The organism is Terriglobales bacterium, from assembly GCA_035454605.1.
Taxonomy (GTDB): Bacteria; Acidobacteriota; Terriglobia; order Terriglobales; family Acidobacteriaceae; genus DATMAB01.
Genome location: DATIGQ010000081.1, coordinates 1 through 57671, shown reverse-complemented (window position 1 = coordinate 57671; position 57671 = coordinate 1). Strand labels below are relative to the sequence as shown.

Below are 57671 nucleotides of genomic sequence, written 5' to 3'. Positions count from 1 at the left end.
CCGGAGCGCGCGAGGTGGCGATGCGGTCCTTGTCGGAGATGATCTTGGTGTCGGGCGGTTTTGCCGGTGGCGTTTGCGAATCGGGCGGAAGCTCGAGGTAGGTGAGTTCCTTGTTGCGCAGCAGATCTTCGGTGGTGGCGACGTTGATGCCGCGCGACTGGGGCAGAAGCGGCGGCAAGAGCACGATGGCCATCATCGCCACCAGATGCGCGATCACCGAGATCAGCATGCCCTCGCGGCGGCGGGCGCGGGTGCGCTCGTCGTCGAGTTCCAGCAGCAGGGCAGGGACTTCGAGGGGGGGCAGCGGCGAGCGGACGGACGGCTCCCGGCTGGTCGCCGTTTCCGAAGGCACCGGGATGATGTAGCGCGTGGCCAAGGGTTGGAGCCTCTTACCCCAGGGGCGAAGCCGTTGCTCGAGCTGCCTGAACGGCACGGTCGCTTCGCGAGTCGGACCTGAAGGTCCGACCTACCGAGCCGTGCCCTTCCGAAGCCGCGAGTTCTATTGTCTCACTCCCGGCGCAGGGCTGCCCGGCGGCAGGGACGGGAGGGAACCGGTTCGCCACCGGGCTTTGCCGACGCTGCCCCATGGTCTGCGCCCGCCTTTTGGCGCGGACGTGGGATCAGCGTCCCTGTCCGGGTACGCCTTCCAGTTGGATGCGGCGGCCGTGCTGGCGGATGACTTCCAGGATTTCCAGGGCCAGGGACAAGGCGCGCCGGCCTTCTTCGAGCGGCACCTGGGGGCGGGAGCGCTCGCGCACGGCGCGCAGGAAGGCGCGCAGCTCGGCGTGCAGGGGTTCCTCGCGAACCACCTCGGGGCGAGCCACCGCAATGCCGGGGTTGGTGAACGGCAGGCCGGTTTCCTCAGCGGGAGCGGTGGCTGCAGCCGCCGGGTCTACGGTGAACACCAGCACGTCCTGCCGGGAATAGTCCACGGAGATGTACTGGTGCGGCTGGAAGAAGCGCAGCTTGCGCACGCGCTCGGTCGAAACGCGACTGGCGGTGAAGTTGGCCACACAGCCGGAATCGAATTCCATGCGCACGTTGGCGATGTCCACCTTGGAGGAAAGAATCGGCAGGCCGACGGCGCGGACCTCCTTCACCGGGGAGCGCACGAAGCTGAGGACAATGTCGAGGTCGTGGATCATCAGGTCGAGGACCACATCCACGTCCAGCGAGCGCGGTGTGAACACGCTGAGCCGGTGCACCTCGAAGAACATGGGCGAGTTCACCAGCGCGGCCGTGGCCCGCACCGCCGGGTTGAAGCGCTCCAGGTGTCCCACCATGCCGATGCGCCCGGTGCGCTGCGCGAGACGGATCAACTCGTCGGCTTCGGCGAGCGACGTGGCCACCGGCTTCTCGATGAGCACATCAATGCCGGCTTCCATCAGCGCCCGCGCCACCTCCAGGTGTGCCACCGTAGGCACGGCGACCGAGGCGGCGTCCACCTCGCCGCGCAACTCTTCCAGTGAGTTGAAGCGGCGCGTGGAGAATTCGGCGGCGACGGCTGCGGCGTGAGAAGGGTTGGAATCGATGATGCCGACGAGTTCGACGTTACCGTCCTGCTCGGCAAGTTCGCGATAGACGCGGGCGTGATTGCGCCCGAAAGCACCTACGCCGACAACGGCGACCCGGGTTTTGGTCGTGCTGGCAGACAAGGGGCCTGATTCTAGCAGGCAAATTTAGCCCACGACCGCGATCCGTGGCTTTTCCCGGCCGGAAAGCGAATTCCTCGCTTTCGCTCGGAATGACAATCGCCAACGGCGTGAGCGACTCTGGGGTCGCCGTTGCCTTTCGTGGTTCCGCCATCACTGCGGCGTGTGCGGCGGCGCTACCATGGACATCCAAGGAAGTGATGCCGGCAATTTCTCGTAGTTCACGTTGGCGGGCCCCCGCGCTGGCGTTGATGGCGGCGCTGATCGCTTCTGCGTGGGCGGCGCCTGGGTACCTCGCGGCGCAAGAACAGAATGAGCCGGCCGCCTCAGCCGAGCAGACACTGAACCGGGTGCGAGCCCTGCATTCCGCGGGGCGCTTCGCTGCGGCAATCGAGCCGCTCGAACGCTACCTGGCCTCGGATTCCCAAAACACCGTGGTGCGGCTGGAGTATGCGCGCACGCTGGCCATCCTGCGGCGATTCCCGGAGGCGGCGCGCGAATACCAGCGGGTGCTGGACGCAGAACCGCAGAACGCAGCCGCGCTGATCGGGACCGCCAAAGTCGCGTCGTGGCAAGGGCAGAACCAGCGGGCACTGGAAACTTACGACCGCGTGCTGGCGCGCAACCCAAGTCTTTATGACGCGCTGGTAGGGAAGGCGTTCGTGCTGCTGTGGATGGGACGGCAGGAGGAAGCGCGCGCGCTGTTCCATCAGGCACAAGACCAGTATCCCAATGATCCAGAAGTGCGCGAGGCGCTGGCCTCCCTGGGAGCGCCGAGGGCGGGATCGGGAAGTCCAGCGCCCGTTCCGGCCGGCGCGGCTAGCGAGAGCCCCAAGCGCCTAGCGGACGACGCCATGAAGTCCGCTGGGAGGGAAAGCGCGAAGCCTGCAACGGTAGAGCCACCGAAACCTGCGAGCGAGTTGCCGGCGACGACCACATTACCTGTTGCGGCTGCTCCGATCGCCGCGGCGGCTCCTGTCGTGAATGCGGGGAAATCGAGCCGCACCGGGGCGGCTGCAAAGGTGAGTCCCGCGCCTGCTGCGGTGACTCGGCTGGAAGCGGGCACCGCACCGAAAGGGTCGCCTCCGGTTGCGCACATCTCGCTGGCGACTGTAGTGCAACTGGCAATGCTGGGCATAGTGGCCGTGGTGGTAGCCGCCATCGCGTACCGCACATTCCGCCTGCGGCTGCCTTTGGCGCCGCTGCCCATCCGGCGGGTTTTCGAATTGCCGCCCAGTTCGCTGATTCCGCACCCGGCTGCGGCGCGCAACGGGAAGGAAGGGTTGCTGGCAGGACGGGTCCTGGTGGTGCATCCGCACGAGGCAGTGCGTGATTTTGCGCGCAAGGTGCTGGCGGGCGCGGGCGCTGAGGTGCTGGCACTGGGGCGCGGCGAGGACGCCGTGGTGCGTCTGGAGAAGTCGCCGTACGACGCCATTGTGGTGAGCGATGAGTTGCCGGCGGGCTGGAGCGGGCGCGAAATCTATCGCTGGCTGGAACGCAACCAGCCGGGCGCGGAACGCAAGTTCGTGCTGGCGCTCAGCGACGAAAGCGACGCCGAGCTGCAAACGTTCCTGGAGGAATCGCGGGCGCTGGCCATCACCGCTCCCTTCGGCGTCAGCGACCTGCTGGCCATGACAAGGCTGGCGATGGGAAGGGCGAGAACGAACGGCGATCTGCGAACGACGAACTGAGAACTGCTACTTCCTTCCTGCCTTCTTCAGTAACGCCATCTGTCCCGCATGGTAGAGGTTGTGTTGCACCAGGCCATGCAGCATGAAGTAGAGCGAGTGTGGCTTGCCCGGTACCTTGCGCCCGAGGCGGGAATCGGGCAGGCGAACGATGGCCCGGTGCAGAGCACGGTGCGCATCGGCGAGCGAAGTCAGGGCTTGCTTCCATGCCGCCGGGCCGGTGTCGGTGACCTTAGGAAAATTTTCCGCAGCGGAGACGCGAATGTTCCGCCCTTCGACCCGGCGTAGGACGGCGCGGTTCCAGGTGGTGACGTGCAGCACCAGTTCCCAGATGGAGTGCGTGTGCCGGACGGGATGAGCGGCGGCGCGTCGCGCGTCGACGCCGGCCAGGACCTGACGCAAGGACGGGCCGTGCCATGCGCGACCGGCGTACGAGCGTTGGAGCTGATCAGCGAGGCGAGCGGTTTCTTTCACACAGACAGTTTCCAGTTTTTAGTTTCGAGTTTCAAGCAAGTCGTTCCAAAACTTCTCGTCCGGCTTAGCAAGACTAGACAGGGTCGGCCTGGATGGCGATGCCGGTGTCGTCGGCGGCGTGGATCATGGCGTCGCCGTCGAGGAGGAGGCATTTGCCGGCGTCGAGGGCGAGGCAGGTGGCGCCGGCGCGGCGCATGGCGTCGAGGGTGGGCAGGCCGACTACCGGGACGTCGAAGCGCATGTCCTGGCCGGGTTTCGCGACTTTCACGACGGTGAGCGAACGCGGCACGGTGGAAGCCGAGCCTTCGAGGCTTTTCATGATTTCGCCGGCGCGCAGGATGGCGGCATCGGTGCCTTCCATGGCCTCGACCGCAACACAGGCGGCGCCGGCCACGACCACCGTCTGTCCGATGTCGTACTGCGTCAGGTGCCGCGCGACGTTGCGACCGTAGGCAATATCGGCAGCTTCCTCGGCGGTGGGCCTGCGTTTGGTGAGCACGCCAGCGGCGGCGAGCAGCGGCTCAAGATAGGCGGTCGAGTCCATCAACACGATGCCTTCATCGGCGAGCACGTTCGCGACGGCCCCAATGATGGCGTCCGTGTTGCGCGAGCGGAGTGAGAGCAGCAGCTTGGCCAGACGCCAGTCCGGCTTGATGGAAGAAAAGATCTGCTTGTGCCGGACCTGACCGGCCATGACGGCGCGAGTGACGCCGGCCTGCTTGAAGGTCTCGATGAGGCGGCTGAGCTCACCCAGCGACAACCAGTGGACGGCGGCGGCGCCGCGCGATTCGATCTCCGGCCAGGTCTCTTCCTTGATGGCGGCTACGACCACCTCGGCGCCGCGAGCGCGGGCGGCCTCCAGCACCAGGAGGGGGAAGCGACCGTTGCCGGCGATCAGACCGAGGCGTTCGGGCATGGCTGCACCTACTTGATCACGCCGCGCTGGGAGCCTTCGATGAAGCGAATAAGCAGGGCGACGTCTTCGCCCAGATCACCTTCGCCCTTGAGCTTCGCAAGGGCCTGGCCGGTATTGAGCTTGGAAGCGAGCAGGACCTTGTACGCGTGGTGAAGTTTGCGGATGCGATCCGGGCTGAAGCCGCGGCGTTCCAAGCCGACCCGGTTGAAGCTGTAAGCGTGAACTTCCCGTTTGGCACTGGTGAGCGAAAAGGGCAGAACATCCTGAGTGATCACGGTGCCCCCGCCGATATAGGCGTGCGTTCCAACGCGCACGAACTGGTGCACCGGGCAGAGGGCTCCTACTACCGCCCAGTCCTCGATGGTGACGTGGCCGGCGAGCGTGGCCGCGTTGGCCAGCATGGCGTGGTCGCCGATGATGCAGTCGTGAGCGATGTGCGCATAAGCCATGATGAGCGTGTGGCTGCCGATGCGGGTGACACCACCACCATCCTTAGTGCCGCGATGGATGGTGACGCACTCGCGGATGGTATTGTGGTCGCCGATTTCCAGGCGCGTTTTCTCGGCGGGTGTGAATTTCAGGTCCTGGGGATCGAGGCCGACCGAAGCGAAGGGGAAGATGCGGTTGTGGCTTCCCATGCGCGTCGGTCCCTGCATGGCGACATGCGAAATGAGTTCGCAGTGCTCGCCCATTACGACTTCCGGTCCGATGACGCAGTAGGGTCCGATGCGGCAGGTGGCGGGAATCACGGCGCCGGGATCGATGATCGCGGTGGGGTGGATGTTGGTTGGAGTCTCGAGTCTCAAGTTCCGGTTTCGAGGCTATCCTTCAGGCGCGCCGGCTTCTTCCGAAGCCTGGGCGCGGCGGCGATCGACCAGCGCACAGCTGACGGTCGCCTCACAGGCCAGTTTGTCGCCGACGTAAGCCTTGCCCTGCATGCGGACGGCGGTGATGCGCCAGGCCACGACCTCGACCTCGATGCGAAGCTGATCACCGGGCAGCACCGGCTTGCGGAAACGGGCGCGCTCGATGCCGGTGAACACCATGAGCTTGTCGTCGCGGTCCTCGACTTCGGTGAGCAGCAGCGCGCCGCCGGCCTGGGCGATGGCTTCCACGATCAGCACGCCCGGCATGATGGGCTGTCCGGGAAAGTGGCCGGCGAAATAGGGCTCGTTCACGCTCACGTTCTTGATGGCCACGATGCGCTGCTTGCGCGTGAGGTCGATGACCCGGTCGATGAGCAGGAAAGGATAGCGGTGCGGCAGGATCTTCTGGATCTCGACGATAGAAAGCGTGGTGCGAGGCTCGGAGAGAGTTTCAGAGAGTTCAGTCTTGGCGTGGTCGGTCATGTAAGTCTGGACGCGGCCAAGCAACCTGCGAGTTGCTCTTCCGCGCCGGGCCACGATTATAGTGGATGCAGGGAAGCAGGGCGCGAAGCGTGCCTGGAGGGAACCGGGTGGTACCCGCGAGGAGAGAAGAATCCCTATAATTTGTTATACTTATATCTATGACTGGAACATCCATAACACATAGTGTGCCCGACCTGCTGCGTTACTTCCAGCAGCGGCAGGCGGAGATAACGCAGACGCTGCGGCGGCTGGTGGAGATGGAGTCGCCCAGCGATGACAAGGCGGCGGCGGACCGCCTGGCCGCTCACCTGGCGGAGACCTTCACGCGCCTGGGAGGGCGGGCGCAGCTGCATCACGCCGAGAAGTTCGGGGACCACGTGGAGGCGGAGTTCACGGGCGGCGCGGGCAAGCCGGTGCTGCTGCTTGGCCACTACGACACGGTGTGGGAGTTGGGCACGCTGGCGAGCATGCCGTTCCGCATCGCGGACGGACGGGCCTACGGGCCAGGCGTGTACGACATGAAGGCGGGCATCACGCTGATGATGTACGCGATCGAAGGGCTGCTGGAGACGCGTGGTTCACTGCCTCGCCCCGTGCGGGTGTTCCTGGTCTCGGACGAGGAAGTGGGTAGCGATTCGTCGCGGGCAATTACGGAACGGCTGGCGAAGGAGTCGGCGGCGGTTCTGGTGTTGGAGCCCGCAACCGGCGCGGGGGGCGCAGTGAAAACGTCACGCAAGGGAGTGGGCGAGTATCGAGTGAAGGTGACCGGCGTGCCGGCACACGCCGGGATCGAGCCACAGAAAGGCGCCAGCGCGATCCATGAGCTGGCCCGGCTGATCGCGAAGATCGAGAAGTTCACGGATTACGAACGCGGCCTGACCGTGAATGTGGGGGTGATCAGCGGCGGAACGCGGACCAACGTGGTAGCGGCCGAGGCCTGGGCAGCGGTGGACGTGCGGGTCTCGCGTATGAGCGATGCGCCGCGCATCGAACGCAAGTTCCGCTCCTTGCGACCCAAGGATGAGCGCTGCAAGTTGGAACTCAGCGGAGGCGTGAATCGTCCGCCCATGGAGCGGACCAAGGGTGTGGAGGCGCTCTACAAACTGGCGTGCGAAGTGGCGGGCGGTCTTGGGGTGGACCTACAGGAATCAGCGACCGGGGGCGGCTCGGACGGCAACTTTACCGCGGCGCTGGGCGTGCCGACACTCGACGGGCTGGGAGGCCTGGGTGAGGGAGCGCATGCCCGGCACGAACAGGTGGTGTTGGATGCGCTGCCGTGGAAGGCGGCGCTAGTGGCCGGCCTGATTTCTTCCATCGAAGGTTAGAGGCCAGGTGCGGGCGCTGGCCGGCTCTTTGACTCAGTGGTTGGGGAAGCCTAGAATCGAGGCAGATTCGGAGGTTCCATGGGCAAAATCGGCATGCCGGAAATCATCCTGCTGCTGGCGTTGGCGCTGCTGATCTTCGGCGCTGGCCGTCTTTCCGAACTGGGCAAAGGACTTGGCGAAGGCATCCGCAACTTCAAGTCAGCCCTGAAGGACGGCGAGAAAGAAGGCGAGAAAAAAAGTTAGGCGGGACTGTTCACGCGCTCCTCACTGTTTCACTCCTCGAACACCTCTACGGGTAGACAGCCAATCTGTGATCTGCGATCGGCGATCTGCGAAGTAAGACCATCAGATCACGCCGTGCCGGCGCAGCATGGCATAGACCAAAGGCACGGGCAATCCCACCACATTGAAGTAGCAGCCCTCGATACCTGAAACCCAGCGCGAAGCCAGGCCCTGAATGGCGTAGGCGCCAGCTTTGTCGAGGGGCTCGCCAGCCGCCACGTAGTCGCGGATTTCGGTTTCCGTTAGTGGTGCGAAGGTGACACGCGTGGTCTGCAGGGCGACATCTTCGAATTCCGGACCCACCAGGCATACGGCGGTGATGACGCTGTGGGTGCGGCCGGAGAGCCGACGCAGCATGCGGCGAGCGTCAGCCGAATCGCGGGGCTTGCCCAGGATCTCCCGACCCACGACCACGATGGTGTCCGCGCCGAGGACGAAATCCTGGGGGCGACGAGCGAACACCCCGGCGGCCTTCTCGCGTGCGAGGCGCTTGGCGAAGGCCAACGGCGATTCGCGCGGCCGAGGGCGCTCAGGCACGTCGGAGGCCTCCACCGTGAAGGCGATTCCGGCATTCCGCAGGAGCTCCTGGCGGCGAGGCGAGGCGGAGACGAGGACGAGAGCCATTCGCCCGCCGATTCTACAAGACCGGCCAATCAGCCACACATACGTTTCGGTCCGTACGGGCGCCCGCCTGCTCTTCTGAATGCCGTCCGTGGAGGTGCTATTGACTTCGGAATCGTGGTTAGGTGTAACCTCTCCGGCTATAGCACATCCAGAGGAGGCACCGGGGTGCTGTGAGGGCGGGCGTGCTACACGCGGGCTGAATCAGCATCTTTGGCGTTCGACTTCTAAGAACAAAACAAGATAACCAACGAGAACTCTCAAAGGAGGTTCTCATGCGCGTCACAATGAAGTGGATGATGGCGGTCATGCTGGTGTGCGCGGTGGGCTGGGCCCAGTTGCCCACTTCCACGTTGAATGGAACGGTGACGGACCCGCAAGGCGCGGTGGTCAGCGGAGCCAAGGTCACGCTAACGCAGACGGCGACCGGCGCCACCCGGGAATACACCACTGGCGTGGATGGCAACTACACGTTCGCCAACTTGGTGCCGGGCGACTATACGATGCGTGTGGAGGCCCAGGGGTTCGCCACGCAGGAAACCAAGGACCTGCATCTGGACGTGGGTGTGGCCCGGACTTTCAACGCGCCCCTGAAGGTGGCGCAGGCAGGAGAGGTCATCACCGTGAGCAGCCAGGAAGTCGGCGTAGAGCTCACGCAGTCGCAGGTGCAGGGCGTGATCGGGTCCAGCACCGTGGAGAGCATTCCGCTGAACGGACGCAATTTCCTGGAACTGGCGTACCTGCTGCCCGGGAACCGGCCAGCGACGAACTACGATCCTACCAAGACCAACACGCTGGAAGTTTCGTCGGCTGGCGCGTTCGGCCGTGGTGGCAATATCACCGTGGACGGCGGCGACAACAACGACGAGGTAGTGGGCGGCACGCTGGCCAACTTCCCGCAGGACGGCGTGCAGGAGTTCCAGATCGCGACTAACCGGTTCACCGCCGAGGTGGGCCGCTCGGGCTCGAGCATCATCAACATCATCACCAAGTCGGGAACGAACACCTGGCACGGCGGGGCGTTCTTCTTCTTCCGGCACAAGGAACTGCAGTGGCAGGACGCTCTGTTAGTCGGCCAACCCAAGCCCCCGTTCGACCGGGAACAGTTCGGGGGGTCGCTGGGTGGACCCATCAAGCGGGACAAGGCCTTTTGGTTCGTTTCGGTAGAGAACCGGAACCAGGATGCGGCTGTGCCGGTCGGCGAGCGTGACCTCGCCAACTATGCCACCTGCAGCGTCACCCAGTCGCCCGACTGCATCATCCGCACGGCCGCGGCAGCGCCATTGGACGACGTGCTGCTGAACTCGCGCGCCGACTTCAAGCTCTCCGACAATGACAACTTCTTCATCCGCTACTCCTTCAACCGCTCGCTGGAAGTGGCGAATGGCAGCTTGGCATTGGGCACGGGGTCGGCCGCCAACCGGCAGAGTTCGCTGAACCGCTTTAACTCGATCGTGACCGACTGGACGCGGCAGATCGGGAACAACAGGGTCAATAATCTGCTGTTTCACGTGGATCTGTTCATCAACGAGATCCCGTCGTTCGACGAAAATACACCGCTGACAGAACCTGCAGGGTTGGCCGCCGGGCACGAGATCCGCTTCCTTTCCGGCGGCCTGCAGGACGGGGCTAACTTCCGCATCCCCCAGCGCACGCGGATGAACCGTTACCAGGTCAAGGACAACTTCTCGTGGACGGTGGGCAAACACACCATCCGCTTCGGCGGGGAATGGCAGAACGCTGGTTCCGACGTGGTCTTTGACCTGTTCGGGAGCGGCAGTATCTTCACCGTGGAAGACTTTGCCGCCCAGGACCGAAACAATGACGGGGTCGTCAACGACCTGGACATTCCCGTACTGCTGACCGTGCTAGGCACGGCGCCGATGCGTCCGCCGACGGCGCCGTTTTACCGGAACAACTATTTCGGGCTCTATTTCCAGGATGACTGGAAAGTAGCCTCAAACCTGACGCTAAATCTGGGACTACGGTGGGATTTCGATGACGATGTGCTCGGTGAGGGCCCGCTCAGCCAGCCCTGTGCGGACCCGACCGTCCTGACCACCACCGCCGGATGTGTCTGGTTGCGGAGTGTGCTGGGCCCGCATGACGCTTCGAAGTTTCACAACTTCGGTCCCCGCTTCGGATTTGCCTGGGATCCGTTCAAGAAGGGAACCACGGTGGTTCGCGGCGGCTATGGCATTTACTACGACCGGGTGGTGATCGAAGTGCCCATCCTGGAAGTGCTGGTGGACGGACGCGTGTTGCAAATTGGAGCGCTGGGCGGCTCCTTCTGCAGCAACGTAGACCCGGTGGATGGAGACTGCTCCTTGCCGGGTGCACTGTTTGATCCCGGCACGCCAACGCTGGCTAACCCGTTCGTCGGAACACCTGGATCGATTCCGCTGGGCGGCTTCAATTTTGTGGACAACAACGTGCGCCAGCCGCTGGTCCATCAGTTCAGCTTCGGGGTGCAACAGCAGTTCGGTAGGGACTGGATCATTTCAGCAGATGTAGTTCACAACTTCGGGCAGCGGCTCCTGACTGGGCGCTTCCTGCGCGCAGGCACCAGCCTGCTGCCTTCCGTTCCGCTGGTCATCGATCCCGCCTCAGGCCCCCCTGGGCCGTGCCCGGCCTCGGGAGGAATCGATCCCTGCGCGGTCACCGATCCTGCGACCGGCATCCAGGACAGGATCCAGTTGATCGCCTCAGCGGCCAAGTCCTGGTACAGCGGATTGCTGGCCAGCTTGCAGAAGCGGCCAACGGGCAGCGGGCCGTGGAAGTGGGGTTTCAATATCAACTACACGTTGTCGAAGACCTACAACTTTGCCAACGATGATCAGATTCCCTTCAACGCTGCGGAAGATGCGGTGAACCTGAACTTCGGCACTAACAACCCGCGGATCGAAAAGGGCTACGCACCTACGGACGAGCGCCATCGGTTTGTCTTCTATGGCATCTTCGAGATGCCGTGGAGCGTCAGCGTGTCACCGATCCTGACCGTTTCCTCCAGCGTGCCCATGGATCCCTTCGTGCCAGAACTCAGTTCTCGTCTGCCTATCCTGCAGCGCAACTCCCTGGGCAGGGACATCAGGACGGGCGCGGAACTAAACGCAGCCATCACCGCGTGGAATGCGCTGACACCGTGCCCGGATTTCACCACGACGCCGCCTGCCAGCCGGCCTTTCCCGTGCCAGCAGGGGGCCGATCTGCCGTTGGTGGATCCGAACCTGGAATTCGGCGATGCTTTCAGCTCGCTGGACTTCCGCGTGACGAAGATCTGGACCTTTGCGGAACGGCACAACCTCCAATTCATTACCGAGATCTTCAACCTCTTCAACACAACGAACATCCGGGGGTTCAACAACCGGAACTTTTCGGGGTTCAACAACGCGATCACCTCGCCAGCGTTCAACACGCCGCTGCAGACCGCGGGGCGGTTCTTTGGATCGGGCGGGGCGCGGGCCTTCCAGTTTGCTGTAAAGTACAGCTTTTAGAAACAGTTCTCAGTTGCCAGTACTCAGTTTTCAGGGAACGCGGGGCCGGAAGGCCCCGCGATTCTTTTGTGATTCCGAACGCAGCGAGGAATCCCTGCCCCAAGAGGATCGCCTGGTATAGGGATGCTTCGCTTCGCTCAGCATGACAATCGTCATCCACCAGAACTGAAGTCGTGTCCCTCCGAAGGCATGTTCAACGGAATGGGCGCAGTCCAGTCAGGGCGCGCCGGGTAACCGCGGCTGCTACAATGAAGGCTTCCCACCTGCAGCGATGGACCGCCACTACATCCGCAACTTTGCCATCATCGCCCACATCGACCACGGCAAGAGCACCCTGGCCGACCGGTTGCTGGAGCTGACCGGAGCACTTTCCGCGCGGGAGATGCAGGAGCAGGTGCTGGACGCGATGGACCTAGAGCGGGAGCGCGGCATTACCATCAAGGCGCATGCCGTGCGCATGATGTACACGGCGCGCGACGGGCAAACCTACCAGCTCAACCTCATCGATACGCCCGGCCACGTGGACTTCTCCTACGAAGTTTCACGGTCTCTCGCCTCCTGTGAAGGCGCACTGCTGGTGGTAGACGCGTCGCAAGGCGTGGAGGCGCAGACGCTAGCGAATTCCTACCTGGCGATCAACCACGGTCTGGAAATCATCCCGGTGATCAACAAGATCGACCTGGCGAGCGCAGACATTGCGAGGTGCAAGCAGCAGATCGAGCAGGCAGTGGGACTGGACACAGAGGACGCGCTGCTGGTGAGCGCCAAGACCGGGCAGGGCGTGCCGGAGGTGCTGGAGGCGATCGTCAAGCGCGTGCCGCCGCCCAAGGGCTCGCCCAACACTCCGCTGCAGGCGCTAGTGTTCGATTCCTGGTTCGATGCATATCGGGGCGTGTGCGTGCTGGCGCGCGTGGTGCACGGCACGATGCGGCGCGGCCAGAAGATCCGGCTGTGGTCAAACGGCAACGTGTTCGAGGTGGAAACGCTGGGAGTGTTGACGCCCAAGCCGGTAGAAGTGGAGCAACTCATGGCGGGCGAAGTGGGCTTCCTCTACGCCAATATCAAGAATGTGGCCGACAGCAAGATCGGCGACACCATTACCGACGACGCCCGCCCGGCCATCGAGCCGCTGCCGGGTTTTGAAGAGATCAAGCCCATGGTCTTCGCCGGCATGTACACGGTGGACGCCCATGAGCACACCCAGTTGCGCGAAGCCCTGGAAAAACTGCGGCTGAACGATTCCTCCTTCTTCTTCGAGCCGGAAAGTTCGGCGGCCCTAGGCTTCGGGTTCCGCTGCGGTTTCCTGGGACTGTTGCACATGGAGATCATCCAGGAGCGGCTGGAGCGGGAATTCGGCCTCGACCTGATCACGACAGCACCGAGTGTCCGCTACAAGATCACGCGGACAGACGGCCAGGTGATCGAAGTGGACAATCCGGCCAAGTGGCCACCGCAGAGCGAGATCAAGAAGATTGAAGAGCCGGTGATCCTGGCCACCATCCTGACGTCGGAAGAGTACGTGGGCGGCATCCTGAAGCTGGTGGAAGAGAAACGTGGACGGCAGAAGGCGTTCGAGTATGTGAGCGCGTCCCGCGTGATGCTGAATTACGAACTGCCTCTGAACGAGATCGTGCTCGATTTTTACGACCGGCTCAAGTCGGTGTCGCGGGGGTACGCCTCGCTCGACTATCACCTCTCCGGTACCTGGGAGTCGCCGATGGTGAAGCTGGACATCCTGGTGGCGGGTGAGCCGGTGGATGCGCTGTCGCTGATCGTGCATCGCGATTTTGCCTACGAGCGTGGGCGCGCTCTGGCCTCCAAGATGCGGGAACTGATTCCGCGCCAGATGTTCGAAGTTGCCATACAGGCGGCGGTCGGAGGCAAAGTCATCGCCCGCGAGACCGTGGCCGCAGTGCGGAAGAATGTTTTGGCCAAGTGCTATGGCGGCGACATCACCCGCAAGCGCAAGCTGCTGGAGAAGCAGAAGGAAGGCAAGAAGCGCATGAAGCGCATCGGGAGGGTGGACATTCCACAGGAAGCATTTCTGGCTGTGCTGCGCGTGGGCGAAGGCGAAAAATGACCTCGAACTGCCTGTGGAAAAGTCTGTGGATTTCGGCCCAGGCCCCTGGGACACCGGCGCGGCTAATTGCTCGGGAGAACGATCCCAGCCGGGAAAGCTATCCGTAACCCATGACGTAATAACCGGTTAGCTCTCGGCAGCCACAGCTCAGCGAATCCAGCAGAAGCCCGCCACAGGCATCGGGGTTCTCGTCGTTTTGCACAAGGCTTGGTGCTACCTTCAACGATTCCTGGCCAATACAAAGTTGACCGTGATCTGCGTCTCCACCTCCACAGGGGCATCACCCAGAAAGAACGGCCGGTAGCGCCACTGCTGGACCGCTTCTACAGCCGCTTGCTGAAGCATGGGATGCCCGCTTATGACGCGCAGGCTTTCGATGGCGCCGTCCCTGGTAATGATGGCGTGCAACACCACGGTGCCTTCAACGCGGGCAACCCGGGCAAGGTGTGGGTAGATTGGCTGTACGCGATGGATCAACTGCCCTGCCGTCACGCCCGGCGAAACGATCCGTCGTTGCGGCGGGGGAATGGTTCGGGCAAGGGCGTGGAGCGCAGGATATTCCCGACCGAGTGCGGAGCGCCGTTCGGCGCACACACGACGCATCCTCCAGGAAAACTGATTTGCGGGGGACCGGATGGGCCATCATTCGCGCTTACCAAAACGGCGGGTGGGATTCTCGAAGGAGCGATCAGAATTGCTGGGGACGGTTGGACCGGTGGTGATCCACGCTTTCCCGCATCGGGTGAGACGTGACTGGGCGTTCCTCGTGGAATAGCGACCGGCACCGTCACACTGCGTACGGCGGGCAGTGCCTCGGTGTGCAGCAGAGGGATAAGGACAGACAGAGCAAGTCCTACGGACTGCAACGCAACCGACGCAACTGTGGTCCATCTGGAGCGGGAGCGCAAGCGGTCCGAAGATTCGAGCAGGCTGCTCTCGAACATTTGGTTCCTCCTGCCAGCTTGGACACCGCGGGGAGACTCTGGAGGTGCGGGACTCGCGGAAGGGTGGGACGAAGAGCGGAGAAGCTAGAAGGGCCGCCTGCGGGCGGCCCATGGGATTCTGTGGTTCGCTACTGAGGATTGCGAGTGGCGGTGCCGCCGCGCTGGGTCTGGGCCGGAGCCGCGGCGGTGGTACCGGGTGCGGTGCCCGGCCGGGCTGCCGAAGGAGCCGGGGGCGGTGGAGCAGGCACACCGGAGACGGCGTTGTAAGCGCTGATAATGTCCTGGGTGATGTCCACGGTGGGCTGCCACCAGAGCAGCGGATTCTGTTGATCGCTCTCGTCATACTTCAGAACGAGCGAGAACTCATTGTTCTTGGCGTAGGTGACCAGCACCTCGCCCAGCTTGCGGTAAATGCGCTCGGCGATCTCGTTCTGCTGGGTCTGGAACTCAGTGCGGGCGTCCTCCACCGCGCGTTGCAACGTCTTCTGCTTCTGCTCGATGGTCCGGCTCAGGTTCGCGCGCGCGTCATCGTTCATCTTGTCACTCTGCGTGGTGAGCTGTTTCTTCAGGTCCTCGAGTTCCTTGCTCATGTTTTGCAGTTCGGCCTGCTTGGGCTCGAACTTCTTCTGCAGGCCGCCGAAGTCCCTCTGCCCTTCGTTGCAGAGAGCGATGGCGGCGTTGAAGTTGATTACGCCCACTTTGGCGGCTGAAGGCGCGGCGGACGGAGGGGTGACCGGAGCCGGCCGGGCCGGAGTTGCAGCTTGCGGACTGGCGGCACCCGCGGGGCGGCTTGGGGTGGTGCCGGTCTGGGCGAGGGCCGAAACAGACAACAGGGCAACGAACAGCAGAAGTGCTACAGACTGACGTGTCATACGATTCGCTGGACTCCTTGGAAGATCGCGCGATTCCTCAAGAACGTTGGAGGCGGGGCCGGACCTGGGTCCAGCCTTCATTTCCTTCTCCTCGCGGCCAGGAGTGAACAGCCCGCTGGCGAGGATGCGAATCATTATAGGGACAAGGCTCGGCAGCGTCAAACCGTGTTTGCCGGCCCAAAGGCAGGGATGGATTCCGTGCCAGCGGCCGGCAGCCCGTCTCGGGTCAGAACGTGGTGCTGACGGTGAAGCGAAAGGTGGTTTTGGGCTCGTGAAGACGGAAGCTGGGAGCGAAAAGGCGCAGGGTTTCCTGATACGTAAAGTCGCCGGCGCCGCCGGCTGGGAACATGTCCCGGCTGATGCAACTCACGGCTCCGCCGGAGCTGGTGGTGCAGGAATCGGGCGACGCAGCCAAGGAATCCAGCCGCAGGGGGTTATAGGCGTAGTAGATGCGCATGGGCGCGTTGACGACCGGCAGGATCACCTGAAATTCCACACCGGTGGACATGCGTGGCTGGTAGTTGGTGGAGTGCACGACATCGATGTGAGAGTCAAAGCTGAGCGTATTGCCACCGACACATTGGAAACTACCGTTGAGCGAGGGACAGCCAAACGGGTTGGTATTAAGGTCTACGACTGACGAAGGACTGATCTGCAACTGGGACGGACGCGCGACGAAGTTCATGCCGAAGTCGTTGAACAGTGCCAAGGTTACCGGTCCGACGATCGGGATGCGGTACTCGACGTTGCTGACGAAGCTGGTGTCACCGCCGGTGAAAACGATACGGTGAACGGGAATGGGGACGGTATAGGTCCCACGGCGCGGGTTGGCCGGGTCCACCGGCACCGGCGTGCGATCCGGATTCAACAAGGGAATGCTCTGCCGGCCGACGAGGAAACCGATGGGAGTCACGGAGCGAATGTCGAAGCCGCGGAGATCAGTATCACCGCCGATGTAGGAACGTTCGTAGGGCGGGGCCACTTGGCCTCCGTAGCCGGTCAGGAAGGAACCCTGCAGGCGCAGCCCAATCACATTGCGCTTGTGCGGGCGGAAGTATTTGTATTCCACAATGGGCCGCGCAAACTTCACGTTGCCCCCCAGGCCCGCGACCTGTCCGCCCAGGAACAGACTGTAGCCCCGCGAAGGACGATAGGGGTTGTCAATGCGGTTGACGGAAAAGGTGGGGATCACCTTGCTGGTGATAATCCCCTCCAACGCCTGGGGACCGGAAAGCCCGCGAAAGGCGATCTGCTCAAACAGGTTGCGGGAAGCGTCGCTGAAAACCGCAACGGAGGAATTATCGAAGGCATAGGTCAGGCCCAGGCGCTTGAACGACCGCCGCAGCGGGTAGCTTCCGGAAACGGTAAAGCCGGTCGTGTTCTGGTTATAGTTCAGAAGAAACTGTTGCGCGCTTTCGGGAATCTGCTGACCGGTGGCTAGGGTGAACTGATCCGCCTGATTGAAGCGGAACTGGCGCTTGAATATCGTGAACCCGAACTGCAGGGGTCGGTCGAACAGGTAGGGTTCAGTGAAACCAAGCAGCACGTTGTAGCCGCGGTTGCCGGTAGAGCCCTCGACGCGCAACGTTTCGCCCAGACCCAGGAAATTGTTGGTCTCGTAGCTGATTCCAATAAACCCGCCTTCCAGACCGCTGACGCCGCCCTGCAGCCCGATGCTGTTCTTGCCGCGCTCCTTGACCTTCAGCGTAATGTCCACCGTGCCTTCCTGGACGTTCTGGCGGACGGAAGCATCCTGCTCGGGGTCGAGCTGCTCGAAGTAGCCAAGTTGATTGAGGCGCAGCAGGCTCAGCTTCCACAAGCGACTGTTGTAAACGTTGCCCTCCTCGAGCGCCAGCTCGCGGCGAATGACCTTATCGCGGGTGGTGGTGTTGCCCTGAAACTCGATGCGGCGCACATAGAAGGGCTTACCCTCGTCGATATCGATCTCCAGGGTAATGAGGCGCTTTTCGTCGTCGAACTTGGTGTCTGGCACGGCAGTGAAATTGACATAGCCGAGTTCGCCGTGGATCTCACGCAACGCGTCCAGACCCTTGCGGACCAACTCCGCGTTGAAGATATCGCCGTCCCGCATGGCAAACGCGGCCCGCAGAATGCGGCTGTCCTTGATGGCCTTGTTGTTCTTAAAAGTAATGGCGGCGAGATGGTAGCGCTCGCCTTCTTCGATGGGAATCGTGATGTCGACGGCTTTGCCACCGCCCTTCTGGATCAAGGGGATGTGAAACCCACCCGCGTCGCGAGTTTCGGTCTTGGGATCGGAGACGATGGCCTTGAAATAGCCACGCTGCTGGTAGGCGTACCGTACACGCTCCGCATCCTCGGCCAGCTTGGAAGCGTCGAAGGTCTTGGAAAAGAGGTTTTCCAGGAAAATGGAGCGCGGGATGCCGATGGGTTTCAGATTCACCATGGCGCGCTGCAGCACACGGCTACTGACGTTCTTGTTTCCTTCGAATCGGATCTTTCCAACCTTGACCTTGGGGCCTTCCTTGATCAAGAAATTCACGCCCACCGAGTTGGGCGGGATGGGGCGAACCTCGGTGCGGATGGTGGCAAACTGCCGGCCATGCTCGGCCAGTAGTTCCTTCAGTGTGACCTCCGCCTTCTTGACCCGAGTAGGGTCATACTGGCTTTCCAGCGTGAGCCCCACCTTGTTCTTCCGGAAGCGTTCCAGGACGTCGCTCTGCTGCACCGACGACAGCCCGACATAATTGATTTCGCGAATGTTGGGCTTCTCCTGGACGTACACGTGGATGCGGTAGCCCTTGGGGCTCTCCTCGCGCTCCATGCGCAGGTCGGCGAAAAAGCCGGTGTTCCAAAGGGAGCGGAAATCGCGCTGCAAGGCACCTTCGTCGTAGGCGTCGCCGGCGCGGGAGAAGATGCGAGCCCGAATGGTTTCCGCCGGAATGCGGCGGTTCCCGTGTATGAGAATCTCTTCGATGACGGCGCCCTGGGCCCAAGCCATTGCCGCCAGAAGAGCTACCACCACGGCCAGTCGCAGGGTCATCCCTGCCAAAGAGCGATTGCCACCACCGGCAGGGGTCGCTCTGTTGTCAGGAAAGGAGGGAATATGTCAACCCCTGCATGGAGTTCCGAAGCCGGTCATTATACGGAATCTTGGATGCGGTAGCCAGCACAACGGATTACCGGTCGCGAACGCAATGTGCGGGACGAACCGCGCAGAACAAAGGCAGAAACCCCTTTAGAGGTCGCGGCTCGCGGACTAGCCGACCTGGAGGATCTCCTTCTCCTTGGTCTTGCTCATCTCCTCCATTTTCTTGATTTCTTCGTCGGTGAGTTTCTGGATTTCCTCGTGGGCGCGGCGCTCCTCGTCCTCGCTGATCTTCTTGTCCTTGAGCGCCTTCTTGATCGAATCGTTGCCGTCGCGACGGATGTTGCGCACAGCGGTGCGGTGGTCTTCCAGCACCTTGTGCAGATGCTTTACCAGATCCTTGCGGCGCTCTTCCGTGAGCGGCGGCACGGGCACGCGGATGAGCTTGCCGTCGCTCATGGGGTTCAAGCCGAGATCGGCGGTGCGAATGGCCTTCTCAATAACCGCCACCGAAGTGGGATCGAAGGGCTGCACGGTGAGAAGCTGGGCTTCCGGGGCGTGCACCTGGGCGACCTGGTTGAGGGGCATCTGGGAGTCGTACAGCTCGACGCGTATCGGGTCGAGCATGTGCACGTTGGCGCGACCGGTGCGGGTGGCCGCCAGCTCGCGGCGGAAATCCTCGACTGCCTTGTCCATGCGTGTGCGCAGCTGGCCGAACACTTCCTTGAGCGCGGGAATCGAGGCCATCGTGGGTTGAGCCATGGGGTGCTCCGAAAGCCGTTGATTATAAACGAAGAGTTGGCTGGAGAAGAAACATGGAGAACGTCGGCCGCTTGCGCCCCTGGGCACAGGGGCCCTCGCATCGCTTGAGGAGCCTACTGGCTGACGAGGGAGCCGACCTTTTCGCCGGCGAGGACGCGGCGGATGTTGCCGTGCCGGTTGAGGTTGAACACGATGATAGGCAGGTTGTTGTCGCGGCACAGGGTGATGGCCGTGGAGTCCATCACCTTGAGGCCTTTCTTGAGCACGTCGAGGTGGGTGATGGTGTCGAACATGCGCGCGTCCTTCACCAGGACAGGGTCGGCGTCGTAGATGCCATCAACCTTCGTGGCCTTGAGTATGACGTCGGCCTTGATCTCCATGGCGCGCAGGGAGGCGGCGGTATCGGTGGAGAAGTAGGGATTGCCGGTGCCGGCGGCGAAGATGACCAAGCGGCCCTTCTCCAGGTGGCGGATGGCGCGGCGGCGGATGAAGGGCTCTGCGACCTGGTTCATCTCGATGGCGGACATGACGCGGGTGTATACCCCGCGTTTTTCCAGGGCGTCCTGCAAAGCGAGGGCGTTGATGACGGTGGCCAGCATGCCCATGTGGTCGGCGGACACGCGGTCCATCTCCCGAGCGTGCTCAGCTACGCCACGGAAAAAATTGCCGCCACCAACCACGATGGCCAGCTCCACGTCCATAGTCTTGGCGTCCTGGAGTTCACTGGCGACCTGTTCCACGCGCGCCGGCTCAACGCCAAAACCCTGGTTGCCGGCGAGAGCTTCGCCAGAGAGCTTAAGCAGGACACGACGGAACACGGCGGGCATCCAAATCAGTATACCAACCCGCATATGCTGGGACGTTATGCGTGCGCCCGCAGCACCGACCTACTGGGTAAGACGTTCGATGCGCCGTCTGGCGGCGTGCCGGATCTGTTCCTGCATCTCGGGGTTCGCGTCCTGGGCGGATTCCGCCAACTCGAGCGCCTTGCGTGAGGCGGCCAGGGCCTGCTCGCGATGACCACTTTGTTCGTAGGCGTCGGCCAGACTGTCAAACGCATTAGCCGAGTTCGGGAACTCATGGGTGACGAAGGAGAGTACGGCAATCGCATCCTGCTGGCGTTTGGCATTGAGCAGCCGGTAGCCGAGCGCGTTCAACCCGGGCTCCTGGAAGATGCCCGCATCCGGATGGCGGCGCCGCTGCTCCAGGAACTTCGCTTCCGCTTGCGGCCAGCCCTGCTCAAAGATCAGGTTGAAAATCAGGCCGGCGCTGGGCGGGAAGTCTACGCTGGGCTTCACCGTCCCCTTGCGAACGGCCACTTCCAAGAGTTGCGGATAGAACTGCACGAAGGTGTTCTCCACCGCCCCGTTTTCGTGGTGGCAACTCCAGCAGGCGGCGCGGGGAAAGGGCTCGGCCGAGGGCCGGTCGAGCCCCAGGTTGTAGTACGCCCAAACATCCGGGTTGCGGGCTGCGTCTTTCACCGCCGCCTCGAGCGAAATGAAATCGCCCTGGTAGTAGCCGCTCTTGTTAATGGAGCCGGTAGCGGGATGGTAGATCTCGAGCGCAAACATGGTCTTGTCCGGCCATTTGCCGGTGGCCATGAAGGCGCGATAGGCCGCGGGGTTGACGAAGACGTTGGTGAACATGGGATGGTCGCTGGAGGCTGCCGGTCCGTAGTTCATGCCCAGCCCGGATGACAAATAGACCCATTCCCGATGGTTGGTGGGCCGGAGCAACTTGCCATCCGGCGAGTACTGCGGACCGTCGGCGGGAGCCTGGTCTGGACCGGCAACCGCCAGATAGGCCGAGAGGCCGAAGACGACGGCGACGAGCAGGGTCTTGCCCTTCATGAGGAATCCTCCACGCGCTCCTAGACCTGGTGGTTCGGCTCCATCCTTCAACGCATAGGACACAGCTGTCTTGAACGAATGAAACCTTCCGGGCCGGCTCACGAACTGCGGGCCATCCACGTCCGTACAGTATGGCAGCCATGGCCAACGCCGGGAAGCCGCTTACTGCCTTCGGCCGCCAGTTTTATGGCGAGCTGAGGAACCAGCAGAGCATCTGCGGCGCTGTGCTCGCCGAGGTGGTGCACGAACACGCGCGCGACGTGCCCTTGCACACGCACGACGTGGCTTATTTCTCGCTCGTCCTGCAGGGACTCTACCGGGAAGGCGATGCGCGCGGGCGCACCCTCTACGGGCCGTTGAGCGCGACCTTCAATCCAAGGGGCACACGCCACGATGGCCAGATCCAGGAGGGCGGCGCCCGGTTCTTCACCGCCGAGCTGGAAGAATCGTGGCTCGAACCATTGCAACGGCAAACGATGGAGCGACACTTCGCCGACCGTACCGGCGGGCCCTTGCTGTGGCTGACCTTGCAGCTCTATCGCAACTACCGGTCAGGCGTGACGGTGTCACCGCTGGCAGCCGAGAGCCTGCTATGGGAGATGCTGGCGACAACGGCGCGCTGGAGGGACGACCGCGACCGTCGCCCTCCAGCCTGGTGGCTGCGAGTAAAGGAGAAACTTCAGGAGCAGTTTCGCGAGCCGCATCGGTTGGGCGAACTGGCCGCCGAGGCCGGCGTGCATCCTGTCCACCTGGCGCGGGTGTGCCGCCGGTTCGAGCGCCGAAGCGTAGGGGAATACGTGCTGGCGCTGCGAGTGCGGCTGGCGTGTGAGCTGCTGAGGCGCCCCGAGCTTCCGCTGGCGCAAGTAGCCATGGAGACCGGTTTTGCCGACCAGAGCCACCTGACGCGAATGTTCAAGCGCCTGACGGGCTTTACGCCCGCGACATTCCGCGGGCAACTGGCTGCTGCCAACCGCCGGGCTCGCTCACCGCTTTCCTAACCCCAAATCTGGGAAAAAGGAAACGGGCGCGGGAGAGCCCGCGCCCGCGAGGAATCGTCGCGTTACTTCGAACGGTTCTCGGCCTGCGGTTTGGAGACGGCGAAAGTCTCGGCGCCCTCGCCCACCTTGAAGCGGGCGAAGCGGCGCACGGTGATGTTCTCACCCAGCTTTCCGATCTTGGAGGCGATGAGCTGGTAGACGGTGATGCCCTGATCTTTGATGAACGGCTGCTCGTAGAGGCAGACCTCTTCGTAGAACTTGGACATCTTGCCTTCGACGATCTTCTCGATGACCGGGGCTGGCTTCCCGGTAGCCCGCGCCTGTTCGCGGTAGATGTCTTTCTCGCGCTCGTAGGCTTCAGGAGTAACGTCCTCCTTGCGGATGAACTTCGGGTCGCTAGCGGCAATGTGCATGGCGATATCGTGTACCAGTTCCTTGAAGTCGTCCGTGGCGGCGACGAAGTCGCTTTCGCAGTTCACTTCGACCAGCACACCGATCTTGCCACCGGCGTGGATATAGCTCGAGACCGAGCCTTCGGTGGCCGTCCGCGTCGCCTTCTTGGCGGCCGTGGCGATGCCTTTCTTGCGGAGCAGGATGACGGCTTGTTCCAGATCACCCTTGGCCTCAGCCAGCGCCTGTTTGCAGTCCATCATGGGAGCGCCGGTCTTCTCCCGGAGCTCTTTCACTTGTGCGGCAGGAATGTTCACGGCAGTGGAACCCATGGTCAGTACGAATCCTTTCGATACCTTAGATGCGCGGTTGGCTCAGACGAATCGACCCGCGGCGCAACGCGCGGGTCGCTGGAAAACCTGTCGCCCCCGTCCCGCCTAGTGGGATTCGGCGGCGTCGGCGTCGCCCGCGGAGGCAGCGGAAGAGGGAGCCTTGCGCGCTCCCAAGACGTCCTCCATGCTCGGTTCTTCCTCAGCCGCGGCTTCAGGAGCCTCAGCTCCGGCCCCTTCGTCGTAGCCTTCGGCGGCAGCTTCTCCCGCGGCGACCGCGGCAGCGTACTCGGCGGTCTGCTTGTCGGCCGCCACCTGTGCGCCCTCGACGTAGGAATCGGCGACCTTGCAGGTGAACAGCCGGATGGCACGCAAGGCGTCGTCGTTGCCGGGGATGACGTAATCGACTTCGCTCGGGTCGCAGTTGGTGTCCACGACGGCGACCACCGGAATGCCCAACTTGCGCGCCTCGCGCACCGCGATCTGCTCCTTGTTGGAGTCGATGACGAAGACGGCGTCCGGCAGGCGGTCCATGTTCTTGATGCCAGCCAGGTTCTGCTGCAGATGCTTGCGCTCGCGCTCGAGCTTGATGACTTCCTTCTTAGGCAGCAACTCGTAGCGGCCGTCGGTGGCCATCTCGTCAAGCTCCTTCAGGCGCTTGACCGACTTCTGCACCGTGACCCAGTTGGTGAGCAGGCCGCCCAGCCAGCGCTGGTTCACGTAGAACTGGCCGCATCGCGAGGCTTCCTCGGCGATGGCGTCCTGCGCCTGGCGCTTGGTGCCCACGAAGAGCAGCGTCTTGCCGCTCGAGGCCATCTCCTGCACGAACCGGGACGCGTCCTTGAACATCTTGAGCGTCTTCTGCAGGTCGATGATGTAGATGCCGTTCCGTTCGCCGAAGATGTACTCCTTCATCTTCGGATTCCAGCGTTTCGTCTGGTGCCCGAAGTGAACGCCCGCTTCGAGCAATTCCTTCATGCTGATGCTCGCCAATAGACCTCCTCAGTGGTCTGCATCCTTTGCGGCGGCCGAAGCCGGTCGCTCAGGATTGATGCCCCGGATGCCCTTGAGGACCGCCAGGGAAAATTGTGAAACCGTGGTCAGTGGTCGGTGGCCAGTGGCCAGCAAAACCAGAAACCAGAAACGAAAAACGAAAAACGAGAAACGAGAAACTGCACTTACCGCTTCGAGTACTGGAAGCGCTTGCGTGCCCCCTTTTGGCCGTACTTCTTGCGCTCCTTGATGCGAGAGTCGCGAGAGAGCAGCCCTGCAGACTTCAGCCGGGCACGCAGTTCGCCATTGAACTGGAGCAACGCCCGGGCCACGCCCAGCTTCACCGCGCCCGCCTGGCCGTTGACGCCGCCACCGGCAACGTTGGCGACCACGTCGAAGGCCGAGCCGGTCTCGGTGGTGGCCAAGGGTTGCTTGGCCTGCACGCGCTGCGCTTCGGTGACGAAATACTGCTCGAAGGGGCGGCCGTTCACCAGGAAGCCGCCGTTGCCGGGACGCAGAAAGACACGGGCTACGCTCGACTTCCGCCGTCCCGTTCCGTAGTACTGAATGAGTTCTGCCATAAGATCAGCGATTCGCCGTCAGCAATCCGCTTTCAGCTCAAAACCCTTTCGCAAATAAGGATCCACGGCCGTGAACGGCCGCGACTTGCACTTCTAAGCCCGCTTGGCCTGTGCCAGGGTCTCCGGCTGCTGGGCCTGATGGGGATGCTTGTCGCCGGCGTACACGCGCAGCTTGCGGGCCATCTGGCGACCCAGCTTGGTGTGGGGCAGCATGCCGACGATGGCGTCACGCACCACAACTTCCGGCCGGCGCGCGGCGCGCTTGCGGAAGCTCTCGGCCTTGATGCCGCCGGGATAGCCGGAGTAGCTGTAATAGGTCTTCTTCTCCGACTTCATGCCGGTCACGCGCACCTTGGCGGCGTTGACTACGATGACGTGATCGCCGGTATCGAGAAACGGCGTATACACAGGATTGTTCTTGCCGTTCAACATGCGGGCCACACGACTGGCCAGACGCCCCAGGGTCTCGCCCTCGGCGTCCACCACGTACCACTTACGCGCAATTTCCCCGGCGCCGGGGAAATGGGTTGCCATACAAAAATCTCCCAAGTGCTGATGAAAAGAAGACCGCTCAAGGCGGGAACTGCAGCACTGCCAAAGGTTTAAGGATAAGGGAGGAAGCGAAGGTTGTCAATGAAACAGGTGGTATCTACTCGTAGGCCAGCGCTTCGACCGGATCCTTGCGAGCGGCCTTGACGGCGGGGTAGAGGGCGCCGAGCACGGAGCCGGCCAGCGCGATCAGGGTGGCGCGCAGCACCCAGAGCCAGGCGATTTCCACGCGCAGGGTGGGGAAGGCCTTCAGGATGCCCTCCTTGGCAGCGAAGCTGAAGATGATGCCAACTACGACGCCGCTCACCGCCAGCAGCAGAGTCTCGCGCACAATGACGTTCACGATGTAGGCCTTGGAGGCGCCCATGGACTTGAGGATCCCGATTTCCCGGGTGCGTTCCATCACCGCCGTGTACATGGACTGGAAGATGACGATGAAGCCGATGCACACGGCTACCCCGATGACCACCTTGATGAACGTGGAGAAGCCGGGCAGGTTCTCGGGCGTCATGTAAGAGAGCCACTCCTGCATGGATTGAACGCCGTAACTCTCCATACCGGGAATCTGCTTGATGGAGGCGGCGACCGCGCCGGCGTTCGCGGGATCATCGAGCTTGAGGTAGAAGATGGAGGCCTTGCCCTGGGAGCCGACCAGTTCCTGCACCGTGGCCATAGGCATGAACTTGCGCGCGCCCTTGCCGTGCTCGACGATGCCCACGACACGGAACTGGTGATTCAGCACTTCGATGGTCTGGCCCACCTGGACGTTGCGGGAGGCGGCAAAGAAGTCGTCGACGATGATGTCGTCGAGGCCCTCGAAAGGACCGCCCGCGAGGTAATGAAATTTCCCGCCCATGGATTCGAAGCTGGCCAGGTCGATGCCGTAGAGCACTTCGACGCTGCCTCCGCCGGTCGAAATCTGGGTGACGACCGGGGCTACCGCCGCCACGTGCGGCACCTTGGCGAGCACATCGGCCACTTTGACGGAAACGGGCGCGCCGCTGATGCCGATGAGGGCGGAGGAGCCGGGCGGCCGGACCATCACATCGGCGCCGATGCCAGCCTGTCGGGTCTTGGAGTCGTTCAGGATGCCGAGCGACAAGCCGACGATCACCAGAATCAGCGTTACCTCGACCGCTATGGCCACAATGCTGATGACGGACCGAATCGGCCGGTGCGCCAGGTTGGCGACGATCATCTTGTTCATCATGGCCAGGACATTCTAAACGCCGGTTTGGCAAGGGACAAATGGCCGCCGGCGCGGTTGACTTTTGGCGAGCGCCCGCCTAAGAATACAACTCTTCACCTCGCGTCGGCCCCGTCGCGCGGAAGGCTCAATTCATGGCACGAATCTCAGTCGTAAGAGCGGGACGGGGAATCGTAGAGGTTCTCCTCCTGATGGTGTGTCTGGCAGGCCCGGCGTGGGCACAGCGCGGGGCCATTACCGTTGCCCGAAACTTGGACGAACTGACCCATCAGTCAGCCGTGATCGTGCGCGGATTTGTGGTGAGGGCGCGGGTGGAGAAACATCCACAATTCACGAACCTGGATACGATTGTGGTGACCCTGCGAGTGAAGGAAACGCTCAAGGGCGAAGTGGGGCCCATCTACTCGTTCCGGCAATACATCTGGGACTTCCGTGACCGCCAGGATGCCGCGGGCTATCGCAAGGGCCAGGAACTGCTGCTGTTGATGAATCGAGTGAATCAGTACGGGCTTACCAGTCCGGCGGGCATGGAGCAAGGGCGGTTCCGCATCCTTCGTGACCGCAGCGGAAAGGAAACGGTCGTGAACGGCCTCGGTAACTATGGGCTGTTTCGCGGGCTGGAAGCACAAGTTGAAAAGAAAGGCGTCAAACTCTCGCCCGGGATGGCGGCACTGGTGCGGCAAGAGCCCGGTGTGCCGCTTGCCGCTGACAATCTCCGCGAGCTGATTCTGGAACTTCAGGGCAAGTCGACCCAGTGACCCCCCGAAACCAAAGACGGAGCCGGCACTCGCTGCGGTTAGCCGTGCTGGTGTCGTTGATGCTGGCGCTGCCACGCCTAGCGGTAGCGGGTGGACCGATTGCCGTGGGTGGGCCTAGTTTCGGCGTTGAAGGTGCCCCCTTCACCTGGAGCACAACGAGTGCGATTCCATACCGAACCGATGGCGGCAATCTCGGAGCGCTTACAAATACCCAGGCGAATAACCGCGTGGAGAGCATGTTCAACGTTTGGGAGAACGTCACCACGGCGAACATCGAATACAGCCGTCTAGGTGCTATTCAAGGCGTGGCCGATGGGGATGTGAGCACGCTAGCGGAATATAACGCTGTGAACGGGACCTGCAACGCCAACCCTCCAACACAGAATCCGGTGATTTACGACACCAACGGAAGCGTCTTCGACGCTCTGGGCATCGATACCAACGTGATTGGCTTTGCGGGCCCTTGCCTGGTCAATTCCGCCGGGCGAATCATCTCCGCCAAAGCTGTGCTGAATGGGAAATGGATCGACGGGAATCCGACGCAAGAGTTAAGCGATTCCGCCTTCGATGGCGCCATCATCCACGAGCTCGGGCATTTTTCAGGGCTCGACCACTCGCAGATCAACGTGAATTGCCTTTCGGCATGCGGTACCGATGACTTGATCGGATTGCCGACGATGTTTCCAGTGATCTTCAGTACCAGAGATGAGGATCCGGGACCGGCAATCGTGAACCCGGCAGCTACTCTCGCGACAGACGACATGGCGTGGATTTCACGCTTGTATCCGAAGACGTCTGGTAGTCCAACCTTCTCCGGCACCTATGGGACCCTTACAGGGATTGTGCGTTTCAGTGACGGCATGACCCATGCCCAAGGTGTAAATGTGATCGCACGGCCCGTAGACACAGGTTCGAACCAGGACCGCAAGTTTGCGGTCTCGGTGGTTTCAGGCTTCAAATTCACCGGAAACCCAGGGCAAAGCGTGACGGCGGCGCCCTATCTGAACGGAGCCTCCGACAACACGGGCGGAGATAGTTTCGGATCGCGCCAAACCGGGGACATCGGGCGTTTCGAGATTCCGGTCCCGGCGGGCAACTACATGGTTGAAGTGGAGTCTATTCATTGCAATCCGAACGACCCAACAGATTGTTTCAGTGAGGGCTCAAGCGTGGGTCCGCTGATTGATCCCATTCCCATGCCGGGCACGGCGCCGGCCGCCGCCGGTCCCTTTGCCGTCACGGCGGGCAACACCGTCAACGTGGGTAACATTGTGCTGGTGGGCACGGATCCGCGCTTCGACGCGTTCGAAGGGGGCAAGAAGCGTCGCGCGCAGACCATCAGTGAGTAGGGAGGAGGAATCGCCATGAGTTTGCGTTGCCGGAGAATCCTGCTGGAGGCGGCAGTGGGCCTGGTGCTGTGGACAGCAGCCGGCACGCCGGCGCTGGCGCAGTCTCGGAATGACAGCATCGCGGCGGCGACGCCGCTCACCAACGGGACCTTCAATGCTTCCATCAGTCCCTTCGGCGATCCCATCACGGTGACCGATCCGGACGAGGACTTCTATGCGGTCACGGTGGCGGCGAGCGCCACATTAACAGTGGATGTGGTAGGGCCGGGGCTGAATCCTCCCAGTCCGATGGATCCTGTGATTGAGATCGTGAACAATGCCGGAACGCGGCTAACGACCTGCAAAGACCCGGGCGACGATAGCCCGCCAGGCGGTTCGGGAATCACGCCGGACCCTACACCCAACGTATTCGACGACTCTTGCGTCAATGACGACATCAGCCTGGGGGTCAACCGCAACTCGCACCTGGACTTTCGGAACACAAGCGGCGGGACGGTAACCGTCTTCATCCGGGTGCTGGACTGGAGCGGCAACGCGCGGCCTGACTTCCGCTACCAGATCACGATCAGCGGAGCACAGTAGGGCCCTGCGCATTCTCATCCGTAGCTGCAACAACGCCTAGGGGTTCCTCGCTCTCGCTCGGGACATACGACGGCGCTACTGCGGCGGGCTGCCGGAACTCGCATCCTCCGGCCGGGCCGGCTTGTCAAGTCGCCGCAGCTCGTAGCCTTCGGGCTGGTTGAGGACGAACTGTTCGTCCTGGAGAGGCTGGTTCAGGTTCAGCTTCACCATGCTGAGCACGATGGCGTACTCCTCCTTCGGACGCCAGAGATGGATGACGGCAGGGAAGCGACCTCCGTGGTATTCCGTGATGTGCTCGTAGTCGGCTTCGGTGGCGACGGAGCCGTCGGCATCATAGATAACCTGTCGATAGGGCATGAGATCGGCACGGCTGAATGTGATCTTGCGTGACAACTTCCAGTCCGAGCCGTTGCGGCGAATCACCGTGACCACGTAATTGGGCTGCTCGATGTCTTTCTTCGTTTTGGGGTCGCGTACGGTCTCGGTGGAGCCTTCGAGCACCGCGATCTCCCGGTCGGGGTCGATGGGGCGAAGCAGCAATGCATCGAGAATATGGCGCGGGCGCAGATTCTCGATGGGCTTGTTGGAAGCGGGCGGGGCGTCGTTGCGGCCAACGTAGAAGCGGCTCTTGGTGGGGATGGAGAGTCGGAACCCTTCGCCGTCGCTCACCATGTCAAAGGCGGTATTCCGCAAGATGGGAAACAGGCCGATCATGCGAAGGGTGGCGGGCTGGCGCAGCAGAATGTAGCCGCGCATATCCTGGAAGTCCGTGACCTTGCCCTTCTTGGAACCGCCCACGGAAGGCGCAATATCCACCGTGGCGTTCAGTGTCTGGATGCGAGCCGCCTCGTGGTTGATGGTCTCCACCAGTTGGGCGAGGGTGGCCTCACGGAGGACGGCGGAGCTCATGCGGCGCTCGACCGTGCGGGAGCGGAACAGGCAGCCCGGCAGGATGGCCAGTGCGAGGAAGGCAAGCAGGGTGCGGCAGAGGCGTCTGGTCGTTGGGCGGGCCCCGTGCACAACCATGCTGTTTCGGTGGTTCATTAACCTCAAGGGCTAAAGCCCGGTCCCCTCAGCCATAGTCTCGGCACGACTAGAGTCGTTCCCCTCCGAGTGCTCCACTCCCTCGGTGGTCAAACCACCTTCGAGTATATAAGGCCCGATGAGCCGGGTTCAGCGGCGGTCGCGTTCGCGGCGGTAGGCCGCGACGTTGCGGCTGTGCTCGGCAGCGGTGGAGGCGAATCGGTGACGACCACGGGCATCGCTGACGAAGTAGACATACGTCGTTGAGGCGGGCTGCATGGCGGCGCGCAGCGAGTCGCGACCGGGGTTGGCGATGGGTCCTGGCGGCAGTCCTGCGCGGCGGTAGGTGTTGTAGGGAGAGTCGAATCCCAGGTCCGACTGGTGGATGGCGCCGCGATACCGTCCGGCCAGCAGGGCGCCATAAACCACGGTGGGGTCGGCCGCCAGCACCATGTTGCGCTGCAATCGGTTCTGGAAGACGCCAGCCACCAGAGGCCGTTCTTCCGGAACGCCGGTTTCTTTCTCCACGATGGAAGCCAGGACGACGATGCGGTGGATGTCACCTGCGAGGCCGAGGGATGCGGCCTCCTGGCGGAAGCGGCGCACCATGGCGGCCGCGATCTCGCGTGGCCCCTGCGCACGAGTGAACTGGTAGGTGTCCGGAAAGAGATAGCCCTCGAGCGAGGTGGCTGCCGGATCGAGATCGTTGATCAGTACGACTTCGGCGCGGGCGGCTTCCAGGAACTGATCGCGCGTGCACAAACCGGCGGCGGCCACAGCATCGGCAACTTCGAACATGTTGTAGCCCTCGGGGACGACGACGGTTCGCACAATCACGTCGCCACGGGTGACACGGTCCAGGATTTCGAACGCGTCGGCGGGATGGTCGAAGCGGTACTCACCCGCCTTGAGCGATGGACGGCCCTTCACGGCATGCAGCGCCAGGAAGGCAGATGCGTTACGAATGACGCCGGCGGCCTGAAGTTCGGCCGCGATGCGGCGCGCGGAAAGCCCGGAACGCAGGAGGACGTCCGGCTTTCCAGGAGGCGCGAGCGGAGTGAAAAGCGAATGGGCCAGCCATGCGGCGGTGGCGAGCAGAATGAGAACGGTCAGTTTTAAAAGAGTGCGCAACGCTCCAGTCTAGCAGTTGCCGGATAGGGCGGCGTTGCGGTGGTCCAGGAACGATTGCAGGATCAACACGGCGGCCAGGCGGTCCACGGCCTGTCGACGGCGCTGGAGGCTGATCTCGCTTGCGCGGAGCACGCGGCTGCTTTCGACCGAGGTCAGGCGTTCGTCCCAAAGATGCACAGGAAGCCGAAAGCGCCGGCGAAGTTCTTCTGCGAGCGCGGCGACTTTTTCTGCTTGAGCGCCGGCTTGGCCACTCATGCGAAGGGGATAGCCGACCACCATCTCCGCCACCTCATATTCGCGCAGGACGCGCTCGAGGCGCCCGAAGTCAGCCCGCTTGGAGGTCCGCCGCAGTGTCTGGAGCCCTTGGGCGGTGAGGCCCAGCGGATCCGAGACGGCCATCCCGATGGTTTTGGCGCCCACATCGAGAGCCAGGATGCGCGGCCGGGTGCAGGCGTCTACTGTCACGGCGTTCATTATAGGAGCCGGCGCCTGGACAGGATGGGATACGATAAGCGCGATGGCGACGGAAGACATCGAAGTCGAAGAGCACGGCGACGCGATCCTGCCGGCAGCCGCAACCGCTCCCCGGCGCCGGCGCGGTGACCATGTGTCGTCGGCGGCGCAGACGGTGGTGGCCATCGCCGTGGTTCTGACCCTGTGCTACGTGGCCAAGCTGGTGGTGATCACGTTGATGGTCTCCGTCCTGCTGGCCTTCCTCCTGCAGCCGGTGGTAGGGGTGCTGGAGCGTATGCGGCTGCCCCGCTCTCTGGCCGCCTTCCTGGCGGTTTTCCTGCTTCTGGGGGTGGCCTATGCGGGAACCCATTTTTCCTACAACCGCGGCGTGGACTTTGTGCAGCAGTGGCCCAAGTATTCGGGAAAGATCCGGCAAGCGGTGGCTAGCTTCCGAGAACGAACGCTCTCCCTTCAGAAGACCACGGAGCGTGTGCTGGCGTCACAGGAGCCCGAGCGGGGCGTGGTCACGGTACAGCAGAAGGTGGACTGGGCGGAACTGCTGACACGCAGCGCAGCATCCGTGTGGGAGTTCGTACTGATCGTTTCGTTCATTCCTTTCCTGGTGTACTTCATGCTCAGCTGGCAGGACCACGTGAAGTCGGCCACGGTGATGCTCTTTCGCCTGGAGAATCGCAACGCCGCCTACAAGACCCTAAGCCGCATCTCCGCCATGACCCGCAGCTTCATCGTCGGTAACCTGCTGATCGGCCTGTTTATGTCGGCGATCAGTGTCATCGTGTTTGCCGCAGTGGGCCTCGGGTATCCCTTCATCCTGGGGTTTCTCAGCGGATTCCTCAGCCTGGTTCCTTACCTAGGAGTGATTCTGGCAGTGGTGCCTCCGCTGGTTGCGGGTCTTGGAGAACTCTCCGGGGCGAAGCTGCTGGCGGTGGCACTGACGGTGTTGGGACTGCACTTGTTCGCCATCAACGTGCTTTATCCCAAGATTCTGGGGAGACGCCTGCAACTCAATCCCCTGGTGGTCACCGTAGCATTATTGGTGTGGGGCTGGATTTGGGGCGGGATGGGACTGGTTCTGGCGGTGCCCATCACCGGGGCCATGAAGATCATCTTCGACCACGTGGAAAACCTGCGCCCGTACGGGGCGTGGATGGGAGAGTAGGGGGAAGGCGCGCCTGGAATCAGGCCTGGAACGCTTCGCGGAACCGGAGCTTGGTCTTGGCCAAGGCCTTGGTCAGCAGTTGCTCGGCCTCATCCTCACTGGTGTTCTTGGCCAACGCCAGCTCGCTTACCAGCAAGAACCGCGCCCGATCCAGCATCTTCTTCTCGCGGAAGGAAAGCGGCTTGGTCTGGTTGAGCTGTAGCAAGCTCTTGAGCACGGCAGCCACGTCCATGAGGGAGCCGGTGCGCATCTTGTCGGAGTTTTCCTTGAAGCGGCACTTCCAGTCGGCGTGATTGTCACACTTGAAGTCCGTCAGGTAATCCAGGACTTTCTGTACCTCGCCGTTCTTGATAACGCGCCGGAGCCCTACACTAGCCACATTGTGGAACGGAACCATGACCCGCAGGCTCCCAGCGGTAAATTTGAGGATGTAGAAGCGTTCCACGGCAGCCCCGAGAGTGCGGCTGCCAATCTGCTCGATCACCCCGACGCCCTGGTTGGGATAGACGACCCGGTCGCCGATGTGAAAGGCGCTATCTCCGTTCATGAGGACCCCGTGTGCAGAATGGAGGGGGAGTAGCTTTGGGCAAACCATTCTCATTATAGGCCTGAGTGTCAAGTCAGTCAATGAAGTGTGTGTCCCAAGTAATACAAGCGTAAGCAATTAACGGTTAGAGCTCCTTAATCCCAGACGGCAGTATGGAACGGCACGCCGAGACGGTTGGTTCGAGACCGGGGGTTTATAATGGCCGCGAGCTAGGGCCGGGAAACGCGGGCCCGTGCCGCCGGTGGGACACCGCTCAGGTTGCCATGCCAGAACAGATCCGCAGGAAGCTGGAAGAAGAGATTCAAACGCTCGAGTATGAACTGAATAACGAGCTTCCCAAGGAGCTGAAGAAAGCGGTCGCCATGGGCGACCTCACCGAAAACGCCGAGTATCACATGGCGAAGCAGCGCCAGGAGTTTGTCCGCGCCAGGCTGGGGCAACTCAAGAAGCGTCTGGCCGACCTGTCGCTGGTAAATCTGAACAACATCCCCAAGGATCGCGTGGCCTTCGGCTCTCGAGTGGTGGTCTACGACCAGACCCGTAACCAGGAGATGGAGTTCCGGCTGGTGACCAGCGAGGAATCCGATGTGGAAAAGGGACTTATCTCGACCACGTCTCCTATTGGACGGAGCCTGATGGGAAAGAAAGTCGGCGACACCGCGGTGGTGGTGACTCCCGCCGGCCAGAGGGAGATGGAAATCCTGAAGTTGACCACCATTCACGACGGGGCGTCATGAGCTGGACGGCGGCGGTCGGAAGTGCGTGCCGGGTACTGCTGCAGGCGATCATCCAGAGCCTGGCCTTGACCCGGATTTCTCCCAACACCTATACCTTCCTGGGCCTGGTGGTGACGGTAGTCGCGGCGGTGCTGTTCGGCTATGCCTCGGGCGAGAACCAGGCAGCCATGTTCCGTTCCGCCGGCCTGGTAGTGATCCTGGCTGGCTTTCTGGACATGGTGGATGGGCGCATCGCGCGCGCCAAGAACCAGGTGACTCCTTTTGGCGCCTTCTACGACTCGGTGCTGGACCGGTATGGCGATCTGGCGTTGTTTTTCGGACTGCTGGTGTACTACGCCCGGGCCAACCGGTTCTTCTACGTTGTGCTGGTGGCGGTGGTAATGACCGGATCCGTGATGGTCAGCTACACCCGGGCACGGGCCGAGTCCTTGATCGGCGAATGCAAAGTGGGCTTTCTGGAGCGGCCCGAACGGCTGGTGCTGGTGATTCTGGGAGCGCTCTTCAACCGCATGGCGCCGGTGCTGTGGGTGATCGCCGTGCTCTCGAACATCACGGTGTTGCACCGGATTCTTTATACCTACCAGAAGACCCGGCAAGCTGAGGCCGTGCGTACCAGCGAAGCGGCATGAAACACGGCACCGCCGGTTGTCCTCCCTGCTCTGAGGGTAATCGAATGAGGGCTCTAGCCGTTTGCCTGGCGTTATGGCTGTGCCTGCCGGCGACCGCAACTGCCTCGTCCTCCCCAGAAACACTGGAGGCGCTGGCAAAGGACTTCTGGGCCTGGCGCGCGAGGACGCAGCCTTTTTCCGGCGACGACATTCCGCGGATCGAGCGTCCGGCGGACTGGCTGCCGGACTGGTCGCCCGCGAGCATTGCGGAACAGGGGCGTGCTCTGGAGGGCTTCGAGCGGCGCTGGAAGCAGATGGATGCGAACGGCTGGCCGGTAGCGCAGCAGGTGGACTATCGGCTGATCGGTTCGGCGCAGGCCCGGGTGCGTTGGGAGCTGGAAATCCTGCAGCGCTGGCGGCACAACCCCTACTTTTATGTGGACCAGACGTTGGGCAGCGTCTTCGAGCCCTTGCTGCCGCCTCCGCCCTTCGATACCGCCCGCAGCCGGGTGATCGTAGGGCGTCTGAAAGTGATTCCGCAGACCCTTGCACATGCGCGTGTGAATCTCGACCAACCCCAGGCGCCCTTTGCCCGGCTGGCCATTGCGGCATTGGCGGATGTTCGGGTCCGTCTGGGGACGGTGCAGCGAGAGCTTCGGCCCCTGCTCGATCCTGCAAGCGCAAGTGAGTTGCCCGATGTAATGGAGAAGGCCGTGGCAGCGTTGGAGGCCTACCGCGAATGGCTCAAGCAGGGCCTGCCGCAGATGCCGGAACAGACAGCGGTCGGCCGTGAGGCCTACGTGTTCTTCCTCAGGCAGGTAGCCCTGGTTCCGTTCACTCCGGAGGAGCTTCTGGCCATGGGCAGGCAGGAGTGGGACCGCGCCGTTTCATTCGAAGCCTACGAGCAGCAGCGCAATCAGGGCCTGCCGCAGCTCTCCATTTTTCCCGACCAGAAGGCGCAGATGGAACGGGAGGAACATGACGAGCTGGCCGTGCGCCGGTTCCTCGAGGAGAAAGGGATTCTGAGCGTTCCGTCGTGGGTGAAGCACTACCGCAACCTGCCCCTGCCCCCATATCTTGAGCCGATGTCGTTCCTGGGCGTGACTGCCGACCACACCTCGCCCACGCGACTGGAGGAGAACGGCGTTAGTTACATCCGCCAGCCTTCGCCGAACCTGGGCTATTTCGGCTTGTCTACCGCCCGCGATCCGCGCCCCATCCTGGTGCATGAGGGCGTGCCGGGGCACTACTTCCAGCTTGTGTTGAGCTGGGCGCACGAGGATGCGATTCGCCGGCACTTTTACGATTCCGGTCCGAACGAAGGCCTGGGTTTCTACGGGGAAGAAATGATGCTGCAGGCCGGCTACTTCGACGACAGTCCGCGGACACGCGAAATCATTTACAACTTCATGCGGCTGCGCGCCTTGCGCGTCGAAGTAGATGTGAAATTGGCCCTGGGCGAATTCTCCATCGAGCAGGCAGCCGAGTATCTAAAGACGGCGGTCCCTATGGATGCGCAGACAGCGCACGAGGAAGCCGCGGCCTTCGCGGCCGGGCCGGGACAGGCGATCACCTACCAGATCGGCAAGTTGCAGATTCTGGAGTTCCTGGCCGCTGCGCGACGCAGCAAGGGCTCCGATTTCCGCCTGCGCGACTTCCACGACTTCTTGTGGAAGAACGGAAATGTGCCCATTAGCCTGCAGCGATGGGAATACCTGGGACTGGCCGACGCAGTGAAGAGGCTCGACCGTGAGTAGGCCGCCAGTCCTGGTGGTTCATGGCGGCGCCTGGGCGATCCCCGACGACGTGGTCGAAGCGCACATCGCGGGGGTGCGGCGCGCCGCGGCCGAGGGCTGGAGCGTACTGACCCGTGGCGGCTCTGCCCTGGATGCCGTCGAGGTGGCGGTCGCAGTCATGGAGGACGATGAGACCTTCGACTCCGGGCGCGGCAGCTTCCTCACCCGCGACGGCCGCGTGCAGCTGGACGCCATCCTGATGGATGGCGCCACCCTCCGCGCCGGAGGCGTGGGCTGCGTGGAGCGCGTTCGCAATCCCATCCACGTCGCGCGCAAGGTGTTGGATGAGAGTCCCCATGTTTATCTTGTCGGAGAAGGCGCCGAGCAGTTCGCAGAAGAGCACGGCATCCCTCTCTGCGACAACCGTGAGCTGGTGGTGCCGCGCGAGGTCCGCCGGCTTGAGGACTTCAAAGCGCAGGCAGCCAATGGCGAGACCGTAGACCTGTTCGGATCCGCGGTCTCCCACGATACGGTGGGCGCCGTGGCCTGCGACTCCCTGGGGAATCTGGCCGCGGCCACCTCCACGGGCGGAACGCTGGCCAAGGCGCCGGGGCGCGTGGGCGATTCCTCCCTCATCGGGTGCGGGTGCTACGCCGACAATCAGAGCGCAGCCGTTTCCACTACCGGCTGGGGCGAGCCCATCATGAAGCTCGTGCTCGGCAAGTGGGCGGCGGACCGGGTCGAACAGGGCGTGGCCCCGGAGCGCGCCGCGGCCCTGGCCATGGAGCACTTGAAGACCCGCGCGGGCGGCCACGGAGGCATCATTCTGCTCGACGCCCAGGGCCGCTTCGGCCTGGCGCACAACACGCCGCGCATGGCATGGGCTATCCGCAGGGTTGCGGAAGAAGCAGTGGGCATCCAGCGCTCCTAGGCCGTGCAGTGCCCGCGGTGGTTCCTGCTGTCCCTGTCATCTCCTTGTCTTGCTTGCCTTTTCGGCTGCTTCTGATGTACAAGTTGCCCGCTTCCCGTCCAGAAGCAGGGGGCGTGGCTCCGCGGGAAGCTGAGGGGTGAGGCCGATGAGGACTGCCACAAAGTTTGCCTTCCGGTTTTTCCTGTTTGCGCTCATGACAACCCAGCTCTGGGCGCAGGGCGTTGCGACTGCTGATCTCTCCGGCACGGTGACGGATCCGAACGGCGCCGTGGTTGCCGGCGCCCAAGTGGCGCTGCGGGACGAGGCACGAGCCTTCGAGCGCATGACCATCAGCGACGATGAAGGTGTCTATCAGTTCCTGTTGGTGCCGCCCGGCCGTTACTCGCTGACGGTCGAGGCTAAAGGCTTCGCCAAGCTGGTGAACACCGGCGTGGTGCTGACCATCGGCCAGTCTGCCGAGCTGCCGGTTTCGCTCAGAGTGGCAGGCGCGGAAGCGGTGGTGGAAGTCACCGCCGAGACGGAACTGGTGGAAACCACGCGCAGCTCCGGCTCGACCACGATCGTGCAGCAGAGCATCGAGAACCTCCCCATCAACGGCCGGAACTACATCAACTTCACCCTCACCAATTCCCAGGTGAAGCGCGACACCGCGCCCAGCATCGGTGTGGCCCCAACCTCGGGCCTGAATTTCGGCGGACAACGCGCCCGCTCCAACCTGGTCAACGTGGACGGAGCCGATGCGGTGGACAACTCGGTCAACGGCATCCGCTCGACTGTTTCCCAGGAAGCGGTGCAGGAGTTCCAAATCATCACCAACGGCTACAACGCCGAGTACGGTCGCGCCTCCGGCGGAGTGGTGAACATCATCACGCGCTCGGGCACCAACGCGCTGCACGGGAACCTGTTCGGCTATCTGCGCCATCGCGACATCCAGGCCGACAATCCTTTCACCACCGTGGCGAACCCGGCATTCACGCGGGTGCAGGCGGGCGCGACCCTGGGTGGGCCTATCAAGAAGGACAAGACCTTCTTCTTCTTCTCGTATGAGACCACCCGCCGGCAGGAGTCGGGTTTTTCCACCGTCGGTTCCGACAACTTCGGCCTGGTGCCATTTGACGCCTCGGCGTTTTTTGGAGCTCCCCCGGGATTCGTATCCATCCAGGCGACTCCGGCTCAAGCGGCGTTTCTAGGCGGAGCACCGGTTAATGCCCTCACCATGGCCTATGCCGCACTGGTAGGACGGTCCTCCGGCGCCGCCATCGACGGCGTGTGGCCCGGCTTGCTCGCGGCTCCCTGCGTCTTCCCCACTCCGACTCCAGGGACCTGTTTCGCTTCCACCGGTATCCCCCTCAACGGCGACTTTGTGCCGTTGCAGACGCTGGTCGGCAACTATCCGATTTCGGAAGGCACTACCGTGGTCGCGATGCGGCTGGACCATCGCTTCAACGCCAATCAGACGGCCCTTTTGCGGGTGAACGTGAGCCCCAGTTCGGTGACCGGAATCCAGGTAAACGCGCAGAACCAGAACTTCGGGCAGAACGCCTTCTCTCGCACCTCGGCGCAGGACTTTCGGGACGTCAACGTGATCGCACAGCACACCTGGCTGATTGGCAGCAACAAGGTGAACGAGTTCCGCTTCCAGTTCGCGCGGCGCGGCCTGCTCTACACCTTTTCGCGACAGGGGGACACCCCGCCGCCTCTCCCAGGCGACTCGGGGACCAATCCCGATGGCGGCCAGGTTGCCTTCAACATTCCGGGCTTCGCCTTCTTCGGCCGCGAGCCGTTCTCCTTCGCCGACCGCGTGGAGAAGCGCTACCAGTTCACCGACAACTTCTCCATCCTGAAGGGCAACCACAACATCAAGTTCGGCGCCGACATCAATCGTGTCCCCGTGGACGCCGATTTCACCGTGAACTTCGGCGGCCTGTACAACATCGGTTCGCTGGGCGCTACTTCTTTGTCTCCACTCTTTGCCGGTTTTCCTAACTTCTCGCCGGTCCAGGCCTACGGACTCGGTATCCCGCAAGTGTTCATCCAGCAAGTGGGCGATCCGCATTATGCGGAAACGATTACCTCGCTGGGCGTGTTTCTGCAGGATTCCTGGCGCATCAAGCCCAATTTCACCCTGAACATCGGGGTGCGCTATGACGTGGAATGGACACCGGAAGAGGCGGCGCTGAATCCCCTCGCGGACGCGGCTCAGAATGCCCTGAACATCACGCAGGGCATACCGATGGACACCAACAACATCGCTCCGCGGATCGGCATTGCCTGGGACCCCTGGAAGGACGGCAAGACCGTGATCCGCGCCAATTACGGGCTGTTCTTCGACCACCCGCTGGTGGGCCTGGCGTTCCTGTCGCAGGTAGCGGACGGCGCGCAAGCGCCGGGCATCGTGTTGTTCGGTGGCAGTCCTTGCACCGGTGCCGGCGTGGCCAATCCGCTCAACCTGAATGCCACCAATGTGTGGCAGGGAACGCTCACGCTGCCCAACTGTGTACCCCCGGCCGTGCTGGGAGGCATCAACTACATCCAGGATGAAGCGCGCTTTGAGGGCCTGAACTCCAACTCCCTGTTTGTCAACCAGAACTACCTGACCGCCGGCGTGCCCCTGGCGGTGCAGCCTTTCGGCTTCCCGATCAGCAGCCGGTTCAAGTACGGCTATAGCAACCAAGCCAGCCTATCTGTGGAGCGCGACCTGGGCCACGACTTCGCGCTGAGCGTCAACTACAACTTTGTCGGTGGACGTCACCTGAACCGCTCCATCGATATCAACCCTCCGAATACGGAAGCGCTGATTGCCAATTGGGAGCGTGCTGTGGCAGCGGGTGCCGCCGCCCCGGCCACTCTCCCGGTGCAAGTTTCCACCTGTGGACTCGATCCGTTGGGCCGCCCGTTCGTGCCGGCTGCCCTGGTCAGCTTCTTCCGCATCTCGGGGCTGAATCCTTCCCTGGCTGCTTTTCCGCCGTTGGCGCCTTGCTTGCCGTTGGCCGCGGCCGTGATGGCCGAATTCGGCCTCGGCCTGGGCGTAGACGTGCCCTTCAACTTCATGAACTCGAATGTTTCCAGCGGCAGCTCCGTCTACCACGGCATGACTGTGAATTTGAAAAAGCGCTTCAGCCGCAAGTACGAGTTCCTGGCGTCCTACACCTGGTCACACGCCATCGACGATTCCACCGACCTGCAGTCGCTTCTCCAGCCACAGGACGCCCGTTTTCCGGACCTCGAGCGCTCCAATTCCACCTTTGACCAGCGGCATCGCTTCGTGTTCAGCGGTGTGTATCAGTCCGGCCGGCTGGGTGGCGGCGGATTCTGGTCCAGGTTCTTCAGCGACTGGACCGTGGCTCCCATCCTGGAAATCAGTTCCGGACGGCCGTTTTTGATTCTGGTGGGCAGTGACCGCAACTTCGACTTCGGCTCCAACACCGACCGTCCCCTGCAGGTCGCCCCGGGCACCACCAACCTGTGTGGCGACGTGGCCGTGCCTTCCCAGTACTCCAGCGCGGGAGCGTTTATTCCCGCCTGCCACATCGATGGCATTTTCACCGACAGCGGAGCAACTCTTCCTCTGGTCGGCAACACCTCGCGCAACGCCGGCACCCGTCCTTACACCATCTTCACCGACCTGCGCGTAGCCCGCCGCATCCACTTCAGCGAGCGCGTGAAACTGGATGCGATCATGGATATCTTCAACCTCCCCAACCGCTTCAACGTCGCCGACGTCAATGTGCTGTTCTCCCAGGCGGGAACGCCCACGTCCGCCTTCGACCCGCGCCAGTTCCAGTTCGCGCTGAAGCTTTCCTGGTAGGTTGGGAATCCTGGAGGTCCCGGTGGCAACACCGGGACCTTCGTTCGTTTTGGCGTAATGTCTGCCGGCCGGGTGGGCCACCCGGCAAGGGGTGACTCCGGCAGTACACTGGCCTCCGGTTCCGTTGACCCTCTTTGTAACTGCATAGTACGATTCACCAGCCTCTGACGACGCTTGGTCTGCTGGAGCGTCTAATCCCCTGTTGGTTCCAGAGGATATGGCTATTCATAAACGGCTCTTTTCCATCACGATTCTGGCGGCACTGGTCCTTCTCGGTTCCGGTTGTGAGACCACAAGCTCCCGGCACGACGCTGCGGTTCCCCCGAGCGGCGCTCAGGCACCGGTTCTAACGGCAACCACCGCCGCTGCTCCCAATACCGCGCCTTCCACCAAGCCTGTGGCGCGAGCGCCGGAAGCATCCGTGAAGCGCGTGGATCCGGTGGAAGGCCTGCTGGCCAAGGTCCGCAAGGAATACCAGGACGGCCAGGCCGAATATGCCGCCGGCCACCTGGATGCCGCCCGCGCCCACTTTGACCGTGCCTTCGACCTGCTACTCACGGGCCCTGTCAACGCTCGCTCGGATCGCCGTCTGGAGGAAGAGTTTGAGCGCATCGTCGATACCGTGAACCGCCTGGAACTGGAGGCGCTCAAGCAGGGCGACGGCTTCACCGAGCAGCACTCCGAGCCTGCTCCCATTGACGAAGCCAACGCGGTCACCTTTCCCGTGGATCCCAATCTGCGCGCCCGCGCCGAGGCCGGCCTGCGCACCACTGCGTCGGACATCCCCTTGGTGATGAACGATGTCGTCGCCAGCTACCTGGAGTACTTCAGCAACACCAACAAGGGCCGAAACACCATGCAGCATTCCTGGGAGCGTGCCGCGCGCTACCGGGATACGATCCTGCGCATCCTGCGAGAAGAGGGTGTGCCGCAGGATCTCATCTATCTGGCTCAGGCGGAATCCGGTTTCCATCCCCTGGCGGTCTCGCGTGCCGGCGCCCGTGGGATGTGGCAGTTCATGGCGGCTCGCGCCAGCGAGTACGGCCTGCAGCGCAACTGGTGGATCGATGAGCGGCAGGACCCGGAGAAGGCCACGCGCGCCGCTGCCCGGCATCTGCGGGATCTTTACGAACAGTTCGGCGACTGGCACCTAGCCATCGCCGCTTACAATTCCGGTCCGCTGAACGTGCAGAAAGGCGTGGAGCGCACCGGCTACGCCGATTTCTGGGAGCTTTACAAGCGCGACGTCCTGCCTCGCGAAACCAAGAACTATGTTCCCATCATCCTGGCAGTGATGATCATCGCCAAGAATCCCGGGGCGTACGGCTTCCAGCCCATGGAGGCCCAACCCCTGGCGGTGGAGCGCGTGACCGTGGATTATCCCCTCGACCTCCGGCTCGCGGCCGAGGCCGTTGACGTTCCGGTCAGCATTCTGCAAGACCTCAATCCGGGCTTGCTGCGCTTGACTACGCCGCGCCAAGGCGCCTTCGATCTGCGCCTGCCCTGGGGCACCAAAGAGACTTTCGAGCGGGCCATGGCTGCCATCCCCCGCGACATGCGAGTCTGGTGGCGCTACCACAAGGTGGCCAGCGGCGAATCCCTTTCCACCATCGCCCGCAAGTACCGCACCACCACCGATTCCATTGCCAAGGTGAACAACCTCACCGGCGACGCGCTCTACGCCGATGCCAAGCTCATCATCCCGGTCACACCGGGCAAGCGCCTGCCCGGCGACATGGAGGGCATGGTCTTCTCCAAGCGGCCGGTGCACTACAAGGTCCGCCAAGGCGACACCCTCATGTCCATCGCGGACGACTTCGGTGTTCCTTTGGAGAAGCTTCGCCAGTGGAACCGTCTGCGTGGTAATCATGTGCGCCGAGGGCAGCTCTTGCGTATCTATCGCCCGGTGACGGTGGAGTATCGGGAAGCCGCGGCGTCCACACCTAAGTCCAAAAACAGCAAACAGTTAAAAGGTAGGGTAGGGGAGCAGGTCCACACTGTCCGGTCCGGCGAGACTCTCTACAGCATCGCCAGCGCCTACGGGACCACCGTCGCGGAGTTGCAACGCGCCAACGGCCTCACCTCCTCCAAGCTCTATCCCGGCGATACGCTCATTGTCCGTTCCGGGCCCTAGCCCGGGTTGACAGCCCTCCTTCTGTTGCTATAATCCGCGCCTGCTCCGGGACGCATCCAACCTCGGAGTGATCTCCAAACGGCGCGCCCGGCAAATGGCTTCCGGTCCGCTCGAGTTGGGCCACATTTCGGAGGAGACATGAACTTCGACGACGAGACCCTCTACGCCAGTGACAACGACGAAATGGACGACTTCGGTGAGCCCGACTACGGCAACCTCGATGAGCAGTACGAAGAGGAAGAAGAGGAAGAGATGGATGAGTTGAGCGACGAGGGCGAGATCTCGGGCGCCACGGTGGTATCCGTGCCCGCCACGCCTGCTGCTCCGCCGAAGAGAGCTCCGGCCAAAAAGAAGGCGGCCAAGAAGAAAGCCGCCAAGAAGAAAGCCGCTGCCAAGAAGAAAAAGGACAAGAAAAAGAAGGGCAAAAAGAAAAAAGATAAGAAGAAGAAAGACAAGAAGAAGAAAAGAAAGAAAAAGCACTGACCGCCGGCAGGCTGCCGGTCCCCGCCCTCTGCAAATGAAGAAGCCGCGGCAGGTCGCCGCGGCTTCTGGCGTTTGCGCCCTGTTCTGTTCAGGTCTCGATCGATACGTGGCACACGCGGCCCACCACGTAGTCGGCTTGGGTCTTGCCCTCTTCGATGGCCAGCACATCCACCGGGTAGGCGGGGTTCTCCGGGCGGAGCACCAAGTGGCCCTCGGCCTCCTCGACATACTTGATGGTGCATCCGTCGTCCTTGCGCACCGCGTACATGTTGCGCTCATTCTTGCGGTAGGGCTTCAGCGAGTTGTAGTGGCGGTCAATCAGCACCATCGCGTCCGGCAGCAGCCGCGGGTACATGCTCATGCCCTCACGCGCGTCCACTTTTACCAGCACAAAGCGGTGCCAGTCGTCGCGCGCCGACTCCATCTCTGCCCGCAGCCTGCGCAGAAAGTTCTTCTTGAACTTCAGGATCTCTTTCACGTTCTCCTGCGTGATCAGCGGCTCGCCCGCGGCCACCGTGCCCTCCACCAGCAGAACGTTGTCGAACTCGTCCTCGCTGGGGGGCACGATCGAAGCCCGCTTGTTGATCTCGTCCGGGTCCAGCAGGTCCAGCACCGACATGTGCTGCGCCACCAGCACGCGATCCATGCCGTCCAGGCTCAGCGACCGCTTGCGGTTCAAAAAATTGGAAATGTGCGCTTGCTGGAAGCCGGTCTGCTTGGCCAGCTTCAGCCCCGTCAGTTCGCCGGCCTCGATGCGCTTCCACAGCGCCTTGCGGAGATTCTCCTGCAGCGCCTTGAATTTCATGGGCTGTTTATATCAAATCGCTATATGCAATGCAAGTCTTGTTCCACAAAGGAAATAAAATGCTTGACACGTTTCAAGCACCAAGATATGCTCCGTACGGATTGTATAACCCACAGTTCGGAGCGAATCCATGATCCCCCGACCCGAATCGGGCCCCCAAGAGCAGGTCTTCCTGGAGTTCCGCCGCAAGGTGCGCGACTCGGAGATGCTCTCCGCCTCTACCGAGCGCCTGCTCGCCGCCCTCGCCTTCACCGGCCGGCTGAGCGTCGTGGTCCAGAACGGACGCGTGCTCAAGTCCGGCTATGAGGAGGGCTACTTTTCACGAAAGAAGGACGACCGCATGATTCCTTGAAGTATTCGGCGGTCGTGGCAGGAGCTAGAAGCTAGAAGCTGCTGACCACTGACAACTGAATAGTCCGGCAGGTCGTCGCAACATCAACGAGCCCTGCTTCCATTCCGCGCCCGCGGATTGGAGGCAGGGCTCTTTTGCTTTGGAGGAAACGATGCCGCAAGCAGAAGCAGGGCAGAGCGTGGTGCTCGAGCCCAAGTATTGCGAACAGTGCGGAGCACTCGGACTCCGCCCGCAGGGGCAGCAGCTTTCCGTCTGTCGACGGTGTTACTCGCGCCGGGAGGAACTGGCCGCCGAACGCCGCCGCCTGGCCGGTGCCGGGAGGTGCGCATGAGCCGCCGCTTGGTTCCTGGCATTCGCCGCCACCGGCGGCATCGCGTCCGCTGTCCCAATTCCGACCTTGTTCATTACCGTGGACGAACCGTTGCCCTCCTGCGGCGCTTCCTTCGCATGTCCGTCGAGCTCGGCCGGCTTCCGGCGCTTCTGGGCCGTGAGTTCTTCCGTTCCAGCGTGAGCACCCTGCGCGTCCCGACCTTCGAGGACATCGTCATCTTTGTCTATGACGTAGAGCGCTGCCTCGGCCGCCTCGACCGCTTCGACCAGAGGCTCATCGCCCGCATCACGCTGGAAGAGTATTCCCGCGAGGAAGCTGCGATTTTGCTCGGTTGTGACCGTGCCACCATCAACCGCGGCTATCCGAAAGCCCTCGATCGCCTGAGCCGTAGGCTGCTCGACCTCGGTCTCATGCCTCCTTTGCCTGGCCATGTGGAGCCGCACCCTCGCCCGGCATCCGATGCGTGTCAAGAGCCAAAAAATGTCACTTTCACGCTAAGCGAAAGAAGGGAGGGCAAATAAACTTCAAAGAAAAATGCGCCTTTTACCCTTTTCGGTATGTTATTCTGAACTTAAGATAGGAAAAAGGGAAAACGGGCGCCCCAGCCGGGCGCCCGTTCCGCTTTTATGAGACCGCACAAGAACGGAAAGCACAAGCACGGACCCCTGAACGGCAAGGCTTCGGATGCCACGCCGACGCCCGCTCCGCCCGAGCTCGTCGTTCCCATTTCGCCACAGGCGGCGCTCGAGTCCGCCCAGCAGCAGGTGCTGCGCGCCCTGCCCGCGATCATCGCCGGCCTTGCCGAGCAGTCCCAGGCGAGCCATCAGCACGCCCGCTTCCTGTTCGAGTTCGCCGGCCTCGCGCCCGGCGCCCTGCCTCCGGAAGCGGCCGGTCCCTCGTTCGCGGAGATTCTCCTCGACCGTCTCGGCAGCATCGCTGTCGAAGAAGTCAGGCCGCCGGCGGAGTCCACGGATGCATAGGGTAGAATCAGACTCGCGGTGTTCTTCTGCGGCCTACGCCGCCGGACGCGAGCTGATTCATGGATCTGACTTGGGTGACCGACCGCATCGCGGTCGGCGGCGCCATCTGGGATGAGCGACGCATGATGGAGGTCGTCCGCCAGGGCGTCACCCACATCATCGACATGCAGATTGAGTTCGACGACACCCTGCTCGCCGAACCCTTCGGCGTCGAAGTGCTGTGGAACCCCATGGAAGATGACTTCCAGCCCAAGCCGCCGGAGGTCTTCCAGCGTGGCGTGGAGTTCGGCCTCCGCGCCCTCGATGACCCGGAAGCCCGGCTGCTCATCCACTGTGCCGCCGGTATCCACCGGGCCCCCATGATGGCCCTGGCCCTGCTGCGCGCCATCGGCTGGGAGCTCGATGCCGCCCTCGATCTCATCCAGATCCGCCGGCCGGTCGTGGATTTCGCCGACGTGTACGTCGAAAGCGTCGAGAGCTTCCTCCGCGACTATGCCCAGGCCGAGAAGTAGCCTTCTAAACCGCATCTAGCAATTAGCACCTGGCATTCAGCCGCGGGGCGGCTACTCTGGGCCGCACGGGTGTTTGCCCCTAGGTCTCCCAAGCGTCGTCGCTGGCCAGGTGCCAAGTGCTTAATGCTAAGTGCTGAACGCCAGGTGAACTGGCCAGCCGCCAAGAGCCAATAGCCAACCGCCATGAAGCGAATTCTCTACTGCCTGATCTCCATCGCACTCGCCGCCGGTCTCACACCACCGGTACGGGCCCAGGGCCCTGTGACCACCGCCATCGTTGACGTGGTCTATCGCGCCGACAGCACTCCGGCAGGCGGCACGCTGTTCATCACCTGGCCCGCCTTCGAAACGGCGGAAGGAAAAACCGTGGCCGCAGGTTCGAAGAGCGTCACGCTCGGCTCCGGCGGCACGCTCAACGTCAGCCTGGTGCCCAACGAAGGCGCCACGCCCCCAGGCAGCTTCTACAAGGTGGTCTACCAACTCGACGACGGTTCCACCAGCCAAGAGCTCTGGAGCGTGCCGGCGACTTCGCCCACCACCATCGCCGCGGTGCGCGCCAGCATTGTGTCCTCGGGTGTGGCCATGCAGGTGGCCTCGCGGCAGTACGTGGATAACGCCATCGCCAACGTCACCACTACCAACAGCAGCTTTCACAACATCCGTCTCTGCGATGTGTTCAGCGGTACCGATGCCGGCGCCAAAATCCAGGCCTGTATCAACTCGCTGCCTTCCACCGGCGGGATAGCCGACGCGCGCGGCATCCAAGGCGCGCAGACCATCTCTTCCACGCTGACTATCGACCGCCCCGTCCACCTCTTGCTCGGGGCGGCCACGTTCGAACTGGCCGTCACGGGTAGCTCGCCGGCCCTCGCCGTCACCTCCAGCGATGTCGCCGTCGAAGGGATGGGCGACAAGACCGTGCTGCACATCACCACTTGGGCCTGCGCCAGCAACAAGCTGGCATACGTCAAACTCGGAAACGATGCCGCCAGTACCGAGAATGTCCATCTGCGCGCCTTCAAATTTGCCGGCGAGAATCCGCAGGGGTCGCCAGTAAGCGGATGTGACGCGCAGGGTCCGACTTACGGCATCCTGTTCGGGCCGAATGCAGCGACTGCCGCCCTCTCGAACTCCAGCATCGTCGGCGTAATGTTCGAGAAGCTGGGTGGCGCGGGGATCAACTTCTCTGGCGGCAACGTAGGGACAGAACCTCAGTCGCGCAATAACCAAGCCAGGGGCAACTGGTTCATCAACGGCGCCTGGGACGGCATCAACGCTTTTTCCGGCGGGGTATCGAACGCTACCATCGCGGATAACCACTTCTACAAGATGGGCAATATGGGCGTGGAGTTCGCCGGAATGAACTCGCTCATCAAGGGCAATACCTTCGACGAAACCAGGAACTCTGCCATCTCCCTTGAAAACAACACGGCGCAGACGGGTTGGAACGTAGTCATCGGGAACACCATCCGCGACGTGGGGCAGATTTCCGCCACGCAGAGCAATCCCTGCATCCAGTTGGGTCAGAGCACGGGCGCGGTGCGTGTTGCGGTTATCCAAAACTCGCTCTACCGCTGCTATGGCCAGGGAATCGTGCTGGCAGGAAGCTCGACGCAGGACGTGTTCATTCACGGGAACCTGATCGACGGTTTCGGATTCAACGGCGTCAGCCGGACGCTTGGGGTGAGCGGTGCGTGGGCGGGCATAGAGTTGGTCAACAAGACGAGGATCTATGTCACCGGCAACACGGTGCGCTCGCTCGAAGGAGCAGGCGACCGTTCGGACTACGGCATCGTGGTGGGCGGCTCTCTGGCCACCGACAACTGGACCGACGGCAACACCACCATCGGGAACTTCCTCGTCAAGCCCATGCAGTTGCCCATCTCGTATGGAGCGAGCGGAGCAGGAACCAGGGTCGCGGTCGGGAGGAATTTCGACCTGGGCTCCGGGACGATGATCCCGCCCTCCCGCAACGACAACACCGAGGCCGTCCCTGTACTGGCCACGAACTCGGCCACGCCCTCGGTCGCGGGTTTCAGTGTCTGGAAGACCGCCAACACTTCCCCCACCGTCATTACGGATTTCACGGGGTCATCCATAGGCCAGCTACTCATCATCTATTCAGGGGATTCCAACACCACCATCGCCAACAACTCGAATATCGCCCTCGAAGGAGGCGTGAATCGGACGCTGGCCAGCGGCCAGGTCATTCACCTGATACGCGGCGACGGCGTAAACCCGCCGCAATGGAAGGAAGTCGGGCTGAAGGCCGATCTCACTCTGACGGGTTCGCTCGCGGTCGGGAGCGAGCTGCGCTGGTACGACCCCGACCGTAGCAACTATTTCGCGCTGAAGCAGGCGCAGAACCTCACCGCCAACTACGTCCCTGAGTGGAATGTCGTGGGCAACTGCTCCGCGAACGTGAACGGCGGCGCGCTGACCATCAACGCCACCAATCAGATCGTCTGCTCGGACGACGACGGCGGAGCCGGCGGCTCCGGCGACAGTGTCGCCGTTAACGCTGCACCGGCCACCGACGCCAACTTCAAAGATGGCGCCATCGCCGGCAACGATGTTCCGGTCAAATTCGCGCTCGACACGGTGCCGGCCCCGGATGACATCACGGCCAAGATCACCACCACCGACATTCGCTCGGTCACCTTCGGCAACGCTTCCGGTTTCACCTGGACCTTCGACGCCGGAGTCACCGATCCCACCCTGTCATTCTCCTCCGGTTCGATGAGCGTGGGTGCCGCCGACCTGCTGTTCGCGGCCGACAATGCCCGCGACATCGGCGCCAGCGTCGCCAACCGGCCCCGGGACTACTTCGGCGCCGGCCGAACTCGCGTAGGGCCCACCATCGCGAGCTTCGCAGCCACCTCACAGACGGCCTTGAACGACACGCACGATTTTGCTGCGGTGCTGAATGGCGCAGCCACCGACTCGGTGGGCTTTACCGGACTGCACCAGGACAACACCACCGCCGCCGTCACCATGGGACTGGCCGGCATCGGGGTAGCGGTGCACACCTCCGGAACCAAGGGCAATGTCATCGGCGTAGACGGCAGGGCGATCCACGAGGCGCCCGGTCTGGTCACCATCATGAAGGCGATTCAGGCCAGCACCTATGTTCAGGGCTCGGCCGGGAACGTCTCCAAGGCGGTCGGCCTCAACAGTTACGTGGATATGTCGGTCGCGGGCACCACCGTCAGCGACATGATGGGCCTGTGGGTTGAGTCGAATGCCCGTTCTGCGGGCACGGTGACCACCAACTACGGCATCAAGATCGACAATCAGACCGCAGGCTCGACCAACTACGCGCTTCATAGCGGGACCGGCCTGGTGCACTTCGGCGGCAACCTGGAGTTCGAAGGCTCTACCCTCGATTCCTTCAAGACCACTTTCTCCATCACCGACCCCACCGCCAACCGCACGGTGACCATCCCCAACGCCGATTCGGCTACCGTCCAGCCGCTCACCTGTTCGGGCACCGACAAGGTCAGCGCCATCTCCTCCGCCGGCGTCATCACCTGCACGGCCGATCAGGGCGGTGGTGGCGGACCGGAGTTCGCCGATAACACCTTCCGGGTGACGGATGACGTGGACTCCACCAAGAAACTGGCCTTCCAGATTTCCGGGTTCACTACCGCCACCACCCGAACCCTGGCACCGCCCAATGCAGATGGCACGCTTGCCATCCTGAACCTGGCGCAAACCTTCACCGAAGCACAGACACTTTCCAAGACGCAGAACGCGAATACCGCCTTTACCGTGGAAAACACCGACACCGGAACGTCTGCCCAGGCGTGCATCTTCCTGAAGGCTGGCGCTGCCACGGACGACTTCTACTTCTGTAATGACGCGGACGGAGCCAGGCTGGCCTTCGGCGAAATCGGTGTTGGAAACCGCTGGTATATCGACGGTTCCGGGATCTTCTTCCCGAACGAAGACAATACGTACGACATGGGCACGGCCGCAGCGTCGATCAAGAATCTGTATGTTGAGACCGGGATCGGCCCCACCGCCAACATGGTCCCCTTCACCTCCAGCGACACCATCGTGGGACGCGACACCGCCGACACGCTCACCAACAAGACGCTTGATGCCGAAGCCGCCGGCAACACCGTGAGCTATCCTGCCAGGTTCTGGCTTTCGGCTGCAGGCTGCAACAACTCGACCGCAGCCCCCAGCTTCGATCTGCCCACCTCGAGTGCCCCCGCGGCCTCCTGCTACGGTACGTCGCCGCACCGCTTTGGCGCGCTCGACTTCGCCGATGGCTCCGCCCTCACCGCCACCTTCCACGTCACCTTGCCCGCCGACTGGACCTCGACCGGCGGCGTCGACGTGAAGTTCATCTGGTTTTCCGGTTCTGCCTCGACCAATTCCGTGGTTTGGACGCTCCGTACCGCATGCCTGGCCGACGGCGAAGATCTGCTCAGCCCCACGTACAACAGCGAGCAGACCGTCGCCGACGCCAATAACGCCACCGCTAACCAGCGGAACTCCGCGGTGCTCACCGGTGCCACCATTTCCGGGTGTGCGCCTGGCGAAACCATGTACCTGCGCGTGGGCCGTGACCCCGCCAACGCCTCCGACACGCTCGCCGCTACCGCCGCATTGCTGGGAGTGGAAGTCACCGCGCGTCGCGCGATGTAGTCATTCAATTCGGCAATTCGTCGATTCCAAACGCTGTTTCTTCACTCATGACTGACAAGAACTGGGACCTCGAGATCCAGGGCTCCCCGCCGCCGGACAAGCCCGCCTGGGAGGGCGCGGTCCCCGCGCCTTCCGTGCCCTACCCGGCGCCGGAAGCCCGCGCTCCGCTGCCCGCCGACACGGACTGGGGATGGGACTTCTCTCATCACGTGCTGGCGCGCGGCCAGCGCATCACGCTGGCCGTCACCGCGCCCGCAGGCTGGTCCATCACCAGCCTCGAGGTCACGCTCGACGGACAGCGCGGCGCGCCGGAAAGCTTTGCACCCGGCACTTCTTCGGTGAAGCTCGCCCGCCTGCTTGACAGCTACTCACCGGGATCGAGGCACCGGGTCGCGGCTGTAGCCTGCGCCCGCCGCGAGAGTCAGGAGATCTCCCGCGCGTGGTTCGAAGAATGGATCGACTGAGGAAATGCAAAATGAAAAATGAAAAAGGCAAAATGCCGCTTGCCTCCCTTGTCTTCTTTTTTCACTTTGCACTTGTCATTTTCCCTTTGCCTGCCTTGGCCTCATGGGCGAGCGCTGGCTCGCTGGGCTCGAACCAGGCGAAGAGCGCGGGCACCAGCAACCTCACCATCACCACCACCGCCGCCGCGGAAGCGAACAACGTCATCGTGTGCGCGCTGGCGGCCGACAACCTGGACACCGCCGACGCCGAGACCACGCACTGGTCGGTTTCGGATTCGGCGTCTAATACCTACACCCGAGCCACGGAATTCGAGAACGCACAAGGCTCTGCCGGCGGCGGCGCCAATGCCTCCATCTTCTTCAGCAAGGTGGCCACGCAGCTCAACTCCGGCGGCACGATCACGTTCACCTCGGACTCAAGCGTCACCGCCAAAGCCGCTTCCTGCTGGGAGTTCACCATCACCTCCACCAACGTGGTCAGCGTCGCCGGCAAGAGTACGCTGCCCACCGACGGCGCTGACCCCGCCGCCATCTCCCTCGGCAGCTTGTCCGCCCAGGAGTATCTCTGGGTGCATGCCCTGGCCGGGGAAGGCCCCGACACTGACGCCTACACCTGGGACGCGGATTACACGCAGCTCACGGCAAACGGCACGACCGGCGCAAGCGCCGCATCGAACATGCACGTCCGCAGTGGAATCCGCATCTTCACCGGCACTACCGACAGCGTGGACGTCACTTCGGACACCTCCGACCGCGACTACGCCCAGGTGCTGGTGGCGCTTAAAGAAGCGCCACCCCCCGCGGGCCCGGCCACCGTGCCGCGGGTGATCCGGTGGTAGCCGTTGCTCTTCCCATCCCGGCTGCCGCCTCTGCGCTCCGCTCTTGGTGGCAGGACGACCTCGACTGCCTGCTCGCGCTCGGCCGCCGCTTGGAATTGCAGCCGGGGATCCGCTCCCGCGTGATGGCCGCGCTCCTGCACGTCCGCAACAAGGATGGCCAGTTGGTGCCGCTCGCCGCCAACCGCGTGCAGCAGCAGTACGAACGCAATGCCGGCAGCCGCAATCTGGTGCTCAAGGCGCGCCAGATGGGCGTCACCACCTGGATCGCGGGCCGCATCTTTCTCAGCGTCATCACCCGCCCGGGTACCATCGCGGTGCAGGTGGCGCACGACCAGACTTCGGCCGAGGAGATTTTCCGCATCGTGCACCGCTTCATGGCGAACCTGCCTCCGCGGTTGCGCGTGGGCGCGCTGCGTACTTCGCGCGCCAACGTCCGCCAGATCGTCCTGCCGGCGCTCGACAGCGAGTACCGCGTGGAGACGGCGGCGGACCCCAACGCCGGTCGCGGGCTCACCATCCGTCATCTCCACGGATCGGAGGTGGCCCGCTGGCCCGGCCCGGCCGCGGAGACTCTGGCGTCGCTGCGCGCCGCCGTGCCGCCCGCCGGCGAGATCGTGCTGGAATCCACGCCCGCCGGCGCTGGCTCCGTCTTCTACGACGAATGGCAGCGCGCCGAAGAGACCAGCTACGCCCGCCACTTCTTTCCCTGGTGGTGGGAGCCCGGATACACCAAGGAGGTCGCCGACCCCGGCCCGCTGACCCCCGAAGAGCAGGAACTCATCGAGCGCTTCGGCCTCCGGCCCGGCCAGATCGCCTATCGCCGCGAGCTGCGCTCCAACTTCCGCGCGCTTGCTCCGCAGGAGTTTGCCGAAGACCCGCACTCTTGTTTCCTCGCTTCGCGCGAATGCGTCTTCGATCTGGAAGTGGTCGAGCGCCGGTTGGCGGAGTGTCCCGAGCCCGCCGAATCGCGGGACAGCGGACGCCTGCAGGTTTTCTGGCCGCCGGTCCCCGGACGCCAGTACATCATTGGCGTCGATCCCGCCGGCGGCGGCGCCGAAGGCGACTACGCCTGTGCCCAGGTCATCGAGCGCGAAAAAGCCCTGCAGTGCGCTGATTTGCGCGGACACTTTCCGCCCGCGGAGCTGGCCGCGCGTGTCGCCGCGCTCGCTCGGGAATACAACCAGGCCCTGGTCGCCGTCGAGCGCAACAACCACGGTCACGCCGTGCTCGCCTATCTGCAGATGGCGGAGCACTATCATCACCTGTACCAGAAGGGGAGCCAACTGGGCTGGCTGACGTCGGCGCTTACCCGCCCTCCCATGATCGAGAATCTGGGCGCGGTGCTGGGCGTCGCGCCGCATCTGTTCTCCAGCCGGCGCCTGCTGGAGGAGTGCCGCACCTTCGTCCGCCGCCCCGAGGGCTCTGCCGGCGCCCTCCCCGGCGCCAACGACGACTGCGTCCTGGCCATGGCCATCGCCCTCGCCGTTCGCAGTGAGCTACCCGGCCTCGATTCCCACACCGGGAATCTCGAACTGGCCGCCCTCCCGGAACGGTAGTGTGTTGTCGTCCGAGGGATCTCCGTACCACGGACCTACGGTTGCTGGCGAAGGGGCCGAACAACTCTGTGACTTCGCGTCTCTGTGGCCAACAACCGCGCTACAATCCGCCGCTTGGCCATTCACGCCGTCCAACACGTTCGCCGGCTGCGTGGCGGCGCGCAGGCGCACCTCATGCGCGCCTCAGACGGACACTTCTACGTGGTCAAGTTCCAGAACAACCCGCAGCATCTACGGGTTCTGGCCAACGAATTGCTTGCTACACGGCTGGCGGAGCGGCTGGGCTTGCCGGTGCCCGTGCCCGCCGTCCTCGAGGTCTCGGAATGGCTCATCGCCCACACCCCGGACCTGACCGTGCAGCTGGCTGGGAAGGCGTTGCCCTGCCGCCCGGGACTACAATTCGGTTCGCGTTACGCCGTGGACCCGGCGGCGGGACAGGTCTTCGACTATCTGCCGGAGGTGCTGCTGGAAAAAGTTCGCAACCTGGCCGCCTTCGCCGGCGTGCTGGCGCTGGACAAGTGGACCTGCAACGCCAACGGCCGCCAGGCGGTCTATTGGCGCGAGCCCAAACAGCGCAAGTACACGGTCTGTTTCATCGACCAGGGCTACTGCTTCAACGCCGGCGAATGGAACTTTCCCGATTCGCCCTTGCGCGGCGTCCACGCCTCCAATGCCGTGTACGCCGGCATCCGCGGCTGGGAATCGCTCGAGCCCTGGCTCTCGCGCCTCGAAGCTCTGGACTCGGCGGCTCTGGGCGAACTGGCAGCGGAGGTTCCACCCGAGTGGTATGAAGGGAACTGGGAGGCGATGGAGAAGCTGGTCGCGGAACTGGTTAAGCGCCGCCCGCGCGTGCGCGAACTCATTACCGGGTTCCGCCGCTCAGCCCGCGACCCGTTCCCGCAGTGGAAAGACTGATGCTTAACCACGGAGGCCACAGAGGAACACGGAGGAGTCACAAAACGAAGGCGAGTAAATTGATTTTGCCCCTGTGTCCCTCTGTGTCCTCTGTGGTTAAGGTCTTTGCTGACGATTGAAGACTGACGACTGATGGCGGAACGCAAGCAACTCGAATTCTTCCTCCTCCGCTACGTTCCCGACGCGGTGAAGGACGAGTTCGTCAACGTCGGCGTGGTCCTGCTGGAATCCTCCAGCGGGTTCGCCGGCGTTCAGTTCGCCCGTGACTGGCGCCGCCTGCGCTGCCTCGATCCCGAAGCCGACCTGGAGATGCTCCAGGCCCTCGAAGCCGAGCTGCGCAGCAAGCTCAAAGACGCCGCCGATCGCGAAGCCCTGCTGGCTCGCCTGAAAGATTCACTTTCGGGCTCGCTGCAGCTTTCGCCTTCGAAGGCACTCGAAGCCGAATCACCGGCACAGGAACTCGCTCGCCTGGCGGAGATGTACCTGGAATCGCCGCGCCGTGTTATCGTCGCGCGCGAGCCTGCCGCCCGCTCGCGCATCTTCCGCCGCATGCAGGCGGCCTTCGAGCACGCCGGCGTCTGGCCGCTCATGCGCAAGAAGATCGCCGCCGCCAAATACACCCGCGCCGGCGACCCGCTGGTCATCGACTGCGGCTACCAGCCCAACGGCGTCGTCAAGATGTTCCACGCGCTCTCGCTCAAGTCGGACCCGAACGCCGCCAAGCTCCTGGCCTTCAGCTTCCCGCAGGTTGCGGAAGGCATCGCGCGCCTGGAAAAGGCCAGGTCCGAGCTGACCACGATTGTGGAGAACGATTTCGACGGCTCGAGCGAGCCTGTCGCCTATGCGCTCGACGTCCTCGCCCAGGCCCGCATCACGGTCGCGACCACGGCTGCGCTCCCGGAGATCGCCGACCGTGTGCGGAAGGAACTGCACGTCTGATGTCCGGCCCTGGCTTCGATCTCGTGCCCTGGATGTTTCACCTGCTGGCGGCCGGCCTGCTCGGCTTCGGCTGGCAGCGGCTGCTGCGGCCACCGGAGCACGAGGGTTCGCGCTGGCGCCGCCTCGCGCTCTTCGTTGGCTACTTCGGCGCCTCGGCCAGCTTTGTGATGTACCTGGTGGAGTTCTTTGCCGAGTTCCGTTATAGCAACCGCAGCTTCTATGACGACTTCTCCGGCGCGGCCATGATTCCGTTGTTCGTCGCCCTCGCCACGGCCGTCGCCGGCCAGGGCCGTGGTCGCGTTCTCCTGGCTCTCGCGACCGTGCTGATCTTCGGCCTCTGGCTCTCGATCACGCCCATGCGTTTGTTCTGAACTGACCTGTCTCCGTCTCTCCGTGTCTCTGTGGTGAAAAAGACTTTGCCCCGCGTTCATCCGCGGCGAAATCAAGACCATGAACATTCCATCCCTCGTCCGCGGCGCGCTGCGCCGCATCGCCGGCGCTCGCGCGCCCGAAGGCCGCCGCACGCTGCCCCTGCCGTCCGTCCTTTCGGCGCATGGGCCGCGTCCCGAGCGTCTTCCCAAGCCCACGCCGCACAACCTGCGCCGTTTCGCCGAGACGCCGGTGGCGCGCAAGGCCATCAACACCATCAAGGACCGCGTGGCCGGCATGCGCTGGCGCATCCAGCCGCGCAACGGCCGCTCCCTCGACAATCTCTTCGAAGGCACACGCCGCCTGCGCGCGCTCACCGACAATTTCGACGTCCCCAACCCCGACGACAGCTTCCGCTCGCTCGCCGAGCAGGTCCTCGAAGACGTCATCGTCGGCGGCTTCGGCGCCATCGAAGTGCAGCGCACCGCAGATCCGGAACGCCCGCTGGTCCTCTGGCCGGTCGATGGCGCCACCATCCGCCTGCGTCCCGACTGGGACGGTCGCCCCGACTCGCCGCGTTACGCCCAGGCCACCGGTCGCTTCGGCCCCGAGGCCCACATCGACCTCAACGACGACGAGCTCATCTACATCCGCCTGAATCCGCGCACCCACACGCCCTTCGGCCTCGGCCGCCTCGAGGTCGCGTTCGAAACCATCAACGCCTTCCTCGGCGCGCACCGTTACGCCGCGCGCCTGGCTTCGAACTCGGTGGTGCAGTACGCCCTTTGGCTGCAGGAGCTCACGCCCGCGCACCAGGAGCGTTTGATTCGCTGGTGGCAGGACGAGATCGAAGGCACGGGCCGTGTGCCCATTCTCTCCGTCGAGCATCGCCCGGAAGTGCTGCGCTTCGGCTCGGGCAACGACGACGACCTTCGCCTGCGCTGGCAGGAGCTCCTGCTGCGCGTCATCGCCGACGCCTTCGATCTGCCGCCGCTCTTGCTCGGCCTGGAGAACGACGTCAACCGCTCCACCGCCGCCGAGCTCAACGACCTCGCCTTCCGCTGCGCCAT

Annotated in this window: 52 protein-coding genes (1 of these 52 running past the window's edge); 29 read left to right on the top strand and 23 right to left on the bottom strand. The window is 63.1% G+C overall.

From position 1 onward, the window contains the following. On the bottom strand, positions 1–376 hold the 5' end (the start) of the coding sequence (locus tag VLE48_05995; protein HSA92546.1) for a TonB family protein. 695 nt of this gene lie to the left of the window's left edge; only the first 376 of its 1071 coding nucleotides appear in the window; it begins with the start codon at positions 374–376; its stop codon lies beyond the left edge, outside the window. 244 nt (positions 377–620) lie between these two features. Next, positions 621–1655 carry a Gfo/Idh/MocA family oxidoreductase gene (locus VLE48_05990; protein HSA92545.1) on the bottom strand — a complete coding sequence of 345 codons (1035 nt, stop codon included), beginning with the start codon at positions 1653–1655 and terminating at the stop codon, positions 621–623. 248 nt (positions 1656–1903) lie between these two features. On the opposite strand from VLE48_05990, the gene VLE48_05985 reads away from it, so the two are divergent. After that, entirely contained in the window at positions 1904–3343 is a 1440-nt protein-coding gene (locus VLE48_05985; protein ID HSA92544.1) for a tetratricopeptide repeat protein, read from the top strand. 6 nt (positions 3344–3349) lie between these two features. Here VLE48_05985 and VLE48_05980 read toward each other — a convergent pair whose 3' ends face one another. The 4 genes from VLE48_05980 to fabZ all read right to left on the bottom strand — a co-directional run bounded on the left by VLE48_05980 (position 3350) and on the right by fabZ (position 6079). Beyond that, positions 3350–3742 (bottom strand): DinB family protein, encoded by a 393-nt coding sequence (locus VLE48_05980; protein ID HSA92543.1) that lies wholly within the window; start codon positions 3740–3742, stop codon positions 3350–3352. A 145-nt stretch (positions 3743–3887) separates the two neighbouring features. After that, positions 3888–4730, bottom strand: a complete 843-nt coding sequence (gene lpxI, locus VLE48_05975; GenBank protein ID HSA92542.1) for a UDP-2,3-diacylglucosamine diphosphatase LpxI — start codon at positions 4728–4730, stop codon at positions 3888–3890. 8 nt (positions 4731–4738) lie between these two features. Further along, positions 4739–5536, bottom strand: coding sequence for an acyl-ACP--UDP-N-acetylglucosamine O-acyltransferase (lpxA, locus tag VLE48_05970; GenBank protein ID HSA92541.1), 798 nt, complete (start codon positions 5534–5536; stop codon positions 4739–4741). A gap of 15 nt (positions 5537–5551) precedes the next feature. After that, complete coding sequence (gene fabZ / locus VLE48_05965; protein ID HSA92540.1) at positions 5552–6079, bottom strand: 3-hydroxyacyl-ACP dehydratase FabZ; 528 nt, start codon at positions 6077–6079, stop codon at positions 5552–5554. A 185-nt stretch (positions 6080–6264) separates the two neighbouring features. Between fabZ and VLE48_05960 the strand changes: the two genes are divergently transcribed. Continuing rightward, positions 6265–7404 (top strand): M20 family metallopeptidase, encoded by a 1140-nt coding sequence (locus tag VLE48_05960; protein ID HSA92539.1) that lies wholly within the window; start codon positions 6265–6267, stop codon positions 7402–7404. A 78-nt stretch (positions 7405–7482) separates the two neighbouring features. Then, positions 7483–7647 carry a twin-arginine translocase TatA/TatE family subunit gene (gene tatA, locus VLE48_05955; protein ID HSA92538.1) on the top strand — a complete coding sequence of 55 codons (165 nt, stop codon included), beginning with the start codon at positions 7483–7485 and terminating at the stop codon, positions 7645–7647. A gap of 102 nt (positions 7648–7749) precedes the next feature. Here the strand turns inward: tatA and VLE48_05950 are convergent, their stop codons facing one another. Next, positions 7750–8310, bottom strand: a complete 561-nt coding sequence (locus tag VLE48_05950) for a Maf family protein (GenBank protein HSA92537.1) — start codon at positions 8308–8310, stop codon at positions 7750–7752. Between the two features lie 272 nt (positions 8311–8582). Between VLE48_05950 and VLE48_05945 the strand changes: the two genes are divergently transcribed. Together VLE48_05945 and lepA are read left to right on the top strand one after the other, a co-directional pair. Further along, positions 8583–11801, top strand: a complete 3219-nt coding sequence (locus VLE48_05945; protein HSA92536.1) for a TonB-dependent receptor — start codon at positions 8583–8585, stop codon at positions 11799–11801. 271 nt (positions 11802–12072) lie between these two features. After that, positions 12073–13881, top strand: a complete 1809-nt coding sequence (gene lepA / locus VLE48_05940; protein ID HSA92535.1) for a translation elongation factor 4 — start codon at positions 12073–12075, stop codon at positions 13879–13881. 219 nt (positions 13882–14100) lie between these two features. Here lepA and VLE48_05935 read toward each other — a convergent pair whose 3' ends face one another. The 6 genes from VLE48_05935 to VLE48_05910 all read right to left on the bottom strand — a co-directional run bounded on the left by VLE48_05935 (position 14101) and on the right by VLE48_05910 (position 21376). Then, a complete protein-coding gene (locus tag VLE48_05935) occupies positions 14101–14475 on the bottom strand; it encodes an energy transducer TonB (protein ID HSA92534.1) in 375 nt (124 codons plus the stop codon). 478 nt (positions 14476–14953) lie between these two features. Then, positions 14954–15697, bottom strand: coding sequence for an OmpH family outer membrane protein (locus VLE48_05930; protein HSA92533.1), 744 nt, complete (start codon positions 15695–15697; stop codon positions 14954–14956). Between the two features lie 226 nt (positions 15698–15923). Then, positions 15924–18719: an outer membrane protein assembly factor BamA gene (bamA, locus tag VLE48_05925; protein HSA92532.1), complete on the bottom strand. Its 2796-nt coding sequence runs from the start codon at positions 18717–18719 to the stop codon at positions 15924–15926. A 216-nt stretch (positions 18720–18935) separates the two neighbouring features. Then, the gene (frr, locus tag VLE48_05920) at positions 18936–19526 is read right to left on the bottom strand and encodes a ribosome recycling factor (protein ID HSA92531.1); all 591 of its coding nucleotides are present in this window, start codon (positions 19524–19526) and stop codon (positions 18936–18938) included. Positions 19527–19639: 113 nt separating this feature from the next. Continuing rightward, positions 19640–20344: a UMP kinase gene (gene pyrH / locus VLE48_05915; GenBank protein HSA92530.1), complete on the bottom strand. Its 705-nt coding sequence runs from the start codon at positions 20342–20344 to the stop codon at positions 19640–19642. Between the two features lie 69 nt (positions 20345–20413). After that, positions 20414–21376 (bottom strand): cytochrome P460 family protein, encoded by a 963-nt coding sequence (locus tag VLE48_05910; protein HSA92529.1) that lies wholly within the window; start codon positions 21374–21376, stop codon positions 20414–20416. A gap of 140 nt (positions 21377–21516) precedes the next feature. Between VLE48_05910 and VLE48_05905 the strand changes: the two genes are divergently transcribed. Continuing rightward, positions 21517–22374: an AraC family transcriptional regulator gene (locus VLE48_05905; protein ID HSA92528.1), complete on the top strand. Its 858-nt coding sequence runs from the start codon at positions 21517–21519 to the stop codon at positions 22372–22374. A 62-nt stretch (positions 22375–22436) separates the two neighbouring features. Here VLE48_05905 and tsf read toward each other — a convergent pair whose 3' ends face one another. The 5 genes from tsf to VLE48_05880 all read right to left on the bottom strand — a co-directional run bounded on the left by tsf (position 22437) and on the right by VLE48_05880 (position 26426). Next, complete coding sequence (gene tsf, locus VLE48_05900) at positions 22437–23096, bottom strand: translation elongation factor Ts (GenBank protein HSA92527.1); 660 nt, start codon at positions 23094–23096, stop codon at positions 22437–22439. A 105-nt stretch (positions 23097–23201) separates the two neighbouring features. After that, positions 23202–24086, bottom strand: coding sequence for a 30S ribosomal protein S2 (gene rpsB, locus VLE48_05895; GenBank protein HSA92526.1), 885 nt, complete (start codon positions 24084–24086; stop codon positions 23202–23204). 185 nt (positions 24087–24271) lie between these two features. Next, positions 24272–24667: a 30S ribosomal protein S9 gene (gene rpsI / locus VLE48_05890; protein HSA92525.1), complete on the bottom strand. Its 396-nt coding sequence runs from the start codon at positions 24665–24667 to the stop codon at positions 24272–24274. Positions 24668–24760: 93 nt separating this feature from the next. Continuing rightward, on the bottom strand, positions 24761–25201 hold the full coding sequence (gene rplM / locus VLE48_05885) for a 50S ribosomal protein L13 (GenBank protein HSA92524.1): 441 nt from the start codon (positions 25199–25201) through the stop codon (positions 24761–24763). 115 nt (positions 25202–25316) lie between these two features. Next, positions 25317–26426, bottom strand: a complete 1110-nt coding sequence (locus tag VLE48_05880) for an FtsX-like permease family protein (GenBank protein ID HSA92523.1) — start codon at positions 26424–26426, stop codon at positions 25317–25319. 131 nt (positions 26427–26557) lie between these two features. On the opposite strand from VLE48_05880, the gene VLE48_05875 reads away from it, so the two are divergent. From VLE48_05875 to VLE48_05865, 3 genes are read left to right on the top strand one after another with little or no spacing between them, the layout of a single operon-like run. Further along, on the top strand, positions 26558–27181 hold the full coding sequence (locus tag VLE48_05875; GenBank protein ID HSA92522.1) for a hypothetical protein: 624 nt from the start codon (positions 26558–26560) through the stop codon (positions 27179–27181). A 44-nt stretch (positions 27182–27225) separates the two neighbouring features. Continuing rightward, entirely contained in the window at positions 27226–28530 is a 1305-nt protein-coding gene (locus VLE48_05870) for a hypothetical protein (GenBank protein HSA92521.1), read from the top strand. Between the two features lie 15 nt (positions 28531–28545). Then, positions 28546–29112, top strand: a complete 567-nt coding sequence (locus VLE48_05865; protein ID HSA92520.1) for a hypothetical protein — start codon at positions 28546–28548, stop codon at positions 29110–29112. A gap of 75 nt (positions 29113–29187) precedes the next feature. On the opposite strand, the gene VLE48_05860 is transcribed toward VLE48_05865, so the two are convergent. The 3 genes from VLE48_05860 to ruvX all read right to left on the bottom strand — a co-directional run bounded on the left by VLE48_05860 (position 29188) and on the right by ruvX (position 31740). After that, positions 29188–30138, bottom strand: coding sequence for a hypothetical protein (locus VLE48_05860; protein HSA92519.1), 951 nt, complete (start codon positions 30136–30138; stop codon positions 29188–29190). Between the two features lie 147 nt (positions 30139–30285). After that, positions 30286–31266 (bottom strand): endolytic transglycosylase MltG, encoded by a 981-nt coding sequence (mltG, locus tag VLE48_05855; GenBank protein ID HSA92518.1) that lies wholly within the window; start codon positions 31264–31266, stop codon positions 30286–30288. Positions 31267–31275: 9 nt separating this feature from the next. Continuing rightward, positions 31276–31740: a Holliday junction resolvase RuvX gene (gene ruvX / locus VLE48_05850; GenBank protein HSA92517.1), complete on the bottom strand. Its 465-nt coding sequence runs from the start codon at positions 31738–31740 to the stop codon at positions 31276–31278. Positions 31741–31783: 43 nt separating this feature from the next. On the opposite strand from ruvX, the gene VLE48_05845 reads away from it, so the two are divergent. Continuing rightward, positions 31784–32899 carry an AI-2E family transporter gene (locus VLE48_05845; GenBank protein HSA92516.1) on the top strand — a complete coding sequence of 372 codons (1116 nt, stop codon included), beginning with the start codon at positions 31784–31786 and terminating at the stop codon, positions 32897–32899. A 19-nt stretch (positions 32900–32918) separates the two neighbouring features. Here VLE48_05845 and VLE48_05840 read toward each other — a convergent pair whose 3' ends face one another. Then, the gene (locus tag VLE48_05840; protein ID HSA92515.1) at positions 32919–33446 is read right to left on the bottom strand and encodes a CarD family transcriptional regulator; all 528 of its coding nucleotides are present in this window, start codon (positions 33444–33446) and stop codon (positions 32919–32921) included. 263 nt (positions 33447–33709) lie between these two features. On the opposite strand from VLE48_05840, the gene greA reads away from it, so the two are divergent. The 7 genes from greA to VLE48_05805 all read left to right on the top strand — a co-directional run bounded on the left by greA (position 33710) and on the right by VLE48_05805 (position 43883). Beyond that, positions 33710–34183 carry a transcription elongation factor GreA gene (gene greA, locus VLE48_05835; GenBank protein HSA92514.1) on the top strand — a complete coding sequence of 158 codons (474 nt, stop codon included), beginning with the start codon at positions 33710–33712 and terminating at the stop codon, positions 34181–34183. Next, positions 34180–34812 (top strand): CDP-alcohol phosphatidyltransferase family protein, encoded by a 633-nt coding sequence (locus VLE48_05830; GenBank protein ID HSA92513.1) that lies wholly within the window; start codon positions 34180–34182, stop codon positions 34810–34812. Before greA ends, VLE48_05830 begins: the two co-directional genes overlap by 4 nt. Positions 34813–34856: 44 nt before the next feature. Continuing rightward, positions 34857–36548, top strand: coding sequence for a DUF885 family protein (locus VLE48_05825; GenBank protein ID HSA92512.1), 1692 nt, complete (start codon positions 34857–34859; stop codon positions 36546–36548). Continuing rightward, positions 36541–37458 carry an isoaspartyl peptidase/L-asparaginase gene (locus VLE48_05820; GenBank protein HSA92511.1) on the top strand — a complete coding sequence of 306 codons (918 nt, stop codon included), beginning with the start codon at positions 36541–36543 and terminating at the stop codon, positions 37456–37458. The genes VLE48_05825 and VLE48_05820 overlap by 8 nt, the downstream gene beginning before the upstream one ends. A 145-nt stretch (positions 37459–37603) precedes the next feature. Next, positions 37604–41266: a TonB-dependent receptor gene (locus VLE48_05815; GenBank protein HSA92510.1), complete on the top strand. Its 3663-nt coding sequence runs from the start codon at positions 37604–37606 to the stop codon at positions 41264–41266. Positions 41267–41687: 421 nt separating this feature from the next. Continuing rightward, positions 41688–43400, top strand: coding sequence for a LysM peptidoglycan-binding domain-containing protein (locus VLE48_05810; GenBank protein ID HSA92509.1), 1713 nt, complete (start codon positions 41688–41690; stop codon positions 43398–43400). A 138-nt stretch (positions 43401–43538) separates the two neighbouring features. Beyond that, positions 43539–43883: a hypothetical protein gene (locus VLE48_05805; GenBank protein HSA92508.1), complete on the top strand. Its 345-nt coding sequence runs from the start codon at positions 43539–43541 to the stop codon at positions 43881–43883. 88 nt (positions 43884–43971) lie between these two features. Here the strand turns inward: VLE48_05805 and VLE48_05800 are convergent, their stop codons facing one another. Further along, entirely contained in the window at positions 43972–44688 is a 717-nt protein-coding gene (locus VLE48_05800; protein HSA92507.1) for a S24 family peptidase, read from the bottom strand. A 130-nt stretch (positions 44689–44818) separates the two neighbouring features. Between VLE48_05800 and VLE48_05795 the strand changes: the two genes are divergently transcribed. From VLE48_05795 to VLE48_05740, 12 genes are all read left to right on the top strand, one after another. Beyond that, entirely contained in the window at positions 44819–45040 is a 222-nt protein-coding gene (locus tag VLE48_05795) for a hypothetical protein (protein HSA92506.1), read from the top strand. A gap of 447 nt (positions 45041–45487) precedes the next feature. Then, on the top strand, positions 45488–45892 hold the full coding sequence (locus VLE48_05790; protein HSA92505.1) for a hypothetical protein: 405 nt from the start codon (positions 45488–45490) through the stop codon (positions 45890–45892). A 105-nt stretch (positions 45893–45997) separates the two neighbouring features. Continuing rightward, on the top strand, positions 45998–46351 hold the full coding sequence (locus VLE48_05785) for a hypothetical protein (protein HSA92504.1): 354 nt from the start codon (positions 45998–46000) through the stop codon (positions 46349–46351). 59 nt (positions 46352–46410) lie between these two features. Beyond that, positions 46411–46863 carry a dual specificity protein phosphatase gene (locus VLE48_05780; GenBank protein ID HSA92503.1) on the top strand — a complete coding sequence of 151 codons (453 nt, stop codon included), beginning with the start codon at positions 46411–46413 and terminating at the stop codon, positions 46861–46863. Positions 46864–47046: 183 nt separating this feature from the next. Next, positions 47047–51519, top strand: a complete 4473-nt coding sequence (locus VLE48_05775; GenBank protein HSA92502.1) for a right-handed parallel beta-helix repeat-containing protein — start codon at positions 47047–47049, stop codon at positions 51517–51519. 47 nt (positions 51520–51566) lie between these two features. Further along, entirely contained in the window at positions 51567–51983 is a 417-nt protein-coding gene (locus VLE48_05770) for a hypothetical protein (GenBank protein HSA92501.1), read from the top strand. Between the two features lie 86 nt (positions 51984–52069). Further along, entirely contained in the window at positions 52070–52822 is a 753-nt protein-coding gene (locus VLE48_05765; GenBank protein HSA92500.1) for a hypothetical protein, read from the top strand. Then, on the top strand, positions 52816–54378 hold the full coding sequence (locus tag VLE48_05760; protein ID HSA92499.1) for a hypothetical protein: 1563 nt from the start codon (positions 52816–52818) through the stop codon (positions 54376–54378). The genes VLE48_05765 and VLE48_05760 overlap by 7 nt, the downstream gene beginning before the upstream one ends. Positions 54379–54462: 84 nt before the next feature. Beyond that, the gene (locus VLE48_05755; protein ID HSA92498.1) at positions 54463–55293 is read left to right on the top strand and encodes a HipA family kinase; all 831 of its coding nucleotides are present in this window, start codon (positions 54463–54465) and stop codon (positions 55291–55293) included. Positions 55294–55425: 132 nt separating this feature from the next. Then, on the top strand, positions 55426–56232 hold the full coding sequence (locus tag VLE48_05750) for a DUF3037 domain-containing protein (protein HSA92497.1): 807 nt from the start codon (positions 55426–55428) through the stop codon (positions 56230–56232). Beyond that, positions 56232–56603 carry a hypothetical protein gene (locus VLE48_05745; GenBank protein ID HSA92496.1) on the top strand — a complete coding sequence of 124 codons (372 nt, stop codon included), beginning with the start codon at positions 56232–56234 and terminating at the stop codon, positions 56601–56603. The genes VLE48_05750 and VLE48_05745 overlap by 1 nt, the downstream gene beginning before the upstream one ends. 79 nt (positions 56604–56682) lie before the next feature. Continuing rightward, a partial coding sequence (locus VLE48_05740; GenBank protein HSA92495.1) for a phage portal protein occupies positions 56683–57671 on the top strand: 989 nt, incomplete at its 3' end.

Bases quoted from the DNA above. Each gene is read 5' to 3' on its own strand.
- VLE48_05860 (HSA92519.1), bottom strand. From the start codon at position 30,138: ATGGTTGTGCACGGGGCCCGCCCAACGACCAGACGCCTCTGCCGCACC.
- VLE48_05790 (HSA92505.1), top strand. From the start codon at position 45,488: ATGTCCGTCGAGCTCGGCCGGCTTCCGGCGCTTCTGGGCCGTGAGTTC.
- VLE48_05780 (HSA92503.1), top strand. From the start codon at position 46,411: ATGGATCTGACTTGGGTGACCGACCGCATCGCGGTCGGCGGCGCCATC.
- rpsI (HSA92525.1), bottom strand. From the start codon at position 24,667: ATGGCAGAACTCATTCAGTACTACGGAACGGGACGGCGGAAGTCGAGC.
- VLE48_05880 (HSA92523.1), bottom strand. From the start codon at position 26,426: ATGATGAACAAGATGATCGTCGCCAACCTGGCGCACCGGCCGATTCGG.
- VLE48_05875 (HSA92522.1), top strand. From the start codon at position 26,558: ATGGCACGAATCTCAGTCGTAAGAGCGGGACGGGGAATCGTAGAGGTT.
- VLE48_05745 (HSA92496.1), top strand. From the start codon at position 56,232: ATGTCCGGCCCTGGCTTCGATCTCGTGCCCTGGATGTTTCACCTGCTG.
- tatA (HSA92538.1), top strand. From the start codon at position 7,483: ATGGGCAAAATCGGCATGCCGGAAATCATCCTGCTGCTGGCGTTGGCG.
- VLE48_05930 (HSA92533.1), bottom strand. From the start codon at position 15,697: ATGACACGTCAGTCTGTAGCACTTCTGCTGTTCGTTGCCCTGTTGTCT.
- frr (HSA92531.1), bottom strand. From the start codon at position 19,526: ATGGCTCAACCCACGATGGCCTCGATTCCCGCGCTCAAGGAAGTGTTC.
- VLE48_05815 (HSA92510.1), top strand. From the start codon at position 37,604: ATGAGGACTGCCACAAAGTTTGCCTTCCGGTTTTTCCTGTTTGCGCTC.
- bamA (HSA92532.1), bottom strand. From the start codon at position 18,719: ATGACCCTGCGACTGGCCGTGGTGGTAGCTCTTCTGGCGGCAATGGCT.
- VLE48_05840 (HSA92515.1), bottom strand. From the start codon at position 33,446: ATGAACGGAGATAGCGCCTTTCACATCGGCGACCGGGTCGTCTATCCC.
- VLE48_05750 (HSA92497.1), top strand. From the start codon at position 55,426: ATGGCGGAACGCAAGCAACTCGAATTCTTCCTCCTCCGCTACGTTCCC.
- VLE48_05945 (HSA92536.1), top strand. From the start codon at position 8,583: ATGCGCGTCACAATGAAGTGGATGATGGCGGTCATGCTGGTGTGCGCG.
- fabZ (HSA92540.1), bottom strand. From the start codon at position 6,079: ATGACCGACCACGCCAAGACTGAACTCTCTGAAACTCTCTCCGAGCCT.
- VLE48_05950 (HSA92537.1), bottom strand. From the start codon at position 8,310: ATGGCTCTCGTCCTCGTCTCCGCCTCGCCTCGCCGCCAGGAGCTCCTG.
- greA (HSA92514.1), top strand. From the start codon at position 33,710: ATGCCAGAACAGATCCGCAGGAAGCTGGAAGAAGAGATTCAAACGCTC.
- VLE48_05830 (HSA92513.1), top strand. From the start codon at position 34,180: ATGAGCTGGACGGCGGCGGTCGGAAGTGCGTGCCGGGTACTGCTGCAG.
- VLE48_05865 (HSA92520.1), top strand. From the start codon at position 28,546: ATGAGTTTGCGTTGCCGGAGAATCCTGCTGGAGGCGGCAGTGGGCCTG.
- VLE48_05845 (HSA92516.1), top strand. From the start codon at position 31,784: ATGGCGACGGAAGACATCGAAGTCGAAGAGCACGGCGACGCGATCCTG.
- VLE48_05795 (HSA92506.1), top strand. From the start codon at position 44,819: ATGATCCCCCGACCCGAATCGGGCCCCCAAGAGCAGGTCTTCCTGGAG.
- VLE48_05825 (HSA92512.1), top strand. From the start codon at position 34,857: ATGAGGGCTCTAGCCGTTTGCCTGGCGTTATGGCTGTGCCTGCCGGCG.
- rplM (HSA92524.1), bottom strand. From the start codon at position 25,201: ATGGCAACCCATTTCCCCGGCGCCGGGGAAATTGCGCGTAAGTGGTAC.
- VLE48_05770 (HSA92501.1), top strand. From the start codon at position 51,567: ATGACTGACAAGAACTGGGACCTCGAGATCCAGGGCTCCCCGCCGCCG.
- VLE48_05985 (HSA92544.1), top strand. From the start codon at position 1,904: ATGGCGGCGCTGATCGCTTCTGCGTGGGCGGCGCCTGGGTACCTCGCG.
- VLE48_05910 (HSA92529.1), bottom strand. From the start codon at position 21,376: ATGAAGGGCAAGACCCTGCTCGTCGCCGTCGTCTTCGGCCTCTCGGCC.
- VLE48_05785 (HSA92504.1), top strand. From the start codon at position 45,998: ATGAGACCGCACAAGAACGGAAAGCACAAGCACGGACCCCTGAACGGC.
- tsf (HSA92527.1), bottom strand. From the start codon at position 23,096: ATGGGTTCCACTGCCGTGAACATTCCTGCCGCACAAGTGAAAGAGCTC.
- lepA (HSA92535.1), top strand. From the start codon at position 12,073: ATGGACCGCCACTACATCCGCAACTTTGCCATCATCGCCCACATCGAC.
- VLE48_05775 (HSA92502.1), top strand. From the start codon at position 47,047: ATGAAGCGAATTCTCTACTGCCTGATCTCCATCGCACTCGCCGCCGGT.
- VLE48_05905 (HSA92528.1), top strand. From the start codon at position 21,517: ATGGCCAACGCCGGGAAGCCGCTTACTGCCTTCGGCCGCCAGTTTTAT.
- VLE48_05800 (HSA92507.1), bottom strand. From the start codon at position 44,688: ATGAAATTCAAGGCGCTGCAGGAGAATCTCCGCAAGGCGCTGTGGAAG.
- ruvX (HSA92517.1), bottom strand. From the start codon at position 31,740: ATGAACGCCGTGACAGTAGACGCCTGCACCCGGCCGCGCATCCTGGCT.
- VLE48_05805 (HSA92508.1), top strand. From the start codon at position 43,539: ATGAACTTCGACGACGAGACCCTCTACGCCAGTGACAACGACGAAATG.
- lpxI (HSA92542.1), bottom strand. From the start codon at position 4,730: ATGCCCGAACGCCTCGGTCTGATCGCCGGCAACGGTCGCTTCCCCCTC.